At 72.6% G+C, this 57,671-nt stretch carries 46 protein-coding genes and 1 pseudogene (1 of these 47 running past the window's edge); 30 read left to right on the top strand and 17 right to left on the bottom strand.

Translation table 11 applies throughout. The features are described 5' to 3' along the window. Both DTB53_RS30245 and DTB53_RS37000 read right to left on the bottom strand, forming a co-directional pair. On the bottom strand, window positions 1–399 hold the start of the coding sequence (locus DTB53_RS30245) for a phenylacetate--CoA ligase family protein (RefSeq protein ID WP_003970873.1). It extends 843 nt beyond the left edge of the window; 399 of the gene's 1,242 nt are visible here — the first part of the coding sequence; it begins with the start codon at window positions 397–399; the stop codon falls past the left edge of the window. A 131-nt stretch (window positions 400–530) separates the two neighbouring features. After that, entirely contained in the window at window positions 531–686 is a 156-nt protein-coding gene (locus tag DTB53_RS37000; RefSeq protein ID WP_003970874.1) for a hypothetical protein, read from the bottom strand. Window positions 687–1,385: 699 nt separating this feature from the next. Between DTB53_RS37000 and DTB53_RS30240 the strand changes: the two genes are divergently transcribed. The 6 genes from DTB53_RS30240 (at window position 1,386) to DTB53_RS30215 (ending at window position 7,739) form a co-directional block, all read left to right on the top strand. Then, entirely contained in the window at window positions 1,386–1,565 is a 180-nt protein-coding gene (locus DTB53_RS30240; protein ID WP_042497725.1) for a hypothetical protein, read from the top strand. Then, window positions 1,565–3,064, top strand: a complete 1,500-nt coding sequence (locus tag DTB53_RS30235; RefSeq protein ID WP_003970876.1) for a sensor histidine kinase — start codon at window positions 1,565–1,567, stop codon at window positions 3,062–3,064. The genes DTB53_RS30240 and DTB53_RS30235 overlap by 1 nt, the downstream gene beginning before the upstream one ends. Continuing rightward, window positions 2,994–3,653, top strand: a complete 660-nt coding sequence (locus tag DTB53_RS30230; RefSeq protein ID WP_030703045.1) for a response regulator transcription factor — start codon at window positions 2,994–2,996, stop codon at window positions 3,651–3,653. The genes DTB53_RS30235 and DTB53_RS30230 overlap by 71 nt, the downstream gene beginning before the upstream one ends. 366 nt (window positions 3,654–4,019) lie before the next feature. After that, window positions 4,020–4,619, top strand: a complete 600-nt coding sequence (locus DTB53_RS30225) for a carbonic anhydrase (protein WP_003970878.1) — start codon at window positions 4,020–4,022, stop codon at window positions 4,617–4,619. Window positions 4,620–4,700: 81 nt separating this feature from the next. Continuing rightward, on the top strand, window positions 4,701–6,242 hold the full coding sequence (locus DTB53_RS30220) for a SulP family inorganic anion transporter (RefSeq protein ID WP_012382031.1): 1,542 nt from the start codon (window positions 4,701–4,703) through the stop codon (window positions 6,240–6,242). A gap of 144 nt (window positions 6,243–6,386) precedes the next feature. Further along, window positions 6,387–7,739, top strand: coding sequence for a TerD family protein (locus DTB53_RS30215; RefSeq protein WP_012382032.1), 1,353 nt, complete (start codon window positions 6,387–6,389; stop codon window positions 7,737–7,739). A gap of 43 nt (window positions 7,740–7,782) precedes the next feature. On the opposite strand, the gene DTB53_RS30210 is transcribed toward DTB53_RS30215, so the two are convergent. Then, on the bottom strand, window positions 7,783–8,964 hold the full coding sequence (locus tag DTB53_RS30210) for a glycosyltransferase (RefSeq protein WP_012382033.1): 1,182 nt from the start codon (window positions 8,962–8,964) through the stop codon (window positions 7,783–7,785). A gap of 58 nt (window positions 8,965–9,022) precedes the next feature. On the opposite strand from DTB53_RS30210, the gene DTB53_RS30205 reads away from it, so the two are divergent. The 4 genes from DTB53_RS30205 (at window position 9,023) to DTB53_RS30190 (ending at window position 12,820) form a co-directional block, all read left to right on the top strand. Further along, window positions 9,023–9,808, top strand: coding sequence for a glutamate racemase (locus DTB53_RS30205; RefSeq protein WP_012382034.1), 786 nt, complete (start codon window positions 9,023–9,025; stop codon window positions 9,806–9,808). Window positions 9,809–9,913: 105 nt separating this feature from the next. Next, window positions 9,914–10,477 (top strand): hypothetical protein, encoded by a 564-nt coding sequence (locus DTB53_RS30200; protein WP_012382035.1) that lies wholly within the window; start codon window positions 9,914–9,916, stop codon window positions 10,475–10,477. Window positions 10,478–10,646: 169 nt separating this feature from the next. Continuing rightward, window positions 10,647–12,224 (top strand): apolipoprotein N-acyltransferase, encoded by a 1,578-nt coding sequence (lnt, locus tag DTB53_RS30195; protein ID WP_042498922.1) that lies wholly within the window; start codon window positions 10,647–10,649, stop codon window positions 12,222–12,224. A gap of 113 nt (window positions 12,225–12,337) precedes the next feature. Further along, window positions 12,338–12,820: an NUDIX hydrolase gene (locus DTB53_RS30190; protein ID WP_003970885.1), complete on the top strand. Its 483-nt coding sequence runs from the start codon at window positions 12,338–12,340 to the stop codon at window positions 12,818–12,820. Window positions 12,821–12,876: 56 nt separating this feature from the next. Here DTB53_RS30190 and DTB53_RS30185 read toward each other — a convergent pair whose 3' ends face one another. Beyond that, complete coding sequence (locus tag DTB53_RS30185) at window positions 12,877–14,937, bottom strand: neutral/alkaline ceramidase (RefSeq protein ID WP_012382037.1); 2,061 nt, start codon at window positions 14,935–14,937, stop codon at window positions 12,877–12,879. Window positions 14,938–15,159: 222 nt separating this feature from the next. Between DTB53_RS30185 and DTB53_RS36995 the strand changes: the two genes are divergently transcribed. The 7 genes from DTB53_RS36995 (at window position 15,160) to DTB53_RS30155 (ending at window position 23,757) form a co-directional block, all read left to right on the top strand. Beyond that, window positions 15,160–15,327, top strand: coding sequence for a hypothetical protein (locus DTB53_RS36995; RefSeq protein ID WP_003970887.1), 168 nt, complete (start codon window positions 15,160–15,162; stop codon window positions 15,325–15,327). Between the two features lie 105 nt (window positions 15,328–15,432). Then, on the top strand, window positions 15,433–17,958 hold the full coding sequence (locus DTB53_RS30180; RefSeq protein ID WP_042497729.1) for a DUF6624 domain-containing protein: 2,526 nt from the start codon (window positions 15,433–15,435) through the stop codon (window positions 17,956–17,958). Further along, on the top strand, window positions 17,955–19,226 hold the full coding sequence (locus tag DTB53_RS30175) for a hypothetical protein (RefSeq protein ID WP_012382039.1): 1,272 nt from the start codon (window positions 17,955–17,957) through the stop codon (window positions 19,224–19,226). The genes DTB53_RS30180 and DTB53_RS30175 overlap by 4 nt, the downstream gene beginning before the upstream one ends. After that, window positions 19,223–20,434 (top strand): JmjC domain-containing protein, encoded by a 1,212-nt coding sequence (locus DTB53_RS30170; protein WP_012382040.1) that lies wholly within the window; start codon window positions 19,223–19,225, stop codon window positions 20,432–20,434. Before DTB53_RS30175 ends, DTB53_RS30170 begins: the two co-directional genes overlap by 4 nt. 19 nt (window positions 20,435–20,453) lie before the next feature. Continuing rightward, a complete protein-coding gene (locus DTB53_RS30165; protein WP_012382041.1) occupies window positions 20,454–21,788 on the top strand; it encodes a lanthionine synthetase C family protein in 1,335 nt (444 codons plus the stop codon). An 81-nt stretch (window positions 21,789–21,869) separates the two neighbouring features. Then, entirely contained in the window at window positions 21,870–22,823 is a 954-nt protein-coding gene (locus tag DTB53_RS30160) for a 5'-nucleotidase (protein WP_012382042.1), read from the top strand. 148 nt (window positions 22,824–22,971) lie between these two features. Further along, complete coding sequence (locus DTB53_RS30155) at window positions 22,972–23,757, top strand: SAM-dependent methyltransferase (protein WP_003970893.1); 786 nt, start codon at window positions 22,972–22,974, stop codon at window positions 23,755–23,757. A gap of 66 nt (window positions 23,758–23,823) precedes the next feature. Here DTB53_RS30155 and DTB53_RS30150 read toward each other — a convergent pair whose 3' ends face one another. Then, window positions 23,824–25,653, bottom strand: a complete 1,830-nt coding sequence (locus DTB53_RS30150; RefSeq protein WP_012382043.1) for an SIP domain-containing protein — start codon at window positions 25,651–25,653, stop codon at window positions 23,824–23,826. A gap of 232 nt (window positions 25,654–25,885) precedes the next feature. Here DTB53_RS30150 and DTB53_RS30145 point away from each other — a divergent pair, with 232 nt between their 5' ends. Continuing rightward, a complete protein-coding gene (locus DTB53_RS30145) occupies window positions 25,886–27,592 on the top strand; it encodes an ABC transporter ATP-binding protein (protein ID WP_042497733.1) in 1,707 nt (568 codons plus the stop codon). Continuing rightward, the gene (locus tag DTB53_RS30140) at window positions 27,585–29,369 is read left to right on the top strand and encodes an ABC transporter ATP-binding protein (protein ID WP_012382045.1); all 1,785 of its coding nucleotides are present in this window, start codon (window positions 27,585–27,587) and stop codon (window positions 29,367–29,369) included. The genes DTB53_RS30145 and DTB53_RS30140 overlap by 8 nt, the downstream gene beginning before the upstream one ends. Here the strand turns inward: DTB53_RS30140 and DTB53_RS30135 are convergent. Genes DTB53_RS30135 through DTB53_RS30120 form a run of 4 tightly spaced genes read right to left on the bottom strand, consistent with a single transcriptional unit; the run spans window position 29,305 to window position 33,259 of the window. Continuing rightward, window positions 29,305–30,336, bottom strand: coding sequence for an ABC transporter substrate-binding protein (locus DTB53_RS30135; protein WP_012382046.1), 1,032 nt, complete (start codon window positions 30,334–30,336; stop codon window positions 29,305–29,307). The two genes, DTB53_RS30140 and DTB53_RS30135, sit on opposite strands and share 65 nt — an antisense overlap. A gap of 3 nt (window positions 30,337–30,339) precedes the next feature. Beyond that, window positions 30,340–31,143 carry an ABC transporter ATP-binding protein gene (locus DTB53_RS30130; protein ID WP_012382047.1) on the bottom strand — a complete coding sequence of 268 codons (804 nt, stop codon included), beginning with the start codon at window positions 31,141–31,143 and terminating at the stop codon, window positions 30,340–30,342. Continuing rightward, window positions 31,140–32,213, bottom strand: a complete 1,074-nt coding sequence (locus DTB53_RS30125; protein WP_003970899.1) for a FecCD family ABC transporter permease — start codon at window positions 32,211–32,213, stop codon at window positions 31,140–31,142. The genes DTB53_RS30130 and DTB53_RS30125 overlap by 4 nt, the downstream gene beginning before the upstream one ends. Then, window positions 32,213–33,259 (bottom strand): FecCD family ABC transporter permease, encoded by a 1,047-nt coding sequence (locus tag DTB53_RS30120; RefSeq protein ID WP_012382049.1) that lies wholly within the window; start codon window positions 33,257–33,259, stop codon window positions 32,213–32,215. The genes DTB53_RS30125 and DTB53_RS30120 overlap by 1 nt, the downstream gene beginning before the upstream one ends. Window positions 33,260–33,395: 136 nt before the next feature. Between DTB53_RS30120 and DTB53_RS30115 the strand changes: the two genes are divergently transcribed. Then, window positions 33,396–34,193, top strand: a complete 798-nt coding sequence (locus DTB53_RS30115; protein ID WP_012382050.1) for a helix-turn-helix transcriptional regulator — start codon at window positions 33,396–33,398, stop codon at window positions 34,191–34,193. 19 nt (window positions 34,194–34,212) lie between these two features. On the opposite strand, the gene DTB53_RS30110 is transcribed toward DTB53_RS30115, so the two are convergent. From DTB53_RS30110 to DTB53_RS30100, 3 genes are all read right to left on the bottom strand, one after another. After that, a complete protein-coding gene (locus DTB53_RS30110; RefSeq protein WP_003970902.1) occupies window positions 34,213–35,682 on the bottom strand; it encodes a SulP family inorganic anion transporter in 1,470 nt (489 codons plus the stop codon). A gap of 75 nt (window positions 35,683–35,757) precedes the next feature. Further along, window positions 35,758–36,354 (bottom strand): carbonic anhydrase, encoded by a 597-nt coding sequence (locus tag DTB53_RS30105; protein ID WP_012382051.1) that lies wholly within the window; start codon window positions 36,352–36,354, stop codon window positions 35,758–35,760. A 316-nt stretch (window positions 36,355–36,670) separates the two neighbouring features. Further along, window positions 36,671–37,366 (bottom strand): class I SAM-dependent methyltransferase, encoded by a 696-nt coding sequence (locus DTB53_RS30100; protein ID WP_012382052.1) that lies wholly within the window; start codon window positions 37,364–37,366, stop codon window positions 36,671–36,673. A gap of 151 nt (window positions 37,367–37,517) precedes the next feature. Between DTB53_RS30100 and DTB53_RS30095 the strand changes: the two genes are divergently transcribed. After that, on the top strand, window positions 37,518–37,835 hold the full coding sequence (locus DTB53_RS30095) for a hypothetical protein (protein ID WP_042497738.1): 318 nt from the start codon (window positions 37,518–37,520) through the stop codon (window positions 37,833–37,835). A 97-nt stretch (window positions 37,836–37,932) separates the two neighbouring features. Here DTB53_RS30095 and DTB53_RS30090 read toward each other — a convergent pair whose 3' ends face one another. Next, complete coding sequence (locus tag DTB53_RS30090) at window positions 37,933–39,831, bottom strand: ABC transporter ATP-binding protein (RefSeq protein ID WP_012382054.1); 1,899 nt, start codon at window positions 39,829–39,831, stop codon at window positions 37,933–37,935. 190 nt (window positions 39,832–40,021) lie between these two features. Here DTB53_RS30090 and DTB53_RS30085 point away from each other — a divergent pair, with 190 nt between their 5' ends. Together DTB53_RS30085 and DTB53_RS30080 are read left to right on the top strand one after the other, a co-directional pair. Next, window positions 40,022–40,816 (top strand): SDR family NAD(P)-dependent oxidoreductase, encoded by a 795-nt coding sequence (locus DTB53_RS30085; protein WP_003970907.1) that lies wholly within the window; start codon window positions 40,022–40,024, stop codon window positions 40,814–40,816. Between the two features lie 62 nt (window positions 40,817–40,878). After that, a complete protein-coding gene (locus tag DTB53_RS30080; RefSeq protein ID WP_012382055.1) occupies window positions 40,879–41,604 on the top strand; it encodes a ribonuclease H family protein in 726 nt (241 codons plus the stop codon). Between the two features lie 17 nt (window positions 41,605–41,621). Here DTB53_RS30080 and DTB53_RS30075 read toward each other — a convergent pair whose 3' ends face one another. After that, the gene (locus DTB53_RS30075) at window positions 41,622–42,032 is read right to left on the bottom strand and encodes an ATP-binding protein (RefSeq protein WP_075025191.1); all 411 of its coding nucleotides are present in this window, start codon (window positions 42,030–42,032) and stop codon (window positions 41,622–41,624) included. 178 nt (window positions 42,033–42,210) lie between these two features. On the opposite strand from DTB53_RS30075, the gene DTB53_RS30070 reads away from it, so the two are divergent. From DTB53_RS30070 to DTB53_RS30055, 4 genes are all read left to right on the top strand, one after another. Next, entirely contained in the window at window positions 42,211–43,044 is an 834-nt protein-coding gene (locus tag DTB53_RS30070; protein ID WP_012382057.1) for a Scr1 family TA system antitoxin-like transcriptional regulator, read from the top strand. A 60-nt stretch (window positions 43,045–43,104) separates the two neighbouring features. Continuing rightward, window positions 43,105–44,208: a PP2C family protein-serine/threonine phosphatase gene (locus tag DTB53_RS30065; protein ID WP_012382058.1), complete on the top strand. Its 1,104-nt coding sequence runs from the start codon at window positions 43,105–43,107 to the stop codon at window positions 44,206–44,208. A 140-nt stretch (window positions 44,209–44,348) separates the two neighbouring features. After that, window positions 44,349–44,615 carry a WhiB family transcriptional regulator gene (locus DTB53_RS30060; RefSeq protein WP_030703082.1) on the top strand — a complete coding sequence of 89 codons (267 nt, stop codon included), beginning with the start codon at window positions 44,349–44,351 and terminating at the stop codon, window positions 44,613–44,615. A gap of 86 nt (window positions 44,616–44,701) precedes the next feature. After that, window positions 44,702–45,088: a YkvA family protein gene (locus DTB53_RS30055; protein ID WP_012382059.1), complete on the top strand. Its 387-nt coding sequence runs from the start codon at window positions 44,702–44,704 to the stop codon at window positions 45,086–45,088. Window positions 45,089–45,714: 626 nt separating this feature from the next. Here the strand turns inward: DTB53_RS30055 and DTB53_RS30050 are convergent. Continuing rightward, window positions 45,715–46,131: an ATP-binding protein gene (locus tag DTB53_RS30050; RefSeq protein ID WP_003970914.1), complete on the bottom strand. Its 417-nt coding sequence runs from the start codon at window positions 46,129–46,131 to the stop codon at window positions 45,715–45,717. Window positions 46,132–46,492: 361 nt separating this feature from the next. Here DTB53_RS30050 and DTB53_RS30045 point away from each other — a divergent pair, with 361 nt between their 5' ends. Both DTB53_RS30045 and DTB53_RS30040 read left to right on the top strand, forming a co-directional pair. After that, window positions 46,493–49,789, top strand: a complete 3,297-nt coding sequence (locus DTB53_RS30045) for a glycoside hydrolase family 2 (RefSeq protein ID WP_012382061.1) — start codon at window positions 46,493–46,495, stop codon at window positions 49,787–49,789. Between the two features lie 246 nt (window positions 49,790–50,035). Further along, window positions 50,036–51,712, top strand: coding sequence for an alpha/beta hydrolase (locus DTB53_RS30040; RefSeq protein ID WP_075025245.1), 1,677 nt, complete (start codon window positions 50,036–50,038; stop codon window positions 51,710–51,712). Between the two features lie 105 nt (window positions 51,713–51,817). Here the strand turns inward: DTB53_RS30040 and DTB53_RS30035 are convergent, their stop codons facing one another. Next, window positions 51,818–54,169 (bottom strand): glycoside hydrolase family 2, encoded by a 2,352-nt coding sequence (locus DTB53_RS30035; RefSeq protein ID WP_042497746.1) that lies wholly within the window; start codon window positions 54,167–54,169, stop codon window positions 51,818–51,820. A gap of 43 nt (window positions 54,170–54,212) precedes the next feature. Next, window positions 54,213–56,657, bottom strand: coding sequence for an RICIN domain-containing protein (locus DTB53_RS30030; RefSeq protein ID WP_012382064.1), 2,445 nt, complete (start codon window positions 56,655–56,657; stop codon window positions 54,213–54,215). A gap of 626 nt (window positions 56,658–57,283) precedes the next feature. Between DTB53_RS30030 and DTB53_RS30025 the strand changes: the two are divergent. Next, window positions 57,284–57,671 (top strand): annotated as a pseudogene (locus DTB53_RS30025) (LacI family transcriptional regulator); the annotation flags it as partial.

Raw genomic sequence — 57,671 nt, 5'->3', positions numbered from 1 at the left:
GATGGGTATCCCCTTGTGCTCCACGCCGCGCCGGGCGGCGTTGACCCGCGCCACGTGTTCCGTCGCGAGCACCGTGGTGAGCGAGACCCGGCGGCAGCCCGACTCCCACGTCTCGCCGATGTCGGGGTGGTTGCGCCACAGCTCGTAGTAGGAGCGGAGCAGGAAGTACGGGGGCCGGATGATCTGCATCCTGGCGTGGTTGGTGCCCGTGGACAGGACGAACTCGGCCTCGCCGGTCTCCAGCGCCGCCGCCAGCCGCGGCGTCATCCAGTTGTCGGGGAACCCGCGGGCGATCTCCGGCTTGTCGAGCAGCGGGAAGTGGCCCTTCGCCAGGGACTCCTGGTAGATCGGTATGTCGCGAATATGCTCGATGACGTCGCTGGTCGGCTGGCCCTTCATTAATTCCTTCTCATGTTTCGCATAGTTGAAGAAATATGGGCTACGAAGGAGACGGAGTCGGGGACGCCCGGGAACGTGCTGTGGTGGGGGAGAGGGCTCTCACAGAGCTGGACCCGGGCGTCCCCGGCCGTTCAGGAGATGCAGCCGGCCTTCGGCGCGGCGCTGATACATCCGTTCTTGGGCGCCGCGCTGATGCAGCCGTTCTTGGTGGCCTCCTGGGCCGAGTTGGCGGCCAGCCAATTCTGCCAGACGTCGTCCTGGGCCATCTTCTGGATCAGGTGTTCCATGAGGTCCTCCGATGATAGTGCGGAAGGTGCTCCCTGCGACGGGCCGACGGTGAATGAATTTCTCCGCGGCCTGCCCGCTGAATGTAAAAGCGTGGTTGAGCGACTGTCAATGAATGGCAATGCCCAACCCATGGAAAGCAGCCCTGTTCAGGACTGGTTTGGCGTGATTCCGCTCTGCGGGTGGCGCGTCGGCGCCGGTTCGGGTCACGATTCGCGCAGCCGGCCGCGCCATCCGCCGAGCCCCTGGTGGGAGGGGGTCGCCCGGCTTGCTCGGGGGACACCGGTGAGGTGACGGACACGGCGACGGTCACCGAAGATGAGAATGTTTTCCTCATGTCCGTCCCCGGGACCCCGCGAAGGCAGACTGGTCCGATGCTGTGGCGTGGGGTGGGGTCGGTACTGGCAGGATGTGGAGCAGGGACACTGGTGTTACTGGTCGTATGGATATGGCCCGGGCAGAATGTGCCGCCCTCCATGGGGCCCGCGGTCGTCGTGCCCTTCCTGCACGGCCCGACGCCTCAGGCCACCGCACCGTCCGGCCCCGGCCGTGCCGCCGCGTCACCGACACCGTCCCCCGCCACGCCTGCCCCGTCCGGCGCCTGCCCGGGCGGCCGGGCCGTGTCGCCCCCGCCGCCGCCCGAGTCCGACGACCGGAGAACCGCCCCCCACGGGCTCCCCGGAAGCGCCGGGGCCGGGGGAGTGGCACGGACCACCGGTGACGACGAGAAGGCCTCACGCGTTCCCCGGGGCGACGTGGACGGCACGGACGGCACGGGCGGCGCGGCCGGCGCGGACGAGGAGGAGGACGAGTCCGACGACGGGGACGAGGAAGCCTCGCACGGCAATCGGGGGGATGCGGACGACGAGTGGGACGACTGATGCTCCGGCGCTCGACCAGCGCCAGGTCCCGGATCGTCGGCTGGATGCTCATGCTCCTCAGCGCGGCCCTGGCCGTGCCCACCTTCGGGATCACGATCGTCTGGCAGGCGGAGCTCGACCGGCAGGTCGACGCGCAACTCCTGTCCGAGGCCGACAAGCTACGCGCGTTCGCCCGCACCTCGCGCGACCCGTACAGCGGTGACCGCTTCACCACGGGAGCCTCGCTGCTGACGGCGTTCATGGCGGTTCACCGGCCCGAGCACAACGCCGCCTTCTTCAGCGTCGTGAACGGGCGGGCCGACCGGCGCAGCCCCGGCCCGGTCCCGGTCCGTCTGGACCGGGACCCCGAGGTCGTGGCCCTGATGGCGCGGACGGCCGACACCCGTATCCGGTCGCTGGACTCGCGGGCCGGCACGGTTCGCTACGGTGTCGTCCCGGTGCAGATGGCGGGCGACCACGTCGACACCCGGCTCGTCCTGGTCTCCTTCCGGGACCGGGAACTGCGGCAGGAGCGCCACATGGCACGGCTGCTGCTGGCCTCGGGGAGCTTCGCCCTGGTGGTCGCGGGACTGGCCAGCTGGCTGGTCGCGGGCCGGGTGCTGGCTCCGATCCGGCTGGTCAGGCAGACCGCCGAGCGGATCAGTGAGACGGACCTGACCCAGCGGCTGCCGGTGCGGGGCAACGACGACGTGGCGGAACTGGCCGAGACGTTCAACCACATGCTCGACCGCCTGTCCGGCGCCTTCACCGCGCAACGCCAGTTCCTGGACGAGGTGGCGCACGAACTGCGGACCCCCATCACGGTGCTGCGCGGACATCTGGAGCTGATGGACGAGGACCCCGACAGCCGGCACGGCCAGACCCGCGCCCTGCTCTTCGACGAGCTCGACCGGATGCGGCGGATCGTGGACGACCTGCTGCTCCTGGCCCGGGCCGAGCGCCCCGACTTCCTCACCCTCGGCCAGACCAGCCTGACCGACCTGGTGGTCGACACGGCCGCCAAGGCCCAGGCGCTGGGGCGCAGGCACTGGACGGTGGCCGAGGTCGCCGACGTCAGCGTGCACCTGGACGAACAGCGGGTCACCCAGGCCCTGATGCAACTCGCCGTCAACGCGGTCAGCCACACCGGGGAAGGGGACGCCATCGAGATCGGCTCGCGCCTGTGGCGGGGCAGAGTGGTGCTGTGGGTCGCGGACACCGGGCCCGGTGTGGCCCCGGAGGACCGGGAACGGATCTTCCAGTGCTTCTATCAGGGAGGCACCGCGGTCCCGGGCCGGGCCGCCCCCGGCATCGGGCTCGGCCTCGCGCTGGTCCGCGAGATCGCCCAGGCACACGACGGTGTCGCTCACGTCGAGGAGGCACCCGGGGGCGGCGCGAGATTCGTCATCGACCTTCCCGCACTGCACCCCACGACGGAAGGAACCTTCTGTGAGCAGGATCTTGATAGCGGAGGACGAGGAAAGAATCGCCGCCTTCGTCGAAAAAGGCCTGCGTCGTAGCGGGTACGTCACCCGGGTCGTCGCCGATGGTCTCTCCGCCTACGAGCACGCCCGCGGGCGCGACTTCGACCTCCTGATCCTCGATCTCGGCCTGCCCGGCGACGACGGGCTGACGGTGCTGCGCAAACTGCGCAAGGCGCGCATCTCCCTGCCCGTCGTCATCCTCACCGCGCGCGACAGCGTGAGCGACATCGTGGCCGGGCTGGAGAGCGGCGCCGACGACTACATGGTCAAACCCTTCGCCTTCGACGAGTTACTGGCCCGCGTACGCCTGCGCCTGCGCCGTGAGGAGCCCGCGGAGAACTTCCTGCTGCGGGTGGGCGATCTGATCCTCGACCTGCGCACCCGACGGGCCCAGGTGGGCGACCGGGTCTCCGACCTGTCCGCCCGCGAGTTCGCCCTCGCCGAGATCCTCATGCGCAACCCCGACCGGGTGCTGTCACGGGAGCAACTGCTGAGCCAGGTATGGGGGTTCGACTACGACCCCGGTTCGAACATCGTCGACGTCTACATCCGCTATCTGCGGCGCAAGATCGGCGCCGACCGGGTCCAGACCGTGCGGGGCGTCGGCTACCGCCTCCGGGCCTGACCGCCGGGGCGGCGGCCTTCGCCCGGCGGCGCACACGCCCGCCGGGACCCCATGAGAACAGTCTCACCGCCGTCTCACCGCCACCTCATGGCCCGGCCCGAGACTCCTCGTTACGGGTCATCGGTGACGCGAGGCCCGTGAGCGGCGCAGTCGGTCGCCGCGGCCCCGCCCGGGAACAGGGCGCCGCCGCCACACCGGACCAGCAGACACGGAGGCGAACCCCCCGCCTGCCCTGCGACGCGAGCACCCGCACCTGTTCCCCGTGGTACCCGGGCCACCCCTGTGCCACGAAGGCCCGGTTGCGGGCGGGGTGACAGCCCGCCCCGCGTGAGGGCCACACACCACTTCCGTATGGAGGACACTCCCGTGCGACAACTCATCGACCACGCACGCACCTTCTCGTCCCGCTGCGACGTCGCGGGCCGGGAGCTCAAGGAATTCGAGGCCGGCCAGCGGCCCTCCACCATGTTCATCACCTGCTCCGACTCCCGGGTGGTCCCCACCCTGCTGACCGACTCCGGGCCCGGCGAACTCTTCGAGATGCGTACGGCAGGAAACATCGTCCCGCCCTACGACCCGGACGCGCCCACGAGCGAGATGGCGACGATCGAGTACGCCGTCTGCGTGCTGGAGGTGTCCGACATCATCCTCTGCGGCCACTCCCACTGCGGCGCCGTCGGAGCCCTGGCCCGGGGCGAGGACCTGCGGAGCCTGCCGGCGGTTCGCGGCTGGCTCGGCAGATGCGCCCCCACGGCCGGACCTCACGGCCCCGAGGAGTTCGGCCCCGACTGCGAACAGCCCGTACAGCGCCACGTGGTGGCGCAACTGGACGCGTTGCGCGACTACCCGTGCGTGAGCCGCGCCGTGCGCGAGGGCCGGCTCGGTCTGCACGCCTGGTACTACGAGGTCCACACCGGCGCCGTGCAGGCCCACCGAGCCTCCACCGGAACCTTCTCCTCCCTGTGACAGCGACCCACCGGTGAACGGGCGGGCCGCTCCCGCCGTCACCTGCTGCCTCCCCCCACTCCCCTAGGAGCTGAAGCTCTCATGTCGTCTCCACAACTCCGGTTACGCCCGGACGCCCTGTCCCGCGACATCCTCGCCTCGATCGTGGTGTTCCTCGTCGCCGTGCCCCTGTGCGTCGGCATCGCGGTCGCCTCGGGCGTCCCCGCCGAACTGGGCCTGGTCACCGGCATCGTCGGCGGGCTGATCGCCGGCGCGATGCCGGGCAGCTCGCTCCAGGTCAGCGGCCCCGCCGCCGGCCTCACCGTCCTCGTGTACGAGGCGGTCACCACCCACGGCGTCGCGGCGCTGGGCATCCTCGTCCTGGCCACGGGCGTCCTCCAGGTCGGACTCGGCCTCATCGGCTTCGGACGGTGGTTCCGCGCCATCTCCACGGCCGTCGTCCACGGCATGCTCGCCGGCATCGGGCTCGTCCTGATCGGCAGCCAGCTCTACGCCATGGCCGGGGCCACCGCCCCGGGCAACGGTGTCGACAACCTGGCAGGGCTGCCGGAGCTGTTCACGCAGATCACGGGAGCCGCGGCGATCTCCTCCACCGCGATCGGCGTCGGCACCATCGTCGTACTGGTCCTCTGGAAGCGGCTGCCCGGGCGTCTGCCCCAGGTGCTCCCCGGCCCGCTGGTGGCCGTGGGTCTGGCCACCGCCGCGGTGGCCGCGTTCGACCTGCCCGTCGCCCCGATCAAGGTCCAGGGGCTGATCGACTCGCTGCGGCTGACGAGCCTGGACGACTTCGGCCTGCTGGCCGACGTCAGCCTCCTGGGCGTCATCCTCGCCTTCACGCTCATCGCCTCGGCCGAATCCCTCTTCAGCGCCGCCGCCGTGGACCGGATGCACGACGGCCCGCGCACGCAGTACAACAAGGAACTCATCGCCCAGGGGACGGGCAACACCATCTGCGGCCTCGTCGGCGCGCTGCCCATGACCGCCGTCATCGTGCGCAGTGCGGCCAACGTGCAGGCAGGTGCGCGCACCAAGGCCTCCCGGATCATGCACGGCGCGTGGCTGCTGCTGTTCGCGGCCCTGTTCCCCGCCGTGCTCGGTCTGATCCCCGTGGCCGCTCTCGCCGGCATCCTCGTCCACGCCGGCGCGAAGCTCATCCCCGTCGCGACCTTCCGGCCGCTCTGGCGCGAACACCGGGGCGAGGCCGTGGTCCTGATGGTGACCGCGCTGGCGATCGTCCTCACGGACATGTTCATGGGCGTGCTGCTCGGCATCGGACTGGCCGTGATCAAGACGGCCTGGGAGACCTCCGCCGTCCGCCTCGACATCGACGAGCAGGACGAGCGCACCACGGTCTCCCTCAGCGGCAGCGCCACCTTCCTGCGCCTGCCGCTGATCCTCGACACCCTGGAGGCCCTGCCGAAGGACCGGCCGGTGGAGCTCGACCTCTCGCGGCTCCGCCACCTGGACCACGCCTGCCGCACCGCCCTGGAGGCGTGGACCGCCCACAGCGGCGCCGTGCGGGGCGCCGAAGCGGCCACGGACGACACACCGCGCGAGGCCGCCCTCGCGGGCGTCGCTCCGGAGGGTGAGGGCCCTCCGGGCACCCGGAGCCGCCGGCGCTGATCGCCGGCCCCGAGGGCGTGTCCGACGGATCCCGACCGGGTCCGCCGGACACGCCCTCGTCCGCCCCGGTCCCGGCGCCCGCGAGCTCGACCTCCACCGGCCGTTAGGTTGTGGGGGCAAAGCCTGCGGGCAGCCGGATTCGTGATGGGGGCGAGCATGACCATGCAAAAAGGAAGCAACGTCGCGGTGCCGGCCGGGACGGTGCGCGTCGAACTGGGACGCCACGCCGCGGCGGGCGCCCCGGACGTCGACGCCTCCGCTCTCCTCCTGGTGGCGGGCAAGGTCCGCGACGACGCGGACTTCGTCTTCTACAACCAGCCGGCCCACGCGTCCGGCGCGGTCCGGCACGAGGGCAAGCGGACCGCTCCCGACCACGTCACCGACACCCTGTTCGTCGACTTCGGCAAGGTCGAGCCCGCCATCGACCGCATCGTCGTCGCCGCCTCGGCGGACGGCGGGACCTTCGGCCGGGTGAGCGGGCTGTACGTGCGGGTCACCGACGCGGCGAGCGGCGCGGAACTGGCCCGCTTCGACAGCACGGACGCCACGATCGAGACCGCCTTCATCCTCGGCGAGCTCTACCTGCGCCAGGGAGCCTGGAAGTTCCGCGCGGTCGGGCAGGGCTACAGCACCGGGCTCGAAGGCCTGGCGACGGACTTCGGCATCTCCGTGGACGAACCGCAACAGACCCCGCAGGCCCCGGCGGCACCCGCGCCCCCGTCGCCGCCCCGGCCCGCCGCCGTGGCCCCGGCTCCCGCTCTTGCTCCCGCGCCGGCCCCGGCTTCCGCCCCGGTCACCGCGCCCGTCCCGCCGCCCCCGCCGCCCGCAGCCCCCGTGGCCCCGCCCGCCGCGACGCCCGTACGGCTGACCAAGATCACGCTGACGAAGGGCACCCCTGCCGTCTCGCTCGCCAAACAGGGCGGCACCTCCGGCGCGCTGCGCGTCAACCTCAACTGGGAAGTGCGCAAACAGTTCAAGGGGTGGGGGGCGAAGCTCGGCCGGGCCGTCGCCATGCACGCCGATCTCGATCTCGACCTCTGCGCCCTGTACGAACTCGCCGACGGCCGCAAGGGGGTCGTCCAGTCCCTCGGGAACGCGTTCGGCTCGCTGAACAGGCCGCCCTACATCCACCTCGACGGCGACGACCGCACCGGCGCCCTCTCCAGCGGCGAGAACATGACCATCAACCTCGACCACAAGGACCTGCTGCGGCGCGTACTGATCTTCGTCACCATCTACGAAGGCGCCCGGAGCTTCGCCGACCTCCACGCCACGGTCACCCTCCAGCCGCAGCACGGCGCGGCCATCGACTTCTCCCTCGACGAGTGCACCGTGCCCTCCACCGTCTGCGCCCTGGCCCTGATCACCAACAACGGCGGCGACCTCACGGTGCAGCGCGAGGCCCGCTACCTGGTCCCGGACCGGGGAGTGAGCCCGCAGCGCACCATCGACGCCGCCTACGGCTGGGGCATGAACTGGACGCCCGGCCGCAAGTGACCCGCCGCGCCCGCCCGGACCGCCCGTACACCTCCGCGCGGCGTCACCGGTCGGGCGCGGCCTCCGGGCGCGCGTAGGTGCGGCCCTTCCAGGCCGCGCCCCGCCCCCGGTAGTGCTGAACCGCCGAGTCGACCGTCATCAGCAGGTACAGCACCGCCGTCAGCGGCAGCAGCGGCCCCAGCCACGGCGACTGGCGGTAGTAGGCGAGCATCGGCAGATACGTCGCCGTCATCACCGCCCACGCCGCGCCACCCGCCCAGGCCGCCGCCCCGTCCCCCGTCAGCAGCCCCGCCGTCAGCGTCGCGGGCGGCGCCACGTAGACGAGCAGCAGCCCCGGGACCGTCGCCGCCAGCAGCAGCGGACTGTGCCGCAGCTGGGCGTACGCGCTGCGTGCGACCATCCGCCACAGATCCGCCAGCCGCGGATAGGGCCGCACGCTGTCCACCCGATCCGCGAGCCCCAGCCAGATCCGGCCCCCGCCGCGCCGCACCTCCCGCGCCAGCGACACGTCGTCGATCACCGCCTGCCGGATCGAGTCCGGGATCCGGGCCCGCTCGGCGGCCCCCGTGCGCAGCAGCACGCAGCCCCCCGCGGCCGCCGCCGTCCGCGACCGGGCCCGGTTCACCCGGCGGAACGGATAGAGCTGTCCGAAGAAGTAGACGAACGCCGGCACCACCAGCCGTTCCCAGACGCTCTCCACCCGCAGCCGCGCCATCTGCGACACCAGGTCGAAGCCGCCCTCGCCCCCGGAGCCGGCCGCGGCCACCAGATCGCGCAGGCTGTCCGGCTCGTGCGCGATGTCGGCGTCGGTCAGCAGCAGGAAGTCCGGCTTCTCCCGCCGGGCCACCGCGATCCCGTGCCGCACCGCCCAGAGCTTGCCCGTCCAGCCCGGCTCCGGCTCTCCGGGCGTCACCACGGCCAGCGGGAACCCGCCGTGCCGGGCGGCCAGGTCCCGGGCAAGCTGCCCGGTGCCGTCGCCGCTGCAGTCGTCGACGAGGACGATCCGGACGTCCCCCGGATAGTCCTGGAGCAGCAGCGACGGCAGGCTCATCGGCAGCATCTCCGCCTCGTCGCGGGCCGGCACCACCACCGCCACCGACGGCCAGCGCGCCGGGTCGGTGCGCCGGGGGAGCCGCTGGTCCGTCCGCCAGTAGAAGCCCTGCCCCAGCAGCAGCCACACCCACGCGATCAGTGAACCCACGGCGATCCAGGCAACGGCGCTCATCCGCCGAAGTCTGCCCCACCGAGCCCGGTCCGCAAGGGCTGTCGGCTAGGGTGACCGGGTGAAGATCGCGCTCATGGACTCCGGAATCGGCCTGCTGGCGGCAGCGGCCGCTGTGCGCCGGCTGCGGCCCGACGCCGAACTCGTCCTCTCCTCGGACCCCGGTTCCATGCCCTGGGGCCCCCGCACCCCCGAGGACATCACCGCGCTCGCCCTCGACGTCGCCCGCGCCGCCGCGGCCCACCGGCCGGACGCGCTGATCGTCGCCTGCAACACCGCCTCCGTACACGCCCTGCCGGCGCTGCGCGCCGAGCTGGAGCCCGCGCTGCCGGTCATCGGCACGGTCCCCGCGATCAAGCCGGCCGCGGCGGGCGGCGGCTCCGTCGCCATCTGGGCCACCCCCGCCACCACCGGCAGCCCCTATCAGCGCGGGCTGATCGGTGACTTCGGCGGGACCGCGGAGGTCACCGAGGTCCCGTGCCCCGGGCTCGCCGACGCCCTGGAGCACGGCGACGAGGCCGGGATCGACCGTGCCGTGGCGGCGGCAGCCGCCCTCACCCCGCGCGACGTGCGGGCCGTCGTCCTCGGCTGCACCCACTACGAGCTGGTCGCCGCCCGGATCCGCGACGCCGTGCAGCGGCCCGACGGCCCGCCGCTCGCCCTGCACGGGTCCGCCGGAGCGGTCGCCGCCCAGGCGCTGCGCCGGATCGGAGCGGACCCCGCCCCGGGCGCGGAGCCCTCCGCCGGTCTCACCGTGCTCCAGGCCGGCCGCCCCGCCGCCCTCCCGGGGGCCGCCCTGACGTACGCCGAGGGCCGGCTGCTGGCCGCCGCGGTCCCCACCCGCTGACCGGAACCGGGTGGCCGCCGGGGAGCCTCCGGCGGATCGAGGGGGTAGCCCGATCGGCCCCCGCGGCCCCGGCCGGAAACCCGGAACGCGGCTACGCTGCTGAACATGACGGACCTCCCCGAGAGTGCGAGGCACGGGTCGAGCCCGGCGCCGCCCACGGAGTGGAACGGCCGGGCCACCAACCGCGTCCAGTGGCTGCTGGCCCTCGCCGGTGCGGGCTGTGTGGCCCTCGGCATCGAACTGGCCGTCGACGGCGCCTGGACCTCGGGCATCGCCCCGCTGCTCATGTCGGTGGTCGGCTGCCTCGCCGCCGGACTGCTGATCCTCTTCGGCACCCTCGCCTTCGTCCATGTGGCCGTCAAGGTCGACGGGGACAGCCTGGAGGTGCGCTGCGGCCACGCGGGCCTGCCGCGCCGCCGGATCCTGCTCAGCCATGTGACGGGCGCGGACTTCGTCCCCCGGATCAACCCGCGCCAGTGGGGCGGCTGGGGCTACCGCTGGCGTCCCGAGCAGGGCACCGCCGTCGTGGTCCGCAAGGGCGAGGGCATGGTCCTGCGCCTCGGCGACGGCCGCACCTTCACCGTCACGGTCGACGACGCGGAGGCCGCCGTACGGTTCATCCGGCAACGCCTGCACCTGCCGGCCTCCGGCAAACGACCGGGCGACTGACCGGGGGCGGCCGGCCTCCGGTCGCCGGGCTGCGGCCGCCCTCCCGGCGACCGGCCGACCGGGCCGCCCTCCGTCGGCCGCCCCGGGGCCGCCAGGCGTCCCCGCACCACCCAGGTCAACGCCGCCGTTCACAGCCGCCCACCGTAGAATCCGGCGGGTGAGCGCCACCATGACTCCCGTCGACGACCCGCCACCCGCCACAGCCTCCCCGGCCGCCGGACCGCTGTCGCGGCTCCTGCGCCCGGCCGCCGCCGTGGTGTCCGGACTGCTGCTCTACGCGAGCTTCCCGCCCCGGCCCCTGTGGTGGCTCGTGCTGCCCGGATTCGCCCTGCTGGGATGGGTGCTGCACGGGCGCCGACTCCGGTCCGGCTTCGGCCTCGGGCTTCTCGCGGGCCTCGGCTTCATGCTTCCGCTGCTCCACTGGACCGGTGAGGACGTCGGCCCTGTGCCGTGGCTGGCCCTGGCCGCCGCGGAGGCCCTCTTCATCGCGGTGGGGTGTCTCGGTATCGCCGCGGTGACCCGGCTCGCGTACTGGCCCGTCTGGGCGGCCGCGGTCTGGACGCTGGACGAGGCGGTCCGCGCCCGGATCCCGTTCGGCGGCTTCCCCTGGGGCAAGATCGCCTTCGGCCAGTCCGAGAGCGCCTTCCTGCCGCTCGCCGCGCTCGGCGGCACCCCGCTGCTCTCCTTCGCCGTCGTCCTGTGCGGCTTCGGGCTCTACGAGGCCGTGCGACAGTTCGTCGCGTACCGCAGGACCGGCGGGGTTCCGCGCGCGGCCGTCGCCGGCGCCGCCGTGAGCGTCCTCGTGCCGGTCGCCGGGGCCCTCGCCGCACTGCCCCTGGTCGACGACTCGGCGGAGAATGGCACGGCCACCGTCGCCGCGATCCAGGGCAACGTGCCGCGCCTCGGCCTCGACTTCAACGCCCAGCGCCGCGCCGTCCTCGACAACCACGCCCGGCGCACCGCGCAACTGGCCGAGGACGTGAAGGCGGGCAAGGAGGCGCAGCCCGACTTCGTGCTGTGGCCGGAGAACTCCTCCGACCTCGACCCCTACCTGAATGCGGACGCCCGCCAGGTCATCGACGACGCGGTCAAGGCGATCGGCGCCCCCACGGTCGTCGGCTCGGTGGTCGAGAAGGGCTCCGACAGCCTCCGCAACACCCTGATCGAGTGGGACCCCGACCGGGGCCCCGTCGCCACCTACGACAAGCGGCACATCCAGCCGTTCGGCGAGTACATGCCGATGCGCACCGTCGCCCGCTTCTTCAGCGAGGACGTCGACCGGGTGCAGCGCGAGTTCGTCCCCGGCACCGAGGTCGGCGTCTTCGACCTCGCGGGGACGAAGGTGGGGCTCGTGACCTGTTACGAGGCCGCGTTCGACGACGCCGTGCGCGACACCGTCACCCACGGCGGCCAGATGATCGCCGTGCCGAGCAACAACGCGACGTTCGGCCGCAGCGAGATGACCTACCAGCAACTGGCCATGTCCCAGGTGCGGGCCGTCGAGCACGGCCGGGCCGTCGTCGTCCCCGTCACCAGCGGGGTCAGCGCGGTGATCCGTCCGGACGGCACGATCGTCGAGAAAAGCGGGATGTTCACCCCCGACGCCCTCGTCGACGAGGTCCCGCTGCGCTCCTCGCTCACCCCCGCCACCCGGATGGGCCCCCTGCCGGAGGCCGTCATCGCGCTGCTTGCCCTGGCCGGTCTGGGCTGGGCGGGCGTCGCGGCTCTCCGGGCCCGCCGGAGCTGAGGGCCTCCGCGAGGTCGCGTCCAGGGTGCGTCCGGCGGGCGGTGGACGACACTTTGCGGCCAGTCGACGGGACCGGTCAGTAGCACCCGACCCGGCCACGTAGGCTCGGTTCCATGGCTACTCCCGACTTCATCCGTGAACTCCGTGCCACCGCCGGGCACCAGCTGCTCCTGTTGCCCGGGGTGACGGCCGTCGTCCTCGACGACGAGGGCCGTGTACTGCTCGGGCGGCGCGCCGACACCGGCAAGTGGTCGGTGATCGGCGGGATCTCCGAACCGGGGGAGGAGCCGGCGGCGACGGCGGAGCGCGAGGTGCTGGAGGAGACCGGCGTGCACTGCGTGGCCGAGCGGGTGGTGCTCACCCAGGCGCTGGACCCGGTGCAGTACGCGAACGGCGACCGCTGCCAGTACCTGGACGTCACCTTCCGCTGCCGGGCGACCGGCGGTGAGGCGCGGGTCAACGACGACGAGTCGCTGGAGGTGGGCTGGTTCCCGCTGGACGGCCTCCCGCCCCTCGGCGAGTTCGCCCTGTTCCGGATCAAGCAGGCCCTCACCGAGGGCCCCGCCTGGTTCCAGCCCACCCCGCGCACGACCTGAGCCCCCGCGGCCGTCGTCCGGATCGTGCCGGGCTCGGGCCGATCCGGGCGAGAGCCCTACCGCACGGTGAAGCCGCCCGTCGTCCCGGTGAACGACGTGATCTTCCCGAGCAGGCTCTTGGCGTCCCCGTGGTGCACGATCCGGTAGGTGCCGGGGTCCGTGTCCGCCGCGATGTCCCAGGTGATCGTGGCCTTCGAGGTGCCGGTCAGATCGTTGAGCCGGGTCCAGCGGTAGGTGGTTCCCCAGTCGCCGTCGTCCAGCACCCGCTGCCAGGAGCCGTTCACCAGCCGCTGCACCTCCAGGAAGGTGGAGCCCCGGCGGAGGTTGTTCTTCGGGTGTCCGGTGGCGAACTCGACGGTCGCGGTGGAGCCGCGCGCGTATGAGGGCTCCGGGGCCTTGAGGACCCCGCCGAACGCCTTGCCCGAGGGCGGGTTGTCGTACACCACCCCGGTCTGGAAGGTGAACTGCCGCCCCGACTCGTCCGCCGGCATCGTGCCCCGATCCAGCGTCGTGCCCTCGCGCAGGGACTTCGCGATCCGGTCGTACTCCTGCTGGTACGCGGGCAGGGTGTAACGGCCGTACAGCGTGGAGCCGCCCTCGTAGTTCTGGGTGTCGTACTCCTCCGGTGTCGTCACGTACTGGCTGTAGGCGTTGGCGTACCCCTGGAGCAGGACGCGGTCCAGCGGCACGCCGAGCTGCCGGGCCACCGTGCGGCGTACGCGCAGGCCCGAGGCGATCGTGAACTCGCCGGGTGCGGCCACCAGGTGCAGCTCGCCGATCTTCATGATCTGGAGCGGGAGGCGCTTCGGGGTGACCGGGTGGACGTTGCTCAGCAGCCCCGTGGGGACGAGGCTCGCCTTGGGGTACTGGCAGGTCGCGAGCCAGGACGGGGTGTCGACGCGCAGCGCTTCGAGGATGGGGGCGATCGGCGTGCGCATGCCCTCCTCGAAGAGGGGGATGGCCGGGCCGTCCTCGACGCTGCCCGCGAGCGTGGACGCGCCCACGACGGCGGGGCAGGTCCGGTGCTCCTTGCCGTCCGGGGCGTACTCCGGGCGTACGGTCACGTTCTCCATGTCGACGTAGGCGAGCCGGGAGTCGACCCCTCCGGAGACGGGCCGGGTGCCGTCGTAGATCTCGCGGGCCTTGTCGAGCTGGCGCTCGCCGATGACGCGCGCGTTCTCGAACTCGTCCTCGGTGGGCCCGGATCCCGGCTTCAGGTTGAGGTTCGGCGACATGTCGCCCGCGTTGGTGTTGGGGAAGGCCGCGACGAACCCGGGGGTGTCGTCGAGGTAGCGGACGCCTTCGTGGTCGTGCTCCCAGGCGTAGGCGGCGTAGCCCTTGTTGTCGGGGCTGATGAGCGTGTTCTTGTTGGTGATCGAGGTGTTGTGGGTGGCGAACCAGCTGATCGCGCCCGCGTCCCGCTCGCCCTGCTTGAAGCGCAGCACGGTCATCGCCGGGTCGATCGCGTCCGGGAAGGCGGCCCGGTCGGCCGCCGGGTTGCGGTCGAAGGCCTCGCGCGAGCGGTTGACGCTGGCGTTGGTCAGGGTCCCCGTGCCGAGGCTCATCGTGCCGGGCTTCAGGTCCTCGTGGGCCTTGGCGACGGACTCCGTTATGCCGTCGACGATCGCCCGGTAGGTCTCCTTCTGGAAGCCGAGGACGGAGAGGTTGTAGGCGACGTTGTGGGAGTAGCCGCCGGGTCCCGAGTGGGTGTGGGTGGCCGACAGGAGGACGTTCTCCTCGCCGTACAGGCTGCCGTAACGCTCCTTCAGCCGGGCCATGACGCCCTGCCGGACCGACTGGAAGATCATGGCGAGGTCGGCGTTGACGTACACCACGCGCTTGCCGCTCGCCCGGTCGACGACGACGAAGGCCCGTGACCGCTGCCGCTGATGGATGCCCGAGGTCTTCTGGTCGAAGCTGGAGTAGCCCATCATCCCGGTCTCGGCGGCCTCGCCCGTGACGTCGGAGATGCCTCGCCCGACGAGGTAGTCGCCGCCGTCGGCGGTGTTCGACGCCGACGCGGGGGAAGGGGCGCCGAGGGTGGCCGCGCCGAGGGCGGCGGCGAGCACCGCGACGGGGAGCCTGCGGCGGGAGCGGCGGGCGGTGGGGGGTGGCATGGAACCTCCTGGGGCGGGAGACGGGGATGCCCGGGCCCGGTCGGCGGCCCGCCGATGTGGAGGGGCCGGGGCAGTGCCCCGACCGTAGAGCAGTGTGACCTGGGTCGCATAGATGCCTACCGGCCAGTAAAGCGGTGCGCCCCGCTCGGCTCGTTGACATGGGCATGTCGCATTGTTCTACTGAGTGGCGGATCAATTGGCCAGTACGGGAGGAGGATATTCATGCAGGCAGTTGAGGAAAAGGTCCAGGGCGGAACGGACCGGAACGCCGATGATGTATTCGATCTGGTGATCGGCGATCTGGAACAAGAAATTCCGCCGCTCGCCTCACCGACGAACTCGGGCAGCGGCACCGCCTGTGGTTCGTGCGCGTCCATCTACTGCTGTTGACGCGCGCCGGGTGGTGTCGCCGCGTCGGCGCCACCCGGGTGCGCCGCGCATCCCCTCCCCGTGACGAGCCGAAGGGCCGCCGTGCCGGACGCACCGGATTCACCCATGGACGTCGAACCCCTCTGGGACATGCGTGACCCCGGTGGAGAGCTCGGCGGATCCTCCGGCGGCGACGCGCGCCGCCGGGCCCGCCCGGGTGCCGACCAGGATGGATCGCCCCAACTCCCCCTGGCCGCCCGACGGGTGATCGACGCCGTCCGCAAGGGCGGGGCCGGCGGAATGTTCCCGCCCGTCGTCAGGGCGGGACCGGAAGGGACGGTCGCGATCGACCGCCTGCTCGGCGGCGAGACGGACGCGCGGATGATCGAGAACGCGCTCCACGACCGGCGGTTCGCTCCGCTGCTGGACCTGTGGGACCGGCTGGACGCCTGGTGCGCAGGGGCCGGGCCCCGCTATTCGGACGTTGTTTCCGAAGGAATTCTGGATATCACCAACGCCGATATCTTTGGCCCCGTGGTATCCGAGGCATTCGTGGCCTGTGCTGCCGGAAGACCGCACTACGCCCGCGACCGGGTGGCCGAGTGGGCCGTGCGCTGCGAGGAATTCCTGACGCTTTTCCTCGACCGATTGCTCCGTGACATGAACGCCTGCTGGCCCGAGCAGCCGGCCTTCCGGGGGCCGGTCGTCGGACTGTGGGCCCACGGCGAGGAGACCCACAACGGACGCCAGCGCGTCCTGCGCCTCGACTGCGCCGGTGGCGGCCGGGTCGCCTACAAACCACGGCCGGCCTCCGGCGAGCTGCTGTTCACCGCGTCTCCCGCGTCTCCCGCGTCCCCCGGGGCGGCCCCGCCCGCCGCCCGCCCCGGATCCGTCCCGCCCGCCTCCCTGTTCGATCTGCTCAACCACGCGCCCACGGCCTCCGGCGAGGTCCGGCTGCCCGTGCTGGCCTGCTGGCCCGGAGCCGAGCCCGGCTACCTGTGGCAGGAGTGGATCGAGCCGCCCGCGCAATGGGGGCCGATCCGGGCCTCCGGACCGTGGGAGCTGACCGGCACCCGGCTCACCCCGGGGGAGTCGGGGCGGTTCTGGCGCCGCGCCGGCTCGCTGACCGCCGCGATGTTCGCCTTCGGGATCACCGACATGATCGGCGGCAACGTGGTCACCGGCAGCAGACCCGGCGACCCCGAGCCCCTGCTCTACCCGATCGACCTGGAGATCTTCTTCTGCCGGGTCCCGCGCCTCTACGACACCGGCCTCCTGCACGACGCGACCGCCGAGATCGACCAGCACCACGTCGGCCTGGAGCGCACCGCCCGCTGGTGCGACGCCGAGGGCCCGCCGGTGTGCTGGACCGAGCGGCCGACGGGTGAACTGCGCCTGCACCGCCGCCGCGCCTCCCTCACCCGGGAGGCGACCAGGAACGTCGTCGCCGACACCGGCGGGCGGACCGGTTACGGCCCCTACCTCCCGGCCATGCTGCGCGGCATGTTCGACGCCTGGACCCTCATGTGCCGCCAACGGCCCGCCATCGGCGCGTTCCTGTCGACCGCCACCGCCGGCCACCACGTACGCGTCCTGCGACAGCCCACGTTCCGGTACTTCGACGCGCTCGTGCCCCGCTGGCTGTCCGGCGGCGGCGCCGCCCCTCACCCCACCGATCCCGACGTCCACTTCGACCGGCCCGAACGCGACCAGCTGCGCCGTCTCGACGTGCCCTACTTCGTCCGCTCCCTGGCGGGCGGACCGGTGCTGAGCGTCGAACCGCCGCCCGTGCCGTTCGGCACGGCCCGGGTCGCCGCCCGTCCGGAGCCCGAGGGCGGCTGGCCCCCGCTGCGGGAGCTGCTGGAGGGCGAGAACCTCACCCTCGCCGGTCTCGGCGTGGCCCTCCGGGACGCCGTGGAGCACGTGTTCGACGACGTGACGGACCACGTCGTCACGGACGCTCTCCTGGGCGTCCGCCTCCACCTCCAGAGCCCCGCCGAAGGACAGGTCGCCTTCGACTGGCCGGAGGCCGGCCGACGGATCACCTACCTCTGGGACCGGCAGAAGGTGCGGCTGCGCATCGACCCGGCCGACGCGCCCGAAGCCCCGGTCGAGCCCGCGCCCGCCGGGGAGATCCGGCGCAGGCTGCTGCGGCTCGACCGGCTCGACGGCGCCGTCCGGACGCCGTGGGCCGACGGCGGCATGAGCGACACGACCGCCGAGCGCCGCCTGCGCGACCTGACCGACGCCGGCATCGCCTGGCTCACCACGGTCGTGGCCGACCACGGCTGGCCCGGGCGCGCCCTGGTCGGCGCCGAGGCGGCCACCGCCGCGAGCCGCCTCGTCCAGCACGCCCGGGAGCACCTGGACTTCCGCCGCCACTGCCTGGAGCTGATGCGGGACGCCGCGGAGCGCGGCGATCTACCGTGGCGGGAAATCGCCTATCTCACCGACGAGTTACGGGTGACCGACGGACTCCCGCAGGTGTACGGAACGAAGTTCGAGCCCGTCGACGGAGTGCTGGTCCCCTGGCCGGTGGAGGATCCGCAGGACGTGGACCGCCGCCGGGCCGCCCTCGGCATGGAACCGCTCGCCGAGCACACGGACCGGATACGGCGCCGGTTCCCCCTGACCGGAAGGGAAGCATCATGAGCACGCTGGCCCCCGAGGCGCGGCGGACGCCGGACGGCGTCGACTGGGAGCTGTTCGCACAGCGCCACTGGGACCGGCGGCCCGTGCGACTGCGCGCCCGCCCGCCGTTCGGCCTCGAAGCGGTCCACCCGCTGAACGTGGTCTCCTGCGCACCGTTCCGCGCGGGCACCCGCTTCTGGGTGATGCCCGACGTCCGGTTCCTTCTCGGCGACGGCTGGCTGCGCGCCCCCGGAACCCTGCTGCCGGACACCGCGGACCCGACCCTGGACGACTACCTCGACCGGCTCGAAGCCGAAGTCCCCGGACAGGGCTACCTGCTGACCGTACGACAGCCGCTCCTCCTGGACCACGCCCTGTGGTCCGCCGTACGGGACACGGTCAGCGGGCTCTGGCGACACGTCGGCTGGCCCAACCTCCCCCTCACCGCCGAAGTGCTCACCGGCGACCGGTTCGTCCAGCACGCCGGAGCGGTCGAGGCCCCGACGCACGCGGCGCTGACCTGGGTGCTGCGCGGGCGCATGGACGTGACCCTGTGGGACGAGCGCGGCGGGCCCCCGCCGGCGGACATCGCCGAGCCGGACCGGTACGTGCCCGGTGCGCGCGGCCTCAGCGCCGGGGCCGGGGAACTGCTGTACTGGCCCGGCGGCCGGCGGCACGTGGACACCTACCGCGAACGGTGCGTCGCCCTGCGCCTGCGGATCCCGGTCGACCGGGGGCTGCCGTTCACCGCGCTGCGTGACCTGCTCGCCGACCTGGTGCACGCGGGCCGGGACCGCGACGAGACCGTGCCCTACTTCCCGTTCGGCTCCGGAACCGGTATCGGCGACCCCGGCGGGGTGCTGCCCCGGCTGACCGCGCTCGGCGACGAACTGCGCGGAGCCGTGGAGAGCGAACGGCTGCGCAGGACGCTGCGGGTCCGCTGGGCCGCGTTGCGCTCGGCGGCCGGGCTCGAACCGATTCCGGTGCCCCGCGACGGCGTGTCCATCACCCGGGACACCCGCTTCCGCCGCACCGGCGAGATCGTCCGGATGGCCGACGGGCCCGCGCACGAGGTCTGGGCGGTCGACGGGAACGTCTTCACCCTGCCCGGGGCCGCGGGCGACCGCGTGTACGCCGCCCTCGGCGACGGCGCGGAGACCGGCGCCGACGACGTCTGCCGCGCTCTCGCCGCGGGCGACGACGACAGCAACGATCCGACGGTGCTCGCGCTGCTCGACAGGCTCTACCGACTGCGCGGCATCGACCTGGTCGAGGAGGGGACGCGATGACCCTGACCGTCGAGAAGTCCTTCGACTGGGACACCTTCGCCGACCGCTTCTGGGACCGGGCGCCCGTCCTGTACAAGGGCCTCGACACGGCACCGTTCGACGAGCACGAGGTGTTTCGGGCCGCCGTGTCCGGCAGCCGGCCGCCCCATCCGCTCGCCGTCCCGGGCAACCTCCAGTTCCTCGTGCGGCGGCGGCAGCAGACCCGGCCCCACGACTATCTGCCCGAGGCGGGCGACGGCTCGCTCGACGGCTACGAGCGGCGCATGGCCGACCGGCTGGAGGGCCGGCGCTACGCCCTGGTCGTCCACCGCTTCCACTCCTTCTCCCACCCGCTGTGGGACCGCGCGCAGCGGTTCTACGCCGGGCTGTGGGAGCGGGTCGGCCAGCCCACGCACACCGCCGGTTCCACGATGTTCCACGGCTCCTACGAGCACAGCCCGGTCGGCGTCCACCAGGACCGCTTCGCCACCTTCATGTTCTGCGTACGCGGCACCAAACGGATGCGGTTCTGGGCCGACCGGCCGTGGTCGGACCCGGTGCACACGGTGCTGGACTACCAGTCCTACCTGGCGTCCTCGTTCGTCGCCGAGGTCGAACCGGGCGACCTGCTCTACTGGCCCGCCCGCTACTACCACGTGGGGGAGAGCGCCTCCGACACCCCGGCGACCAGCGTCAACGTGGGCATCCCGCGCCGCGAGCACCGGCCCTACTACGAGATCAAGGACCTGTTCCGGGGCACCCGGCCGCAGAGCTCCGCCCCGCTGTTCACCCCGGACGCCGGTCCGGACGGCCGACTGGCCGGGGAACTGCCCAGGGCCCTGGCCGACGCCGTGGACGCCTTCGCGGAACACCTGGCCGAGGACCGCTTCACCGACCGGGCCACCGCGCTCGCGCTGCGCGTGCGGACCGCGGGCGGCTTCTGGCCGACCGAGCCGCCCGCCGCGCCCCGCCCCCTGGACGACGACACTCCCGTACGCCGCTGCGCCCCGCTGCTGCCCGCCCCGGGCGAGGGCCCGCCTCGCTGGGCCGCCAACGGCCATGTCACCTCGGGCGCGATCGGGGCGGACGCCCTCGCGGTGCTGCGCCGACTGGACGCCGGCGAGGCGGTGCGGGTCGGGGAACTGCCCGAAGCCCGGCGTGCGGACGTCCGACGCCTGCTGCAGGAACTGGAGGGCTTCCGTGCCGTCACCCGCGTCGAAACCCGCTGACCCGGCACCCGCCCGGCGGATGCCCGGGCCCGTCCACCGGCAGGCCGCGGCCCGGATCGTCGCGGAGATCGCCGACCGGCTGGCCGACCCGGAGCGGGTGGCCCGCATCGCGGGCGCGCCGGACAACCTGATGCGCTACCCGGGCGACCCCCAACCGGTGTGGGACCCCCTGGGGCTCTCCGACGGGCACCCCGGAGTCGCCCTGCTCCACGCCGAGTTGGCCGCCGAGGACCCCGAAGCGCGCGAGCGGGCCCACGGCCATCTCTCCGCCGGGCTCGCCGCCGGCATCCGGCTGACCCCCCAGTCGCTGTTCGGCGGCATGGTGGCCCTCGCGTACGCCGGACACACGGCGGCCGTCGGCTCCGGCGGCTACACCACGATGCTCACCGGACTGGACCGGCACATCGTCGATCAGGCCCGCACCCGTGCCCGGGCCGACCTGGAGCGGGCCGCCGCCGGAGAGCCGGCCGGAGCGTGGAGCCGCTACGACGTCCTCGGCGGCACCGCCGGGATCGGCCGCTATCTGCTGGCCCGTCACCGGGCGGCGGACGGGCGGGCGGAGCGCGAGGCGGCGGGGGCGGCCCTGACCGAGGTGCTCGCCTCCCTCGTGGCCGTCGCCACCGCCGAGGACCTCACACGGCACGGTTCCCGGCTGCCCCCCTGGTGGATCACCGAAGGCCTTGACCACGGGCTCGCCGAACACGTCAACCTCGGCCTCGCCCACGGTGTCCCGGGCCCGCTCGCCCTGCTCTCCCTGGCCTGGCGGGCGGGGGTGCGGGTGGACCGCCAGGACGAGGCCATCGAGCGGATCATGGAGCTGCTGACCCGCCTGCGGACCACCGACGGGGCCGGCCCGCGCTGGCCGCACCTGATGACCCGCGAGCGCATCGAGAGCGGCGCGGCGCCCGAGCGCGGACGGGACTCCTGGTGCTACGGCGTTCTCGGCGCGGCCCGCGCCGTCCATCTCGCCGGCACCGCGCTGGACCGGCCGGAATGGCACGCCGACGCGCACGCGGCACTCCTGGGCGCCCTGACCGTGACCGACGACGGCCTGATCCGCGACTCCGCGCTCTGCCACGGCTGGGCCGGACACCTCCAGATCGTGCTGCGCACCGCCCACGAGACCGCCGACCCGGAGCTCCACGCCACCGCCGACGGGCTGGCGGCGCGGGTCCTGGCCGGGTTCGACCCCGAGGCCCCGTTCGGCTACCGCTACTCCCACGCGCTCGCGGCGCGCGAACTCGACCGCCCCGGCTTCCTGGAGGGGGCCGCGGGCATCGCCCTCGCCCTCCACACGTACGCCACCGGCAGGGTGCCGGCCACGCCCTGGGACGGCGCCCTGCTGCTGAACTGACCCCCCGCCCCGCGCGGGAGCGGGGGGACGACGGTGCGATAGTGGGGGCGCGTCGGCAAGGGGCCGGCCGGAGGGGGCGCCGTGTCCTACGAACTCGCCGATCGGCTCGTCATCGGGATCGCGTCCAGCGCGCTCTTCGACCTGACCGAGTCGGACGCCGTCTTCCGCGAACAGGGCGAGGAGAGCTACCGCGCCCACCAGGAGCGGCACGTCGGCGACCGGCTCCGCCCCGGGAGCGCCTTCCCCTTCATCCGGCGCCTGTTGTCGCTGAACGACCTGGGCGAGGTGGACGACCCCTTGGTCGAGGTCATCGTCCTGTCCCGGAACGACCCCGACACCGGTCTGCGGGTCATGCGCTCCATAGAGGGCCACGGCCTGCCCATCAGCAGGGCCGTCTTCATGCAGGGCCGTTCGCCCCACCGGTTCATGCCCGCCCTCAACATGTCCCTGTTCCTGTCGGGACACGAGACGGACGTCCGGGAGGCCGTCGCCGCCGGGCTGCCCGCCGGGCACGTCCTGGGAGCCCCCTACGAGGACGACGCCGACGACCACGACCTGCGGATCTCCTTCGACTTCGACGGGGTCCTGGCCACGGACGCGTCGGAGCAGGTGTTCCAGGAGGGCGGAATAGAGAAGTTCCGCGCCCACGAGGTCACCAACGCCGGGATTCCGCACGACCCCGGACCGCTGAGGGACTTCCTGGCGAACGTGAACCGGATCCAGCTGCGGGAGGAGCAGGAGCGCCGGAAGAACCCCGACTACCGGATCCGCCTGCACGTCTCCATCGTCACGGCGCGCAACGCACCGGCGCACGAGCGCGCCGTGCAGAGCCTCAAGGGGTGGGGGGTGACGGTCAACGACGCGTTCTTCCTCGGCGGCATCGACAAGGGCCGGATCATGAAGATCCTCAAGCCGCACATCTTCTTCGACGACCAGCAGGGCCACCTGGAGAGCACCTCGCGGACCACCCCGAGCGTCCACGTGCCCTTCGGGAAGATCAACGAGCCGGTGGGGCCCGCGGGCCCGGACGCCTGAAGCCGCGCGCGGCGGTTTTCACGAGATTTCCGGCGGGTGCCCCGCCCCCGCTGCGTACCGCCGTGCGGCGAGGTACGGTCACCCTCAGGGCTCGGACCAGCGGGAATTCGGTCAACGGCCTTGTACGGACAGTGAGTAGAGGAGAGACATGAGCGTCGACAACGACGATTTCCGCCGCCGGATCCGGTCCGACATCCCCCACTCCGCGCGCGTGTGGAACGCATGGCTGGGCGGCAAGGACCACTACCCGGTGGACCGGGACCTGGCCGACGTGGTGAGCGCGGCCTACCCGCAGATGGTCGACATCGCCCGTGCCTCACGCGCCTTCCAGATCCGGGCGATCCACCACCTCGCCTCGGCGGGGGTCCGCCAGTTCCTGGACGTCGGGACCGGGCTCCCCGTGGCGAACAGCACGCACGAGGTGGCGCAGAGCATCGCCCCCGAGTCGCGGATCGTCTACGTGGACAACGACCCGATCGTGCTGGCCCACGCCGAGGCGCTCCTGACCAGCGCCCCGCAGGGCCGCACGGCCTACGTGGACGCCGATCTCTCCGACGTGGACGCGGTGGTGGACGAGGCGGCCAAGACCCTCGACCTGTCCGAACCCGTCGCCGTTCTCCTGCTCTCGACCCTGGGGCACCTCGTTCCGGCCGAGGGCATCGAGGTCGTCCAGCGCTACCTGGCCCGGATGCCGTCGGGAAGCTACCTGGTGCTCTGCGACACGGTGACGACGCCTCAGACGCTGGCCGCCCAGGAGGCGTACGCGTCGGGCGACAACCCGCCCTACCTCGTGCGGAAGCCGGAGGAGATCACCGACTGCGCCAAGGGCCTGGAGCTGGTCGAGCCCGGGTTCGTCTCGATCGACCGCTGGCGGCCCGAGGAGGACGACGCGGTGCCGGTCGACCAGTGGGGCCTCGTCGCCCGCAAGCCGTAGCCTCCCCGCGGGCCGTGGCCGTCCCGCGAAGCCGTGACCGTACGGCGGAGCGGGCCGGGCGGCGGGTCAGCGGCCCCCGGCCGGGTGCAGGACCCACAGCCGGTGGTCCCAGCCGACGTCCTCGAAGCGGCGGATCCGCAGCCCGGCCCGCCCCACCAGCGCCTCCAGCTCCCCCTGCGCGCGCACGCCCGAGCCGAACAGGCAGGCCAGCCGCAGGTGCTGGAGCGCGGTGTCCTCGTCCGGGGCGGCCGGGCGGATCTGCTCGACCAGGATCAGCGTGCCGTCGGCGGGCAGGGCGGCGGCGGCCTCGGTGAGCGCCAGCACGGCGTCCTCGTCGGCCAGCCTTTCCAGAAGACGCGAGACCAGGACGGTGCTGCCCCCATGCGGCACCGGCCCGGTCTGCGGGATCGGTTCGACGCGCGGAGCGACGTCGGAGTCCAGGACCTGTTCCAGGACCCGGAGTTCGGAAGGCAGCGCGGCGATCCGGACACGGAGTGCGGGGTGCGCCTTGACCAGGGCGTTCACCAGCGTGCCGACACCGTGGCCGCCCGCCGTCAACGAGGTCACCGACGCCCAGTCGTACGCGCCGGACACCCCGGGAGCCACCCAGCGCGCCTCCTCCTCGACCGCCGCGCGTGCCGTGCCCGCCAGCCGCTCGTCCCCGGCCATCGCCAGGGCCACCGGCAGCCCGGCGGCCGTGCGGTAGCCGGGCCCGCCGGTACGCAGCGTGTCGTGCAGTCCGGCCAGCGAGAGGTCCATCGCCGCCTGCGCGCCGCCCAGGTGGTACTCGTCCGAGGAGTGGTCGTCCTCGACCAGCTCCTCGCCCACCGGGGTCAGCCGGTACCCGTCCCCCTCGGGCTCCAGCAGCCCGATCGCCGCCAGGTACGTCAGCAGCGCCCCGAGCAGCGAGGGGGCGGTCCCGGTCCGACGGGCCAGCTCGTCCGGGTCCGGCACACCGTCGCGCACCAGCTCGAACAGGCCGAGCGCGACGGCCGCGCGGATCGCGAACCCCGGTGCCAGGTCGGTCAGTTCGTGCAGCCGCTCGTGCGCCCCGTCGTCTTCCTGGTTCGTCCCCGTGACCGGGTCGGGCTCGGTGCGCCGCCAGTAGCCCGTGATGTCGGTCCACTCACGCGGCACCCCGCGCTCGACGCTCAGGTGCCGGCGGATCCCCTTCAGCGAGACCGCCTCGCCCGCCGCCCACACGTAGACCGTGCCCGGCAGCCACTCCATGGACCGCACGGCCCGCTCCAGCAGGTCCGTGGTGCCCGCGGAAGCCCCGTCGCGCGTCAGCCAGGTGACCGTCGCGTCCGCCTCGGTCGGCAGCTCCTGACGGTGGCTCTCCTCGCCGACCTCGATGAACACCCGGGCCCTGGTGCCCGCCGGCATCTCGGCCAGCCAGCGGCCGATCGCGGGCAGCGCCGTCTCGTCGCCGATCATCAGCAGCCAGTCCGCGCCCTCCGGGTGGCCGTGCGACATCTTCGGACCGGCTATCCAGGTGACCTCACCGGGCTTCACCGCCTGCGCCCACGACGAGGCGACACCGCCCTCGTGCCGGACGAAGTCGAAGTCGATCTCCCCGGCCTCCGGGTCGTACCGCACCGGTGTGTAGTCCTTGGCGATCGGCCGCGCGTCGGCGGGCCAGTCCAGACTGCTCACGTTCTGCCCCGGCAGCACCGGAGGTTCGTCGCCGTCGGCGAAGAAGAACTTCACATGGTCGTCGAACCCCTCCGAACGCAGCGCCGGAAGATCCAGGCCGTCCCGGTGGAAGGCGCGCAGCTGCTCCCCGCCGAGGGTGACCCGCCGCATGCCCGGAGTGACGTCCGTGACGCGCAGCACCGTCAGCTCCCTCAACACGATGGGGAAGGTGACGACGGGACGGGGGTTGCGGGTGGACATCGGCGCTGCTCCTTCGGATCCGGTGCGCCCAAGGCTAGGCCGGACCCGCGCGCCGCGATCCAACCAGTCGTCCAGCCGGTGCCACTGCGCGCCGCGTCGCGCGGCGGGCGGACCGGTCCGGGCCCGCCGCTTCGACGAGCTGCGCTCTGCCTTGGACCACGCCCCGCGTACCGCTCCTACGGTGACCGGGCCCGGATCCCTTCGCCGCCCGCCACCGAGGACAGCCGCCCCCGTGATCTCCTTCCGCCGGCCCGCCGACCCGTCGACCCGCCTCCTGCGCCGGACCCTCCGCCAGGTGCGGGGCCCCTTCCTGCGCTCGGTGGGCTGGGCCGCCGTGCGGCAGGGCGCCTTCCTGGCCATGCCCTGGCTGCTGGGCCGGGCCGTCGACACCGGGGTGCGGAGCGGCTCCCCGGTCGGCGCGCTGCCGTACGTCGCGGCGTTCCTGGCCGCTGCCTGCGTCGAGTACGCCGGGATGCGCGGCTGGCAACTGTGGGCCACGCTCGCCGACAACCAGGCCGGAGCCCGGCTGCGCACCCGGCTGCTGAGCGCGGTCCTCGCCGTCGACGGCGACACCCTCCGGGACCGCACCGGCACCTCGGGTGACCTCACCACCCGCGCCACCCGTGACGTGGACACCGTCCTCGTCTGGATCCGCGGGCTGACCACCTGGGTGGTCATCGGCCTCACCGCACTCGTCCTCGTCCCCGCCATCGGCGGACTCGACCCTGTGCTCCTGCTGGTCGCCGCCGCCACCGTGCCCGTGCTCCTCCTGCTGAACCGGGTGTTCCCGCCCCTGTTCGGACGGCGCGCCGAACTGCTCGCCGACGCGCACGGAGCCCGGTCGGCCGCCGCCGCCGAACTGCTCAGCGCCCTGCTGCCGCTGCGGGGCGTGGGCGGCGACCAGCTGCTGGTCGAGCGGCACCACCGGCACAGCGCCGCGGTGAAGCACGCCACCCTGCGGCTCGCGGCCGTCGGATCGCTGTGGGAGGCCGCCGCCTTCACCGTGCCGCTGCTGGCGGTCACCGCCGGGCTGCTGGCCGGCGGACTCGCCGTGGCCGACGGGCGGATCACGGTCGGAGCGCTGACCACGTTCGTCCTCTGGATGGGCACGGTGTCCGTCGCGGTGAACGCGCTGACCGCCCGGCTCGGAGATCTCGCCGAAGCCCGCGTGGCGGCCGGACGGATCGCCGGTGTGCTGGAGCTGCCCGCGCCGGCCCGCCCGCACGTCGAGGTGCGACACGGGGGAGCCCTGCGCGTGGCCGGGCTGACCGTACGGAGACCGGGCCGGGCCGCCATCGGGCCGCTGGACGTCGAGGCCGGGCCGGGGGAGTGGCTGGCGCTCACCGGGCCCACCGGCAGCGGCAAGAGCACCCTGCTGCGCGCCATCGCCCAGCTCGTGCCCGCGTCCGGCTCCGCCGCCCTCGCCGGCGTACCGCTGGACTCCCTCGACCCGGAACAGCTCTACCGCCTCGTCGGCTTCGTCCCCCAAGGGCCGGTGCTCCTGCACGGAACCGTCGCGGAGAACCTTCTTCTCCCCGGCCCCCGCCCGGCCCCCGAGCTGGCGGCCGCCGCCCGCACGGCCGGACTCGACCCGGCCCTGTCCGCCCTCGCCGACGGCCTGGACACCCAGGTGGGGGAGGGCGGCGGCGCGCTCTCCGGTGGACAGCGCCAACGGGTCGCGCTGGCCCGCGCGTTGCTGCGCGACTGCCCGGTCCTCCTGCTCGACGACGTGACCTCCGCGCTCGACGACGCCACCGAGGCCGAGGTCCTGGACCGGCTGCGCCGTGCCACCGCCGACCGGATCGTCATCCTCGCCGGCCACTCGGCCGCCGTTCTCGCCCGCGCCGACCGCGAGATCGCCCTGCCCGCACCGGGCGGGGGCCCTTCGGCCACCGCGCCCGGCCGCACCCCTTCCGAACAGGACTCGCCCCATGGCTGAACCCGCCCTGCTCGCCGACCTCCCCGACCAGCGTGCCGTCTTCCGGCGCGCCGCCCCGTTCCTGGCCGGGCACCGGGCCGCCCTCGCCGCCACCGTGCTCCTCAACCTGGCCGGAGCCGCCGCCGCCGTCGGCGTCACCGCGTCGATCGGGCGCGTGATCGACGCGGCGGGCGGCGGCGACCGGCCCGCTCTGGTCCGCCGGGTCCTGCTCCTCCTCCTGCTCGTCGCCGGCAGCGGACTCCTCGCCTGGCTCGCCCGCTACTGGCTGGTGAGGACCGGCGAACACCTGCTCGCCTCCCTCCGCGAACACGCCACCGCCGCCGTGGGCGCGGCCCCGCTGCGGTTCCTGGAGGCCCACCGAGGCGGTGAGCTGCTGCGCCGGCTGACGGGCGAGATCGACGGGCTCGCGTCCTTCGCCGCCGGCACCCTGCCGGACCTCGTCACCGCCGCCACGGTCCTGCTGCTCACCGTGGTGATGCTCGCCCTGTACTCCTGGCCGCTGACGGCGCTCCTGCTGGTCGCCTTCCTCCCGCCCGCGCTGCTGACCGTACGCGCGTTCCACCACCGGGCCGGTCCCGTCTACGCCGAAGTGGCGTCGGCCGAGGCCGCGGTGGCCGCCCGCTTCGCCGAATCGCTGCCCGCGCAGGAGCAGTTGAGGACCAGCGGTTCGGTGTCGAGCTGGCTGGAGCGCTTCACCCGCGACAACGCCCGGCTGCGGGACGCGCAGAGCGTCGAAGTCCGGACCGAACTGCGTCTGAACAGGCTGACGTTGATCCAGGCCGGCTGTGTGGCGGGGCTGCTGGTGACGAGCGCCGCCATGGTCGGTCGAGGGATGCTGAGCGTCGGCGTGGCGGTGGTCTTCGTCCTCGCGAGCCGGGATGTCCTCCACCGCTTCGAGGACCTCGCGGGAGCGATCGGCGACGCCCGGGAGGCCCAGGTGCGCCTCGCCCGGCTGCTCGACCTCATCCGAACGGCCGCACGGAACGCCCCGGCCCCGTCCGTCCCGACGGCCTCGGCCCTGCCCGCACGCGGCGTACTCCGGCTCCAGGACGTGCGCTTCGGCCACCGTGACGCCGCACCCGTGGTCGACGGGCTGACCCTGACCGTGCGCGCCGGCGAACGGCTCGTCGTCGTGGGGGAGAGCGGATCGGGGAAGTCGACCCTGGGCAAGCTCCTGGCGGGCCTGTACGCCCCCGACGCGGGCACCGTCCGCTTCGCGGGTCAGGACCTGGCCTCGGTCGCCCCCGACGTGCTGCGGTCCGGGATCGTCCTCGTACCGCAGGAGGTGCGGCTCGTCGGCGGCACGCTGGGCGAGAACCTGGCGATGACCGCCGGCCGTCCCGTCCGGGCCGAGGTCGAGCGGACCCTCGCCCTGCTCGGCCTGACGGACTGGGTGGACTCCCTGCCGCACGGACTGGACACCGAGGTGGGCGCCGGTACCCTCTCCGCGGGCGAGCGCCAGCTCGTCGCCGTGGCGCGGGCGGCGCTGACCGATCCGGCGGTGCTGATCCTCGACGAGGCGAAGGCGGGGATCGACCGGGTGACGGCGGGCCGGATCGAGGAGGCGCTCTCCGCGGCGGCCGGAGACCGGACGCTCATCGTCATCGCCCACCGGGCGGACACCGTCGCGCGCGGACGCCGCCTCCTGACGATGCCCGAAGGCCGCCTCACCGACATCGTGCGGGAGGCGGCCTTCGGACCCGGGGACCCGGTCACTTCCCGGCGACGGCCTTCGCCAGGATCGGCGTCAGGTTCTCTACGACCCAGGGGGCGCTGAGCGCGTCCGGGTAGGCGATCGCGGAGGCGAGGGTGTTGTCCGAGGGCACCACGGCGAAGTGCTTCTCCTTCACCACGTCGAGCGACTGGAACAGCTTGTTGCTCTCCAGCTCCGAGGCCGACAGCAGACCCTCGTCGCCGAACGGGTAGGTCATCAGCAGGACGTCGGACTCCAGGTCGTCCAGATTCTCCAGGCTGACGCCGTTCTTCTCGGCGGAGTAGTCCTTCGCGCGGGGGTGCTTGCGCAGCCCCAGCGCCTCGAAGACACCCGGGTCCTGGTCGGCGTAGGACATGTACGTGATCTGCTCGGGATGGACGACGGAGTACGTGTACGTCCTGCCCTCGAACTCCGGATGCGCGGCCGCCGCGTCCGTGACCGCCTTCTCGTTGGCGGCGATCACCGCGTCGGCCTTCTCCGTCAGGCCGAGCGCCTTCGCGGCCGTCTTCAGCCGCTCCTGCCAGGTCAGGGTGTCGGACTGCTTCTTGTCGGCGAAGGTGACGACCGGGGCGATCGGGCTCAGCTTCGCGTGATCGGTGTCCATGTCCCAGGTGTTCATGCCCAGGATCACGTCCGGCTCCTCGGCGGCGATGGCCTCGTAGTCGGTGCCGTCCGTGTCGTCGTACGTCGTGAGCTTCTTCCCGCCGAGCCTGTCGATCGCCCGCTGCTTGTACTCGGCGACCTCGTCGCCGTCCTCGACGTCCGGGGTGATCACCGGCACCAGCCCGAGGGCCAGCGCGATGGCGGTGTCCCCGTCCGAGACGGTGGCCACTCTGACCGGCTTCTCCGCCACCTCCGTGCGGCCCCAGGCGGTCGTCAGCGAGACCGGGAAGGAGCCGTCACCGGCGGGGGCGCCGCCGTCGGAGGACTCCGGGCCGGACCCCTCCCCGCAGGCGGTGAGGAGGCCCAGGCAGGTGGCGGACGCGAGCAGCGCGGCGACGAGCGGACGGCGGCGTACGGATGAGGACATGGATCACTTCTCCTGCGTGAGGGTGCGACGTCCCAGGGGGAAGATCTGGGGCTTCGCGGTACGGGGATGGGGCACGACGACGCAGTTCAGACCGAACACGTCGGCGACGGTTTCCTCGGTGAGCACCTGCTCGGGTGCGCCCTGGTGCACGATCCGGCCGGCGCGCATGGCGACGATCGACGAGGCGTACAGGGCGGCCTGGTTGAGGTCGTGGGAGACCAGCACGATCGTCTTGCCGGTCTGTTCGTTGAGATCGCCCAGCAGGTCCATGACCTCGAATTGGTGGGCGATGTCGAGATAGGTGGTCGGCTCGTCCAGCAGGAGCACCGGGGTGTCCTGGGCGAGCGCGAGCGCGATCCAGACGCGTTGGCGCTGCCCGCCGGAGAGCTCGTCCACCGGGCGGTCGATCAGCTCGGCCGTTCCGGTCGCCAGCAGCGCGTCGGTGATCAGCGCGTCGTCCGCCGCGGTGCGCCGCTGTCCGAACCTGCGGTGCGGATGGCGGCCCCGCCAGACCAGGTCGCCGACCGTGATGGACTCCGGTGCGATCGGGGACTGCGGCAGGATGCCGAGCTTCCGGGCCACCTCGCGGGTCGGCAGGGCGTGGATGTCGGAGCCCTCCAGCAGCACCGACCCCGACGCGACGGGCAGCAGCCGGGCCAGCGACTTCAGCAGCGTGGACTTGCCGCAGGCGTTGGGGCCGACCAGCGCGGTGATCCGGCCCCTCGGGACGGCCACGGAGAGGCCGTCGATGACGGAGTCCTTGCCGTATCCGGCGGTGATGGAACGGGCTTCGATGGGGTGGGTCACGACGTGGCTCCCGGTCTGCGCCGAAGGATCAGCCAGACGAAGTAGGGCGCGCCGAGCAGCGCGGTGAGGACCCCGGTCGGCACCGGGCTGATCAGAGGGGCGTTCTGGGCGAGGACGTCCGCGCCGAGCACCAGGGCCGCCCCGACGAACGGCGCGACGCCGAACGCCCGGTCCGCACCGACCAGGCGGGCCGCGATCGGCCCGCTGATCAGCGAGACGAACCCGATCGGCCCGACCACGCTCGTCGCGAGCGCCGCCGCTCCCGCGCCGAGCGCGAGGACGGCGACCCGGGCGGCCGGGACGGACGTGCCGAGCCCGGTCGCCAGGCCGTCGCCGAGCGACATGCTGCTCAGGGGCCGGCCGAGCCGGGCGGCGCACAGGACGCAGAGGAGCAGACCGACGGCGAGCGTGGTCACCCCGGTCCAGTCGACGCCGTTGACACTGCCGATCAGCCAGCGCATCGCGACCGCGATGCTGTGCTGGTCGGCCACGCTGAACAGGTAGTTGGTGTAGGCCGTGCACACACCGCTGAGGCCGATGCCCACCAGCACCAGCCGGTAGGTGTTCAGCCCGCCGCGCAGGCTCAGCGCGTACACCGCGGCCAGCAGCACGAGCGACCCGGTCACGGCGGCGAGCGGCGCGCCGAGGGGAAGCGCCGGGGCCAACAGCAGCACGGTGGTGGCCCCGGCCCCGGCGCCCGCCGAGATCCCGACGATGTCGGGCGTCGCCAGCGGGTTGCGGACGAGCCGCTGGTACAGCGCCCCGGCGAGTCCGAACAGCGCGCCGGAGAGCAGCGCGGCCAGGGCGCGCGGCACCCGGATCCGGAAGATCATGTAGTCGGCCAGTCCGGTACGCATGCCGAAAGCGGCGGGCAGGACGTCGGCGGGCTCCACCCGCCCGACCCCGCCCAGCAGCACCGAGGCGACGAGCAGCGCGACGAGGGCGGCGACGAGCACCGAGACGGTGAGCACCGTACGCCGCGACCGGGCCCGCCGGTCGGCGCGCAGCCGGGCCAGGGTCGCGTCGCGCAACGTCGGATCGACGGAGGTGACACGTGTGATCAGTTCCATCACACACGCACCAGATTCCGGCGGCGGGCCAGCCAGACGAAGAACGGAGTACCGACGACCGCCGTCATCACACCCACCTGGATCTCGCCGTGGTCCAGCACCAGACGGCCCGCGATGTCCGCGCCGATCAACAGGATCGCGCCGCACGCCATGGACAGCGGAAGCGACCAGCGGTGGTCGGCCCCCGTCAGCATCCGGGCGCAGTGCGCCGCCACGAGCCCGACGAACGCCACCGGCCCGACGGCCGCGGTCGCGGCGGCGCAGAGCAGCACCGCGACCGCCGCGCCGAGCAGTTGGGAGCGCTCGACGCGGATCCCGAGCCCGCGAGCGGCCTCCTCGCCCATGCTCAGCACATTGAGCGTCCGCCCGAACGGCAGCGCCAGCAGCAGTCCCGCGATCGCGAACGGCAGGATCTCGTCCAGCACCTTCGCCCTGCCGGTGAGCTGCCCCATCGACCAGAACCGCAAGTGCGCGTAGACCGCCTCGTCCCGCACCACCAGCAGAGTGATCAGCGAGGACATGACGGCGGCCAGCGCCACCCCGGCCAGCACCAGGCCGAGCGTGGAACTGCCCACGTTGGTCCGGGTCCCGATGAGGTACACGAGCGTCGCGGTGAACGCCGCCCCGGCCAGCGCCAGCCAGAAGTAGCCGGTCACCCCGGTGACGCCCAGGAAGAGGATGCCGAGCACGACGAACATCGCCGCGCCCTGCTCGATGCCGAGGACGCCGGGGTCGGCCAGCGGATTCATGGTGAGCGCCTGCATCATCAGCCCGGACGCCCCCAGCGCGGCCCCGACGGTGAGGCCGAGGAGGGTGCGCGGGATGCGCTCGGTCCACAGGACATGGCTGTCGTATCCGGTGCCGTGGGGGTGCAGCAGGATGCGTACGACCTCGGGCGGCGAGATGTCACGGGCGCCGAGCGCGACGCTCGCGACGACCGCACAGGCCACAACGGTGCAGGCGATCAGCACCAGCGCCGTACCGCGCGAGGATCGGGTCCTCGCCGGTGGCGGTGGTGACGTCGCCGGCGGGGACGTGTCGAACATGGGGTTCTCGGGCTCCTCACCTGGACAAGCGGCAGGTTAGGTTACCCTTATCCAGCTTGGGGGCGGTCCAATGCCGGAGCCGTTCCGCTCACAATCAGGGGTCAACGAACCGGCCCCGTGCTGCTTGGAGGACGGTGTGGCGGAAGCTGCCCTGCGGACCGTTGCCGCGACCGGACGGGAGCCCGGGACCGACCCCGGGGCCCCGGGGCCCGAGGCGCTGGTCGACGACGACTTCATCGCGGCCGGCGGGCACCCGACCCATGTGCACGTCTTCCACCAGTTCCTCTACGTGCCGCTGGGCCGGATCGTGGTCACCGCGCTCGGCCGCGACCACGAGCTGTCCCCGTCGGTCGCGCTGTGGATCCCGGCCGGGGTGCCGCACAGCGCCCGCTTCGACCCGGACTCGCTGGTCGTGGCCGAGACCTTCGAGCCCGACCGGCACCGGCTGCCGTACACCGAGATCACCAGCGTCAACGTCTCCGACGCCCAGCGGCAGCTGCTGCTCAGCCGGATGCGGAGCTCGGAGGTGACCGAGGAGGACCCGGCCGTCTTCGCCGTGCTGTGTTCCGGCCACCGCGACGTTCTGCCGCTGCCCCGGCCCACCGGGCGGGCCGCGGCGACGGTGGCCGGTGAGCTGATGCGCAACCCCGGCGATCCCCGTACGGCCTCGGAGTGGGCCGAGGGCCTCTACACCAGCTCGACCAGTCTGCGCCGGGCGTTCCGCGCGGAGACCGGTCTCGCCTTCTCCGAGTGGCGGACCCGCCTGCGCCTCAACCACTCCCTGCACCTGCTCGCCGCCGGTCACATGGTGAGCACGGTCGCCGCCCGGGTGGGGTTCGTCTCCACCAACGGCTACATCCTGGCGTTCCGGCGCTACTTCGGCGAGACGCCGGGCGCCTATGTGAAGCGCTCGGCGTCCCGCACCGCTGCCTGATCCGCCCCTGCTCCAGGACCTAGCGGCGGATCGTCACCGGTGCGATCTCCGCGTTGTTGTGCCGGCTGGCCCAGTTCTCCAGGGCGACTCGGCAGGCGTGGTCGAGGTGGCGCAGCCCGGTCAGGTCCAGCTCCATGGGCTGGTCCTGCGGGAGCCTCTCCAACTGCTCCAGGATGCGGGGCAGTCGCAGGAAGGTGGCGTTCCCGGTGAGGGTCACCACGACCCGGCCGCCCGTCAGCTCATGGGTGGTGAGCTGGACGTGCGAGGTCTCCCAGGCCGACTTGACCACGGCCAGCAGCAGGCCGAGCACGACCCCCTCGAACAGGGACGTCACGACGATGGCGATCGCGGTGACCGCCAGTAGCACGGCCTCGCCGCGGTGTTCGCGCCACAGCGGGCCGAACTCCTTGGCGGGGACGAGCTTGCACCCGGCATGGACGAGGATCCCGGCCAGCGCGGCCAGCGGGATGATCCCGACGACGGCGGGCAGCAGCGCGGCCAGGAGCAGCAGCCACAGCCCGTGGGCGATCCGGGAGAGCGCGGTGGTCGCCCCGGCCTGGACATTGGTGGTGCTGCGGACGATGACCGCGGCCATCGGGAGCGCGCCGAGCGCCCCGCAGAGGGTGTTGCCGACGCCCTGGGCCACCAGCTCCTTGTCGTAGTCGGTGCGGGGGCCGTCCTGCATCCGGTCGACGACCGCCGCGCTGAACAGGCTCTCGGCCGAGGAGATCAGGGCGATGGCCAGGACGGTGCCGATGACCGCCACATCGGCGAGCCGGGCGAACTCCGCCCCGCCGGGCGGGGTGATGGCCTGGAGCAGCCCGTTCACATCGGCCACCGCCGGCCGCAGCCCGGCCAGGGAGGCGACGGAGGTGGCGAGGACGACCGCGACGAGGGGCGCCGGTACGAGGCGTACGGCGGCCGGGAGCTTCGGCCACACCAGCAGTACGGCGACCGTTCCGGCACCCAGGCCGAAGGCGGTCATGGCCTCGCGGTTCGTGACGATCTCGACGGCGAGCCCCGGAAGTCCGGCCAGTGTGGCGAGGTTGCTGCCCGGCTGTTCGGCGTCGGCCATCGCGTACATCTGGCCGAGCACGATGATCAGACCGATGCCGCCGAGCATGCCCTGCACCACGGAGACGGAGATGGCGCGGAACCAGCGGCCGAAGCGCGCCAGGCCCAGCACCACCTGGAGCAGTCCGGCGGCCAGCACGATCGGGCCGAGCGTGCCGAGGCCGAATTCCGTGATCGCCTCGTAGACGAGCACGGTGAGTCCGGCGGTCGGACCGCTGACCTGGAGTCTGCTGCCCGGCAGGAAGCCGACGACCAGCCCGCCGACGATGCCGGTGACCAGCCCCAGTTCGGCCGGCGCCCCGGAGGCGACGGCGACGCCGACGCACATCGGCAGGGCGACCAGGAAGACGACGAGTGACGCCAGCAGGTCGCGTCGTACGACGTGGGGGTTCTTGAGTTCCTTCGCGGAAATCACGGTGGGTTTCCCTTGTGGGTACGGTCGCGCCCGGCTCCCGGGCCGGGCGCGCGAACGTGGGGGGAGGGAAACCCGTCAAAGGCGGGCGAACTCGGTCCCGCGCTCCGGCCGGTGAACGCTGACGGAGCCGGTGTGCACTTCGTAGTACCAGGCGTGCAGACCGAGGGTGCCCTCGGCGAGCCGCTCGCGCACCGCGGGGTACCCCCGCAGGGTGTCGAGCTGGGCGAGGGCATGGGCCTGGATCGCCAGGGGGAGGTCGTCGGGGTCCGCCGCGGGATCCCTGCCGTCCGTGCAGTGCTCCAGCCAGTGGCGGACGGCGGGCATGGCGGAGAGGTCGTCGCCGCGGAACACGGCGCCCACGGCGCCGCAGTGGGAGTGCCCGCACACGATGATGTCGCGCACCTGGAGCGCGCGCAGGGCGTACTCGACGGTGGCGGCCTCTCCCGCGGGCCGGTCCTGTGCCGGGTAGGGCGGCACGATGTTTCCCGCGGTGCGGAGTTCGAAAAGCTGACCGGGGCGGGCGCCGGTGATCAGCGAGGGGACGACACGCGAATCCGAGCACGTGACGAAGAGTGCTTCGGGGGTCTGGCCGTCCGCGAGTTGTTCGAATTGCTTTGCGTTCGCGGCGACGTGCTCGGTGAATGTCCGGGCGTGTTCTACGAGGGACTGCATGGTGGCCTGCCTCCTGCATCCGGCGGTACCGGGGAGCGGTGTGGTCGGGTCATATTGACGAATGCGCTATTTACTGCCGAATGGATGTTCGGAATTCCGAGGGTGCCCCACCTTGCGTTTCGCCGGATGGCGGTCGCCGTGAAGCCCACTCCGATCGCTCCTCGCGGATACGACTTCAGCTGAGCATATCGACCAGAACTTTGCTATCGCATTACCTTCTTGTGAAGGAACGCAAATGCGCCACCCATGTCATTCATTCGGCTTGTTCTTTGTGATAGCCAATGGGTGGGGAGTGTCGCCCGGGAAGGCTGCGCCGTCAGGGGCGGCGGCCGTGCAGAAAGAAATGCGGCTCGGGTGCGCCGGCCGGGTGATCGGGGGTGAACAGCGCGCTGTGTTCCCACTCCACGGCGATCCCCGCCCGCGCGATCAGGGCGGTGAACTCCTCGGCGCCGAAGCTGGAGACCCGGACGGGCTGCCCCATGAACACCGCGTCGACGCCCGCGGCGTCCACCGGCACCGTCGCGGCGACCAGCAGCCCGCCGGGCCGCAGTGACCGCACGAGCCGTTCCAGCAGCGCGCGCTGGTCCGCCCGCTCCAGCTGCAACAGCGAGAAGTACACGCAGACCGCGTCGAACTCGCCTTCGGCCAGGGGGAGATCGCGGACGTCCGCACACCGGAACTCCGCCTCCGGCACCTGCCGGGCCGCGAGCGCGGTCATCACCGGCGACACGTCGACGCCCAGCACCCGGTGCCCCGCGTCCGCCAGGGTCCGCGCCGTGGGCCGGCCCGTCCCGCTGCCCACGTCCAGCACCCGGCTCCCCGGGGGCAGCTCCGCCAGCAGCCGCTCCAGCGACGCGCGGTGGGCCGTCGAAGCGGCGAAGGCCCGCTCGTACTCGGCTCCCAGCGCGTCGAACACCGCGGCCGCCGGATGCCTGCGGCCGACGCCCGCGGACGCGATCTTCTGGTCGTCGCGGGGCTCCCCGCCGTCACCGAGTCCCTGGCGCTCACCCATCGAGGCGATCCTTCCGTGCTCCGCGGCCGGCCGGTGTCCGCGTCCCCGACCGCTGTGAGCGTCCCCCCGCGGGCGCCTGAGTATGCCGGTGCCGCACCCCTGAGTACCTTCCCCGATGTCGCGTCCTCAGGGCCCGCTGTTCGATGGGCGCATGACCTCCGAAGCGCCGCGCCGCCCCCGCATCCAGCACGTCACCACCGCCGGCTCCGCCCTGGCCGTCACGCTGCTGCCGCTCGTGGTCGGCGCGCTGCTGGCCAAGACCATGGCGGCGGACCCGATGACGTCGGTGAACGCGCTCGTCACCAGCGGCGGTCACCGGCCGAGGGTGTCGCCCAGGGAGTGGCGCCGGTGCGGCGGCCACGCGCTGCGGCGGCTGCGGACCGCCGACCGGGCCGCTCTGCGCCCCGCCGTGCGGGCGACCCTGCGCCCCGCCGTCCGGGTCGGGCCGGGCACGCGGGGCCCGGCCTGACCACGACGGCGGAAGCCGCGGCTGCCCGCGTCCACGCCGTCCGGCCGGTGAGTCGGGCCGGACGGCGTGGACGCGGGCGCGGGGCTCGGGCGCCGGTTCAGCGGACCGGCTGGACCGGCCTCTTCTCCTCCGGCGACGGCCGCTCGAACTGGGTGCGGTACAGCTCCGCGTACCTCCCGCCGGCCGCCAGCAGCTCGGTGTGCGTGCCGTTCTCGACGATCCGGCCCGCCTCCACCACCAGGATCCGGTCGGCCGCCCGTACGGTCGAGAGCCGATGGGCGATCACCAGGGCGGTCCGGCCGGCCAGCGCTTCGGCCAGCGCCTCCTGGACGGCGGCCTCCGAGGTGGAGTCGAGGTGCGCGGTCGCCTCGTCGAGGATCACCACCCGCTGGCGGGCCAGCAGCAGCCGGGCGATGGTGAGGCGCTGGCGCTCCCCGCCGGAGAGCCGGTAGCCGCGCTCGCCGACCACCGTGTCGAGCCCGTCGGGCAGTGAGGCGATCAGACCGTCGAGCCGGGAGCGGCGCAGGGCGTCCCAGATGTCGTTCTCGGCGGCGTCGGGCCGGGCGATCAGCAGGTTGGCCCGCACCGACTCGTGGAAGAGGTGCCCGTCCTGGGTGACCATGCCGAGCGTGTCCCGGATCGAGTCCGCGCTCAGATCGCGTACGTCGACACCGTTCAGCCGCACCGAACCGGCGTCCGCGTCGTACAGCCGGGGCAGCAACTGCGCGATCGTCGACTTGCCCGCCCCGGAGGAGCCCACCAGGGCGATCATCTGGCCGGGTTCGGCGCGGAAGGAGACGTCGTGCAGGACCGTGGCGCCGCCCCGGTCGTCGAGCGTGGCGACCTCCTCCAGCGAGGCGAGGGAGACCTTCTCGGCCGTGGGGTAGCCGAAGGACACCTGGTCGAACTCCACGGAGACCGGGCCCTCCGGCACCCGGCGGGCGTCCGGCTTCTGTTCGATCAGCGGCTTCAGGTCGAGGATCTCGAAGACCCGCTCGAAGCTGACGAGCGCGCTCATCACCTCGACCCGGGCCCCGGCCAGCGCGGTGAGCGGCGCGTACAGCCGGGTCAGCAGCAGCGCCAGCGCCACGACGGCACCCGGGTCCAGGCTGCCGCGCAGGGCGTAGTAGCCGCCGAGCCCGTACACCAGGGCCAGCGCCAGCGCGGAGACCAGGGTGAGGGCGGTGATGAACGCCGACTGCGCCATCGCCGTACGGACACCGATGGCGCGCACCCGGTCGGCGCGGGCGGCGAACTCGGCGGACTCGTCCGAGGGGCGGCCGAACAGCTTGACCAGGGTCGCGCCGGGGGCGGAGAACCGCTCGGTCATCTGGGTGCCCATCGCGGCGTTGTGGTCGGCGGCCTCCCGCTGGAGCCCCGCCATCCGGGCCCCCATCCGGCGGGCCGGCACGACGAACACCGGGAGCAGCACCAGCGACAGCAGCGTGATCTGCCAGGAGATCGTGAGCATCACGGCGAGCGTCAGCAGCAGGGTGACGACGTTGGAGACGACTCCGGAGAGCGTGTTGCTGAAGGCCCGCTGCGCGCCGATCACGTCGTTGTTGAGGCGGCTGACCAGGGCGCCGGTCCGGGTCCGGGTGAAGAAGGCCACCGGCATCTTCTGCACATGGTCGAAGACGGCGGTGCGCAGGTCCAGGATCAGCCCCTCGCCCAGCGTGGACGAGAGCCAGCGGGTGAGCAGGCCGAGACCGGCCTCGGCGACGGCGATGACCGCGATGAGCAGGGCGAGCCGGGTGACGGTCCCGGTGTCCGCGCCGTCCACGATCGCGTCGACGACCTTCCCGGCCAGCAGCGGGGTGGCCACCGCGAGCAGCGCCGTCAGGACGCTCAGCAGCAGGAAGCGGTTGATCCGCCGCCGGTGCGGTCCCGCGAAGGCCATGATCCGGCGCAACGCCGTCCGGGAGAAGGGCCGGCGGTCCTGCTGGGCGTTCATCGCGCTGTGCAGCGAATGCCACGCGGTGACTTCCATGTCCATGGGGCGCTCCGAGGTCTGACGGCCCCCGGATCCCCCGACGGCCTGCGGATCCCGGTGGCCGTGCGGCCCCGGGGTCACAGGGAACGCTAGAACCTGAAGTTCGCTTGAGGTCAAGGCCGGTGGGCGGGCCGGGAGCGGGGGTGCGAGCCTGGCGGGGACGGCCTCGACCGGCGGATGAGGGAGAAGCGGCGTGCGTATCGATCTGACGGGCAGGAACGCGGTGGTGACCGGCTCCTCGCAGGGCATCGGCCTCGCCATCGCCACCGGACTGGCCGGTGCGGGTGCCGGGGTCGTCCTCACCGGGCGGACCCGGGGGCGACTGGACGAGGCGGCGCGGTCCGTTCGCGCCGCGGTGCCGGACGCCTCCGTGGCCTGCGTGGCCTGCGACCTGACCACCGAGGAGGGCGCCGAGCTGCTGTACGCGGCCGTGCCCGCGGCCGACGTCCTCGTCAACAACCTCGGCATCTTCGGGTCCCGGCCGCCGCTGGAGATCACCGACGCGGAGTGGAGGACCTACTTCGACACGAACGTGCTCAGCGCCGTGCGCCTCGTCCGCCACTACCTCCCCGGGATGACCGGGCGGGGCTGGGGCCGGGTGCTGAACATCGCCAGCGACTCCGCGATCGTGATCCCCGCCGAGATGATCCATTACGGCATGTCGAAGACCGCGCTGCTCGCCGTCTCCCGGGGCTTCGCCAAGGAAGCGGCGGGCACGGGGGTGACGGTGAACTCCGTGATCGCCGGACCCACGCACACCGGCGGCGTGGAGGACTTCGTGTACGAGCTGGTCGACAGGGAGCTGCCCTGGGACGAGGCGCAGCGGGAGTTCATGCGGCTGCACCGGCCGCAGTCGCTGCTCCAGCGGCTCATCGAGCCCGAGGAGATCGCCAACCTGGTGGTCTACCTCAGCTCCGCGCAGGCCTCGGCGACGACCGGGGCCGCCGTGCGGGTCGACGGCGGTTACGTGGACTCGATCCTGCCCTGAGCGGGCGACCCGGCACCCGGCGGACGGTCGGAGCGGTCATGCCGGGCTGGCATGATCGAGGGATGAACGAGAGCATCATCGCCGCGTGTGACGGGGCGTCCAAGGGGAATCCCGGGCCGGCCGCCTGGGCGTGGGTCGTCGCCGACGCGCTGGGCGAACCCGTGCGCTGGGAGGCCGGTCCGCTGGGCACCGCGACCAACAACGTCGCGGAGCTGACGGCCCTGGCGCAGCTGCTGGAGTCCATCGATCCGGCGGTACGCGTCGAGGTGCGGATGGACTCGCAGTACGCCATGAACGCCGTCACCAAGTGGCTGCCGGGCTGGAAGCGCAACGGCTGGAAGACCTCCGCCGGCAAGCCCGTCGCCAACCGCGAGCTGGTCACCCGGATCGACGCCCTGCTCGCCGACCGCCCGGTGACGTTCCGCTACGTTCCCGCCCACCAGGTGAACGGCGACCCGCTCAACGCGATCGCCGACCAGGCGGCCGACGAGGTGGCGGTCACCCAGCTTCCGGCCGGTACGGCGCACGGGGCGACGGCTCTGCCGGTGCCCTCGCCCGCGCGGGCCACGAAGGGGCGTGCGGAGACGGCCGGGGCGGCGGGCGGCGGCTCGCGCGGCGCGAAGGGGCGGAGTGCCGGGGGCGCGTCCCGGAGCGGACGGTCCGGCGGCACGATCAAGGCGCGCTTCGCGGGCCGGTGCCACTGCGGCAAGCCGTACGCGGCCCAGGAGCCGATCGCCAAGAACCCGAACGGCTGGGGTCACCCGGAGTGCCGTACGGCTCCCGCCTGATCGGACGGGAGGAAGTCTCAGAGGTCGGCCCACACGAGCCGGCCCGCCAGCGCGGCGCGGGTGCCCCAGCGGGCGGCCAGCGCGTCGACGAGCAGAAGGCCCCTGCCGTCCTCGCTGAGGCGGTCGAGCGCGCCGTCGGCGTCGAGATCGCCGGCCGTCGGCGCCTCGCCGACGGGAAGGCCCGCCGTGTCGCCGGGTGAGGCCGGCGCCGGGATGCGGGCCCGGCCGCGATTCCACACGCAGATGCGCACGCCGTCGGCGGAACGCAGGAGCCGGCAGCGGATCCGCCGGGTGCTGGTGTGCTGCACGGCGTTGGTGACCAGCTCGGTCACTATCAGTGCCGCGGCCTCGATCCGTTCGGCCGGTTCGCCCCAGGCCCGCATGGCCTCCTGGACCCGGTGCCGGGCCTCCGGGACGCCGCCGGGCAATCGGGGAACCCACCAGCTGTGTGCACCTCGGCCACCTCCGGCACCTCCGTCATCGGGAGCACGCTCCGCGCAACTGACTATTTCCGACATGTATGCACTCTCGACGCAAAACGCATACTTTGCAAGCGACAGAGTGTGTAGTGCTCCGCCCCGGGGCTCGACGACGGAGGTTCTGCGCATGCGAGCCCGTTCAGGTCCCACCGTGGAGCACCGCGTTCTCGCGGTCCGCCTCCGTATGCTGCGGGAACGCGCGGGAATCAGCCTCCGGGCCGCGGCCGAGGCGCTGGACGCCCACCCTGCCACCGTCCGGCGCATCGAACGCGCCGAGACCGGACTCGACCCCAGGCAGGTCGGCGAACTGCTGCGCTGCTACGGCGTTCCGCCCACCGTGTCCGAGCCCATCATGGCCAAACTCGCGGCCGCGAACCTGCCCGGCTGGTGGCACCGGTGGCGGGACGCGATGGACGGCTGGCAGCAGGACGTCATCGGGGTCGAGACCTCGGCGAGCCTCGTACGGACCTGGCACCCGGCGCTGGTGCCCGAACTGCTGCGCACCCCCGCGTACGCGGCCGCGCTCTACCGCACGCAGTACCCCGAGGACACCCCCGCGCGCCGGGAGCGCCGCGTCGAGCTGCTGCGGGAGCGCCGCCGCCGCATGGGCGAGCGCGGGGCCGCCCTGTGGGCCCTGTTCCCGGCAGCGGCCCTCCGTACGCGGGTCGGCGACCGGGCCACCATGGACGGGCAGCGGGCCGCGCTGGCCGAGGCCATGAAGGAGCAGCACGTCACCGTCCAGGTGGTGCCCCTGGACCACCCTCCGCACCCCCTGACCGGCGTACCGCCCCTGCACATCCTGCGGGTGCCCGCTCCCGAGATCGGGGACCAGGCGGTGCTGGAGACCCCGGGTGTCCGGGTCGACATCGTGGACGATCCCGAGGCCGTGATGGCCCACCGCATCCGGCTGGACGCGGCGTGCGCCGCCGCACCCGGCCCCGGGACCCCGCTGCCGGAGTGACCCCCACCCCGGGGCGCCGCCCGGGATGCGGCGGGCGCCGACGCCGTACAGCGTGGGGGAGTGGTGCGGCTGAGCAGGGCCAAGTGGATCCCGTTGGGGGTCATCGTGCTGGGCGTCGTGCTGGACCTGGTGACCCCGACGGACGTCACCTCGGCGCCCCTGCTGATGGCCGCCCCGGTCGCCGCCGCGCCCCTGCTGAGCCTGCGCGGGATCATCGCCACCGGGGCGCTCGCCATGGCCGTCCACGCGGTCCTCGCCTGGCACGACGGCACCTTCGGCTGGCAGCGCGGCGTCGCGAACCAGCTCACCCTCCTGGCCGTAACCGTGCTGGCCGTCTTCATCAACCGTGCCCTGGAGGGACGGGACGCCCGGACCCGACGCGCGCGCCATATCGCCGCGGTGGTCCAGAGCGCCGTCCTGCCCAGGCCTCCCTCGCGCCTCGGGGAGCTCAGGATCGCCGCCCGGTACGTGCCGGCCGAGGACGAGGCCATGATCGGCGGCGACCTCTACGTCGTCCAGGACACTCCGCACGGGGTGCGCGTGATGGTCGGGGACGTCCGGGGCAAGGGGCTGGGCGCGGTCAGCGCGGTCTGCGCGGATCTGGGGGCCTTCCGGTACGCGGCGGACGAGGCGGAGGACCTGCCCGGCCTCGTGGCCGCGCTGGAGCGGGCCCTCCTGCACGAGGGCGGCCGACGCGGCGGCCAGGAGCAGGACGAGGGGTTCACCACCGCGCTGATCGCCGAGTTCGCCGACGACCTCGACGTCGTACGCGTGGTCAACCGGGGGCATCCGCCACCGCTGCTGCTGGACGCCGAGGGCAGGGCCACCGTCCTCGAACCCTCCGAGGAGGCGCCCCCGCTCGGCATGAGCGCCCTGGGGACCTGGCCGTGTCCGGTCGACACCTTCAGGTTCCCGCCCGGCGCCACCCTCGTCCTCTACACGGACGGGGTCACCGAGGCCCGCGACGAGTCCGGGGTGTTCTACGACGCGTCCGTCCGGCTGCCCCTCCTCGTCCACCACCGCGCACTGATCGGAGACCCGGCCACCCCGGCGCAGATCCTCCACCTGCTGATCGAGGACGTGGGGCACCACACCGGCGGCCGGATCCAGGACGATCAGGCGCTCCTCGCGCTGCACCGCCCGCGGGTCCGCCCGCACAGGTGACGGCCGCCGTCGGTCGCGGCGGGCCACATGACCCGCCCGATACGGGTTTGAGGCGCCGGTCAACGGTCACCCGCACGGAAGACACGTACGGCAACCGACGTACGACGCATCGACATCGGGAGTGAGCGGAGTTGAGCAGCATCGAGAACTGGCGCCTGCACGCCGCCTGCCGCGAGGAGGACCCGGACCTGTTCTTCCCCATCGGGAGCACGGGCCCCGCCGTCGTCCAGACCGAGGAGGCCAAGGCCGTCTGCCGGACCTGTCCAGTGCAGGCCGCCTGCCTGGAGTGGGCCCTGGAGAACGGACAGGACTCCGGCATCTGGGGAGGCCTCTCCGAGAACGAGCGGCGCGCCCTGAAGCGCCGCAACCGCAGGCGGGCGGATGCCCGGGGACGCGGCGCGGCCTGAGCCGGACCGCGGTACTCCCCGGCCCCGGACGACAACAGCACCGTCACGGGTTCGTCGTCCGGGGAGGAATGGGTACACGATGAGCCATGGACACCACCACTGTTTGGCTCGTTCTCGGCGCCGTGGCCGTGCTGATCATGCTGGCCTCGGCCGTCGTGCTTCTGGTGCGCGTCCTCAGGGCCAGGAAGCTGCTGGTCGACGCCGGGATCCCGCTGCGCAGCAAGGCGCTCGTCTGGGCGGCCGTCATCTACACCGTGTCACCGGTCGACCTGCTGCCCGACCCCGTCTACCTGGACGACATCGGCTTCCTGCTGGTCGCCCTGCGCTCCCTCCACTCCGCGGCCTCGGCCGCCGGAGTGCGCACGGGGAAGCGGGCGAAGAACGCCCCGTCGGGGAGCCGCCCCGAGACCGCGGGCCGGGGCCGGGCCCGCGAGACCGAACCCCGCCCCGCGGACCCGGGGCTCCTCGGCTGAGGAGCCCCCGCGAGGCTGTCCCCCATGCGGGCCTCCGCGCGTCCGGGAGCGGGGCCACGGGTGGCCGCGGGAAGGATCGCGAGCCCGGCGGGGTCTCGGGGCGCCGGCTCGGCCGCCCGGTACTCCGGGGACGGCTCGGGGTTCCCGGCGCGTTTTCGGCGGGGGTTCGGAACTCGCCGCACGCTCACCGGGCTGCGACGTCGTGTCGTCCGGCGCGGGCTGCGACGGGCGTCCCCGGACCAGGAAGCGGGGGCGAGGAGGCGAGCCAGGGGCCTCGGGTACATAGACAGGCGGGTCGTCGACGAGGAAGCGGCGTGCCCGCCGGGAACAGGGCCCGGTATGTCGACTGCCTACCGTCCTCGTCCTGGTAACCGTGGTCGGTGATGCGCGGCACCCGGCTGGTGGGGCTCAGGGCGTCCGTGAGGCTCTTGCGGCGACTCGGGCGCAGCCGGGCTCGGACTCATCACCGCGGAGCCCGGATCGGTCTTGGTCTCCACGACGTCTCCACGACGCATGCGGGCGCGGTCGGCGTCGCGGACCGCTCTCCCCTGCGTCAATCGATGCGTATCCGCCGAACTCATACGGAGCGATCGGCACTCACCGACGAGGCGTTCGGTGTCCCGGTCTCAGCGCGGCACCGTGGCGAGGATGACCTTCCCGCCGTTCGCCGCGTCGCGGACCCGAACCTCCTGCGCCAGCCGCTGGATCATCGGCCAGCCGAATCCGCCGTTCAGGCCGGTCAGGTCGGGTGTCCGGTCCTGCGGGTGCGCCGGGCTCGGGTCGGTGACGCGGACGTGGACGCCCCTGCGGTCCGCCGTCAGCCACAGCGCGGTGACGGCCCCCGCGTGCCGGACGGCGTTGGTGACCAGCTCCGACACGAGGATCAGCAGGTTCTGGACCATGTGCGAGGTCGGCGCCGGGTGCAGCCGTGCGACGAAGGCGCTGACCGCGTCCCGCGCGTCGGCGGCCTTCTCCGGTCGGCAGACGAAGTCGGTGCGGGTCTCACCGTCCGGTGAAAGTGTCATCAGAATGCGGTCGTTCATGGTTTCCACCCCGTCGCGTGAGCTTCCTGGCTGACGTTCGGGTACCCCCGAAACGATATTTCATGGAAGCCCGCAGGGGTGAAGCGCGTGCGGCCGAGTGAAGCGCGTGGAGCGCGCAGGACGTGCGGAGCGCGTGTGGCGGAGGTCGCGCCGTCGCGGCCTGGCGGGGCGTGCTCCACGGGTCCGCGGCCCCGGCCCACCGGCGGGGGGTGCCGCGGCGGTCGCCGGCGGCCAGATTTCTATCGTTGAAAATTCTGCGTGCACGACCGTTGTGCAGTGTTTGGTGCTGTGGCTCAATGTTCGACTATGTGCAGTGCCTCGCTGGTTCGAGGCACCCCGGATCTGCGACGAGGACGACGCCTTGAGACGACAACACCCGCGCCCCCGTGCCCTGTTCAGGGCCCTGACCTGCGCTGCGGCGCTGCTCGTACCGGTCGGTGCCCTGCTGGTCCCGACGGCGGCGGCCGCGCCCGCCGTCCCGGCCGAGGCCGCCGAGCGGACCTTCACGGCCGACGACCCTGTCACCGATGTCCACGGGCTGAAGGGCGAGTACTTCAGCATGTCCGCCCCGGGCGCCCGTGACTTCGCGGAACTCGGCGCCACCTCCCTGGACCCCGAGATCAACTTCCCCGGTCTCACCGGGACGTTCGAGTCGGCGACCGGCAGGACCGAGCACACGACGGCCCGTTGGACCGGGCAGCTCGAAGCTCCCGAGACCGGCGACTACACCTTCTCCGCCATCGGCGACAACGGCTTCCGCCTCCATCTCGACGGCAACGTTGTCATCGACCACTGGGAGCCGGACTGGGACAAGGAGCAGCACAGCGCTCCGATCTCCCTGAAAGCCGGGGAGAAGCACGCATTCAAGCTGGAGATGTTCCAGGACACCGGCGGCGCCAGCATGTTCCTGCGCTGGGAGGCCGACGGTCTGAAGAAGCAGATCGTCCCCGAGTCCGCGTTCACCCCGCCCGCCGACTTCGAGGTCTACCCGGTCGCCCTCGGCATCGCGAAGAACGGCAAGCGCCTCCAGGCCACCTTCCGGGACCGGGTCGCGGACTGGCGGAAGGTGAAGGAGCACCTCAAGATCGAGGTGGACACCTCGCCGATGCCGGTGAAGTCGGTGAACCGGGCCTCGGACAACCCGAGGGCGCTCATCATCGATCTCGCCGCGCCCGTCCTGAAGGACCAGCGGGTAAAGGTCGTCTACGACGGCAAGGGCGGCCTGAAGTCGGGCGCGGAGACCGTCCCGGAGATCGGCCGCACCGCCAAGAACCTCTCCACGCACCGCCTCACCACCCCCTGGGGCGACAAGCTGGACAAGAACCACCCGCTGCCCGAGTACCCCCGGCCGCAGCAGGTCCGCGACCAGTGGAAGAACCTCAACGGCCCCTGGGAGTTCGCCGGGGCCGCCGAGGGCGAGCAGCCGGTCTTCGGCAAGAAGCTCGACGAGAAGATCATCGTGCCGTTCCCGGTGGAGTCCCAGCTCTCCGGCCTGGAGCGCGACGAGGACCACATGTTCTACCGCAAGCTCGTCACCGTGCCGAAGAACTGGTCGATCGGCAAGGGCGGTAAGGGCGCGTCCGGCGAGGGCAAGCGGCTGAAGCTCAACTTCGACGCCGTCGACTACCGGTCCACCGTGTGGGTCAACGGCACCAAGGTCGCCGAACACACCGGCGGGTACACCGGGTTCACCGCCGACATCACCGATGCGCTTCTGGGCAGCGGCCCCCAGGAGATCGTCGTCGCGGTCACCGACAGGACGGGACCGAACCAGCCCAAGGGCAAGCAGTCCACCAACCCCGGCGGCATCGTCTACACCCCGACCTCCGGCATCTGGCAGACCGTGTGGATGGAGCCGGTCGCCCCCGCCGCCATCGACTCCCTGACCACCACCCCGGACATCGACACCGGCCGCCTCGCGGTCACGGTCAACTCCGACAAGGCGTCCGCCGACGCCCGGATCACGGCCGTCGCCCGCGACCGCAAGGGCAAGGTCGTCGGCACGGTCAGCGGCCCCGCCAACCGCAAGCTCGGCCTCCAGCTCACAAACCAGCACCTCTGGTCGCCCGACGACCCCTACCTGTACGACCTCGACGTCTCCCTCACCGACGGCCGCTCCAAGGACAGCGTCGAAAGCTACTTCGGCATGCGGCAGCTGAAGGTCGACAAGGTCGGCGGCTACCAGAAGCTCGTCCTCAACGGGAAGCCCTTCTTCTCCCTCGCCATGCTCGACCAGGGCTTCTGGCCCGACGGGCTGTACACCCAGCCCAGCGACGCGGCCCTCACCTTCGACCTGAAGGCCCAGAAGGACCTCGGCTTCAACGCCGTACGCAAGCACATCAAGGTCGAGTCGCCGCGCTGGTACTACCACGCAGACCGGCTCGGACTTCTGGTGTGGCAGGACTTCGTCAACGCCGACATCGACAACGACGCCGGCAAGAACGCCTTCCTCACCCAGGGCAAGGAGTTGATGAAGCAGTTCCACAACTACCCCTCGATCAGCGGCTGGATCGTCTTCAACGAGGGCTGGGGCGAGTGGGACCGCACGGAGACCGGCAAGATCGCCGAGGACGTCAAGGCGCTGGACCCGTCCCGCGTGGTCAACGCGCACAGCGGTGTCAACTGCTGCGCCTCCAAGGGGGACTCCGGCAAGGGCGAGATCATCGACCACCACGACTACGTGAACAACGACCCGGCCTTCCCGGACGACCGTCGCGCCGCGATGGACGGCGAGCACGGCGGCTTCACGCTGCGGACACCCGGTCACATGTGGCCCGGCGCCCCGGCCAACATCTACTCCGGCGTGGCGGACAAGGCCGCGCTCACCGCGAAGTACGTCGACAACACCCGTACGTACTACCTCGCCGCCGCCGGAGCGGAACTGTCCGGCTCCGTCTACACCCAGGTCAGCGATCTGGAGAACGAGCTCAACGGGCTCTGGACGTACGACCGCCGAGAGATCAAGGTCGACCCGAAGAAGGTTCGGGAGATCAACCGCCAGGTCATCGCCGCCGGGGCCGCCGCCGGTGAGCGCGACGAGCTGAAGGGCGGCGGTTCCTGGTCGCTCGACGAGAACACGGGCACGACCGCCCGCGACAGCGGCCCCAACAAGGCCCACCTGACGCTGGAGGGCGGCTCGTCCTGGGTCCCGGGCGTCACGGGCTCGGCGCTGACGTTCGACGGTGAGGGGCAGTACGCGCAGAGCTCAGGTCCGGTCGTGGACACCACCAAGGACTACACCGTCTCCGCCTGGGCCTCGCTCGACGCCCTGCCCGGCAACTACGCCACGGTCGTCAGCCAGGACGGCCGCCGCACCGAGAACCCCTTCTACCTCCAGTACGGACAGGGCGCGTTCGCCTTCTCCACCCCCGGCGGCAAGCGCGCCCGATGGGAGATCACCCCGGAGACCGGGAAGTGGTACCACCTGGTCGGGGTCCGCAAGGGCGACGAGATCACGCTGTACGTCGACGGGAAGCCCGCCGCCACCACCGCGGCCGGGCCGGCCGATGTGAGCACCGGCCCGCTCTCCGTCGGGCGGGCCCAGTACGACGGTGCCCGGGGCGACTTCTGGAACGGCTCCGTCGACCAGGTCGGGGTCTACGACAAGGCCCTGACCGCCGAGGAGGTGTCAGCGCTCCACGGCCGTCAGCGACCGTAGCCCGCGAACACGGCGGATCCCCTCCCGGCGCGTCCCGGAAGCCCCGGGCGCGCCGGGAGGCGCAGCGGATCCGGGACGGCAGGGGATTCGGCGCGGCAGGAAAGGTTCTCCAACCCGCGGACCATTCCTGACGGTTGCCGTCATTCCGGAGGCGTACGGGAGTTGGGGCCCCGGGAGGGATACGCGCGTGTGCACAGGTCCGACAAGATCCTCCTGTCCGAACATGCGACCGGAAGGATCGATATCGTGCGCAGACGACGCCTCGCGCCCCTGGTGGCCGTGAGTGTCACGGCGACGCTCGCACCAGCGTTCGCCGTCTCGACGGCCACCGCGGCCCCGGCTGCCGCCCCCTCGGCCGGGACCCCCTCGGCCGTCTCCTCGCCCGCACCCGCCGCCACGAGCGCGCTCGACCGCTACGCGAAGCAGAAGCCCCGGTGGAAGCGGTGCGACGCCGAGGGCCCGGCGGAGTACCAGTGCGCCACGGTCAAGGTCCCGCTGGACTACCGGAAACCCGGAGGCAAGCGGATCGACCTGGCGATATCCCGGATCAGGACCGCCGAGCCGGGCAAGCGGCGCGGCATCCTCCTCTCCAACCCCGGCGGCCCCGGTGGCGAGGGGCTGTGGATGCCGACGATGCTGAAGGAGGAACTGCCGAGCTCCGTGCTCAAGAGCTACGACCTGGTCGGCTTCGACCCGCGGGGGATGGGCCGCTCCAGCCCGGTCTCCTGCAACCTCACACCGGAGCAGGAGGAGTGGTTGCGGCCGTACAAGGCGGCGACGTACGCGAAGGACGTCGCCTGGGCGCGGACCGTTGCGGACAAGTGCCGCGAGAAGATGGGGGACAGGCTCCCGCACATCACGACCCGCAACACGGCACGCGACATGGACCTGGTGCGGGCGATCCTCGGATCGAAGAAGATCTCCTACGTCGGCTACTCCTACGGCACCTATCTGGGGGCCGTCTACGCCCAGCTCTTCCCGGGCCGTGCCGACCGGTTCGTGCTGGACAGCGCGGTCGACCCGCAGCGCGCCTGGCGCGGGATGGTCCAGTGGTGGGCCGAGGGAGCGGAGCCCGCGTTCGACCGGTGGACCGAGTGGGCCGCCGCACGCTCGAAGACGTACGGTCTCGGGGACACCCCGAAGAAGGTCGACTGGACCTTCTGGGACCTCGTCGCCCGGGCCGACCGGAAGCCCATCGACCTGGACGGGCAACCGGTCACCGGTGACGACGTCCGCAGTGGCATGCGGTCGGCGGTCTTCAGCCCGCTTTCGGCCACCGAGGCGTTCGTCGAGCTGAGGAAGGCCGCGGAGGGCAGGCCCGCCTCCGCGAAGAAGCTCGCCCGGATCACCGAGGGCGGCGGGGCCCCGGCGCCCGAGTGGGCCGGGAAGGCCGCACTCGCCGCCGAGACCCCCGCCGACAACATGACGGCCGGCTTCTGGGCCGTGGTGTGCGGCGACAACTCGGCCGCGTGGTCCCGCGATCCGGAGAGCTACCGGCGGGACGCCATCGCGGACAAGGGCCGCTACCCGCTCTACGGTGACTTCGCGTCCAGCATCAAACCCTGTGCCTTCTGGGGAGAGTCCGCCGAGCCGGTGACCGTGGTCAAGAACAAGGTCGGCTCCCTGGTCGTACAGAACGAGTGGGACTCGCAGACCCCGCTGCCCAGCGGCCAGGCGCTGCACGCCCAGCTGAAGGGCTCGAAGATGGTCACCGTCCTCGGCGGCGAAGGCCACGGTGTCTACCCGAGCGGCAACGCCTGCGCGGACGGCGCGGTCAACCGCTACCTGTCCACCGGCAAGCTGCCCGCGAAGGACGTGACCTGCAGGGCGACCGCAGCGTCGAACGCGCAGGCACGCCAGAACGAGAAGCCGGACGCGCTCCCCGGGTCCCCGGTCCCGGAACGCGCCCCGAACCGCTTCTGACCCGCTGAGCCCGGCCGTACGGCTCCCGTGAAAAAAGGGGGCCCGGCGGCGACGGAGGGAATGTCCTCCGCCGCAGCCGGGCCCCTGGGCATGCCCCTGGTCAGGTCACGGCGCCCACGGCGCGTCCACCGCCCACGTCGTGTCCTCGGTGAACAGCGCCGGGCTGTCGAAGGGCTGCCCCCCGCCCGGCGTGGCGAGCCACACCGCGGAGTCGATGTGGCGCAGATAGCTGCCCGGCAGGTTGGCGCTCGTGAACCGCACCCCGCCGTTGCCCGCGACCGCGCACCACGTCGCATCCGCCTTGAACAGCGCGGAGTTGTCGTCGGCGTCACGACGGACCCGGAACTCCCGGTGGCGGAGGAACTCGCCGGGGTAGTTCCGGGACTCGAAGGAGTAGCAGTTGCTGTTGGCGAGCCCCGGGACGATCTTCCAGGTGGCGTCCGCCTTCAGCACGGCCGGGCTCCCGCTGTTCACCACCTCGGTGAAGGCCAGCCCGTCGTAGTGGCGCAGGTGCTTCGTGGTGTGCCCGGGGGTGGTGACCCGCAGCGACCTGTACTGCCCGGTGGGGAGGTTCACCGGGGGAGCGGGGTTGCGGGACGCCTGGATGAGGGCATGGTTGGCGGCCTTCACCCGGGCCGTGTCGACCTTCACCACCTGGCGGTCGTAGGTCAGCAGCCCGTTCGCCTCGTTCTCGACGTCCGTGATCTCCGTGTAGACCGACGCGGAGAGCCCGGCGGGCAGCTGGCCGATCCGGATGGCGTCCAGGAGACCGACGAACCGGTTGTCGAGCGCGGCGATGCTCGGCTGGTCCTCGTAGCTGAAGCCGCCGCCCGGATACCACTCGTGGCCCGGCACCTTGTAGCCGAGCCCGCCGAACTCGCCCAGCACGGCCGCCCGGGTGGCGCTCGGCGCGGTGTTCCCGGGGCCGACGTAGATGTGGTTGTCCACCACGTCGCCGTTGCCGCCGTCGACCGAGCCGCAGCAGTTGACCCCGCTCATGTTGTTGACCAGACGCGAGGGGTCCTGCGCCTTCACCTCGTCGGCGATCCTCGCCTGGTCGTACTGCCCCCAGCCCTCGTTCTGGTTGACCCACATCACCACCGAGGGCGAACTGCGGTGCTGGTCGATGATGTTCCGGTACTCCGCCTCCCACTGGGTGCGCGCGGGCCCGTCCGGCACCTTGCCCGTGTCCATGGACGGCATGTCCTGCCACACCAGCAGACCCAGCTTGTCCGCCCAGTAGAACCACCGCTGCGGCTCCACCTTGATGTGCTTGCGGACCATGTTGAACCCGAGGTCCTTGTGCGCCTGGAGGTCGTACTTCAGCGCCGCGTCGCTCGGCGCGGTGTAGATGCCGTCCGGCCAGTACCCCTGGTCCAGGGTGCCCGTCTGGAACACGAACTTCCCGTTGAGCACCGGACGCAGGATGTTGTCGACCTTGGCGATCCCGATCGACCGCATGCCGGTGTAGCTTCCCGCGGTGTCGGTGACGGCCGAACCGTCGAGGAGATCCGCCTTCACGTCGTACAGGAACGGATCCTCGGGCGTCCACAGCCGCGGATTCGGTACGGGTACGGAGATCTCGCCGCTCACCGCGCCGGTCGCCGTGCCCACGACCGTACCGCCGGAGGAGACGGTGATCCGGGCGCTCCGGCCCGCCGCGCCCGCCGTCTGGACCTTCACCCGCAGGGTGTTGTTCCCCAGGTCGGGCGTCATGTCGAGGCGGGTGATGTGCGCGGAGGCCACCGGTTCCAGCCAGACCGTCTGCCAGATGCCGGAGGCCGCGGTGTAGAAGATCCCGCCGCCCGGGTGCGGCTTCACGTCGTTGATGCGCTGCTTGCCGACCGCCTGGCCGCCGGTCTGGCTCGGGTCGTGGACGGAGACCACGACTGTGTTCGTCCCGCCGTTGAGCTGCGGGGTGATGTCGTACGCGAACGCGTCGAACCCGCCCTTGTGTGCCCCGACCTGGGTGCCGTTGACCCAGACCGTGGTCTGCCAGTCGGAGGCCCCGAAGTGCAGCTTGACCCGGCGGTTGTTCCAGTTCGCGGGGACGGTGAAGGTCCGCTTGTACCAGAGCTTGTCGTTCTCGGTGATGCGGCGCTGGATGCCGGAGAGCGCCGACTCGGCGACGAACGGGACCCGGATCTGCTCCGGGAACGTCGCCGGCTGTCCGGCGTCACGGCCGGTGACCGCGAAGTCCCAGATGCCGTTGAGGTTCGTCCAGTCGGGGCGGGTCAGCTGCGGGCGCGGATACTCCGGCAGCGGCTTGTCGACGGGGACGCTGTTCGTCCAGGGCGTCGTCATGGGCGCGGGCTTCGGCTCCCAGGCGGCGGGCGCGGCGGCGGCCGGGGCGGTGCCGGTCCCCACGAGGGCGGTGGCCACCAGGGCGAGGAGGCCGGTGGTGGCCGTTAATCTCCGCCACCAGGTGCGGCGGCGGGGTGCGGGTGCTGGTCGCATGGACATCCCTTTCGTAGTCATACCGGGGAGGTGAGAAGCGGCTTCAGAGGAGCCGCCACAGATGGTCGGCCGTCCCGTTGTCGTCGTACTGCACGACGTGCGCGCTGTCGGCCGTGGACATCCCGTCCACGCCGAGCACCTTGTCCGAGTTCCGGTTGCGGATCCGGAACCACCCGCCCCCGTCCGGAACGAGCCGCCACAGGTGGTCGGCGGTGTCGTTGTCGTCGAACAGGACGACGTGCGCGCTGTTCGCGGTGGACATCAGGTCGACGCCCAGCACCTTGCCGGAGTGCCGGTTGCGGATCCGGTACCAGCCGTCGCCGTTGGCGACCAGCCGCCACAGATGGTCCGCCGTGCCGGTGTCGCCGAACTGCACCACGTGGGCGCTGTTCGCGGTCGACATGCCGTCCACGCCGAGCACCTTGCCGGAGTGCCGGTTGGCGATCCGGTACCAGCGGTCCGCGAGCCACGGTTCGGCGTCCGGGGCGACCGTCGGGAACGACGTGATCCGCAGCCTGGCCGCGCCCATCGGCACGAGCGTGACCTCCTCGACCGGTTCCGTCGAGCGCGCCGGACTCGGTTGGAGGGGCGCGACCACGTGCTCGTCGTCCGCCGTCCACTCCGGGATACGGCGGGCGCGGGCGGTCATGGTGAGCGGGGTGCCGTCGAGCGTGAACGGATGGTCGCCGGGGGCCCGGCCCGTGGAGCGCAGGCGCAGGGACGCGGCCGGCCGGGCGGGGTCCACGACGAGGCCGTGGTTCCACGGGGTCGTGGCGTGCACCGCGTACTCCGGGAACGCGTCGCTGCCGCCGATCCGCTCGTACTCCTCGCCGATCCGCAGCGAGTACGTGAGCGGCCCGTGGTCCACGCTGACGGAACCGTGGTTCTCCGCCCAGGTGCGTACGGTGGTCCGCTGCGGCAGCCGCAGGGTGACCCGGTCGCCGCTGGACCAGGTCCGCTCGATCCGGGTGAAGGCCGGGCCTGAGGGAGCGGCCACCCGCTGCCCGTTGACCCGGATGTCCGGATCCGCGCACCAGGCGGGGACGCGCAGGACCAAGGGGAAGGCCAGCGGCTTCGGTGCGGTGAGGGACAGGGTGACGGTGTCCGTGAAGGGATAGCCGGTCTCCTCGACGAACGTCACCTCCGTGCCGTCCGCGACCTTCGCCGTCACCTCGCTCGGCGCGTACATCGCCGCCGCGAGCCCGCCGTCGGGGGTGGCGAGCCACAGCTCCTCGGTGAAGTACGGCCAGCCCATGCCGTAGTTGTGCGGGCAGCAGCGGTACTGGTCGACGCCCGGCAGGTACGCCAGCATCGCGAACGGGTTCTGGAACTGGCGGTCCCGCTTGGGCACGTCGTCCAGGTCCACACTGTTGGCGCAGGTGATGTAGTGCACCGCCTTGCCCGACGGATCGAGCGAGGCCGGCAGCGAGTTGAACGCCAGCTCCTCGCAACGGTCCGCCCACAGCGGGTCCCCGGTGATCCGGGTGAGCAGCTGGTGGCTCGCCATGAACTCGACGATCCCGCAGGTCTCGAAGCCCTGGCGGGGGTCGCCGTGCCCCGGTCGGGCGTTCTCGTCGCCCGCGAAGCCGCCGCCGGGGAACTGCCCGTAGGCGTCCATGGCCTTCGCGTACGTGCCGTAGGTGTCGCGGGTGTCGGTGGCCGAGCCGCTGCGCAGTGCGAACTGGGCGGGCTCCCGGAAGCCCTGGGCGATGTTCACGTTGTGCGGGTCGACCAGGTTGTCGCCCCAGTCCGCCCCGTACCGGTGGATCTTGTCGACGAGGTCCAGGAGGAAGGCGTCGCCCGTGCGGTTGTAGAGCCACATGACGCTGTCCAGGCCGTCGCCCCAGCGCAGGGCGATCCAGCTGGTGTCGAAGGCGCCCGGGCCCTGGGCGTTCATGTAGCGGAAGAAGCGGCTGAGGAAGGGGATGATCCGGTTGTCCTCGGTGTACTCCTGCCAGGAGCGCAGGGCCTGGATCAGGGGGAGGAACGGCCAGAAGTCGGGGCCGCCGTTCAGTGAGGTGCGCAGCGCCTCCGGGCCGAAGAAGCCGTCGGACCGCCCGGTGGCGAGGATCGCGTCCATCCAGCGGCGGGTGGCGGCCAGCGCGGTCGCGTCCCCGGTGACGATCGCCAGATCGGCGTATCCGCGCAGCCAGTAGGGGACTTCCTCCCAGCCGGCCCGGTCCGGGCGGACCCAGCCGGTGGCCGTGAAGTCGAGGAAGTGCGAGAACTCCTCGTACCGGCCGCACAGCCCCTCCAGCTGGAGCTTCAGCTGGCCGGCCAGCCAGCCGTGCGCCGTCACCCTGCCCGGGGGCAGCTTCAGGAACGCGGTGGGGTGCAGCGGGGCGGCGTTGGGGGAGTAGTGGCCGCCGCGGGCGGCCGGGACCCGGTGGCGGCCGGGGGTAGCGGCGGTCGCCCACCGGCTCGTCGCGCCGGTGGTGATCGCGGTGGCCACCGCGGAGGTGATGAGCTGCCTGCGGTTCAGGGGCATCGATGCGGCTCCTGCTCTCGGGCCGGCCGCCTGTGCCGCGGCCGGCTCGGTGGGGGTGGCCGCACGGCGCCGTGGCCGTGCGGGGCGGGGCTGCTGGGCGGTGCGCTGTGCGGCTGACGTGCGACAGGCGTGCGGCGGAGCGGTGAACGGGGCGCGGCAGGTCGCGGGGCGGGGGCCGGCCGGCCGGGGCGAGGGGGCGGCGGACGGCCGGGCGCACGCCGAAGGCCGCCGCCGCACGGCGGGGCGGCGGACGGCCACCGTTCTTGCAACGTTGAAAATCGCGTGTCCGGCGGTATGACAGCACGGTGCCGGGCGGCTGTCCAGGCTTCGCGCAGAGCCTTTGCCGAAAGGCGAGTTGGCGGCCGGAGGATGGGCCCGGTGGTCCGTCGGCACATTTTGAAAACGCATCGACATCGCTCTTGCCGCCCGCGCCGCACCGCATATATAACGTTGTAAACCGAGCCGCCGGCAGGCCGCACAAACTCTCACCACCACTGTTTCCGCAGGACGGAGCGGGGGTGTGAGGAGCGCGGCGGCAGCGGCCGCAGAGCAGCCGATGCCTCGTCCCGCATGCCCGACCGCACGCCGATCAGCGTGCCGTCAACCCGCCAAGGAGCGTTCCGCGCATGATGATCCAGCGTCGATCCCGTACCCTCGCCGTGGCCTGCGTCCTCGCCGCCGCCACGCTGGCCGCCGCCGGCTGCGCCAAGTCGGAGACCTCCAGCAACGCGGGCGGCGACAGCAGTCAGGGCGCGCAGGAGGCCAAGACCCCCGATTCCTCGTCCGGCGCCGGCTGCAAGCTGGAAACCTACGGTGCGCCGAAACTGGACCTCAAGGACGCCGTGGTCGGCTTCTCCCAGTCGGAGAAGGAGGCCAACCCGTTCCGGATCGCCGAGACCCAGTCCATCAAGGACGAGGCGGCGAAGATCGGCGTCAAGAAGCTCCTCACCACCAACGCCCAGTCCCAGCTGTCCAAGCAGATCAGCGACATCCAGGACATGCTGGCGCAGGGAG

Origin of the sequence: Streptomyces griseus, assembly GCF_900460065.1 — a bacterium.
Classification (GTDB): Bacteria; Actinomycetota; Actinomycetes; order Streptomycetales; family Streptomycetaceae; genus Streptomyces; species Streptomyces griseus.
This window is presented reverse-complemented; position numbering and strand designations above follow the sequence as displayed.

Bases quoted from the DNA above. Each gene is read 5' to 3' on its own strand.
- DTB53_RS30050 (WP_003970914.1), bottom strand. From the start codon at position 46,131: ATGAACGACCGCATTCTGATGACACTTTCACCGGACGGTGAGACCCGC.
- DTB53_RS30080 (WP_012382055.1), top strand. From the start codon at position 40,879: ATGAACGAGAGCATCATCGCCGCGTGTGACGGGGCGTCCAAGGGGAAT.
- DTB53_RS30035 (WP_042497746.1), bottom strand. From the start codon at position 54,169: ATGCGACCAGCACCCGCACCCCGCCGCCGCACCTGGTGGCGGAGATTA.
- DTB53_RS30220 (WP_012382031.1), top strand. From the start codon at position 4,701: ATGTCGTCTCCACAACTCCGGTTACGCCCGGACGCCCTGTCCCGCGAC.
- DTB53_RS30235 (WP_003970876.1), top strand. From the start codon at position 1,565: ATGCTCCGGCGCTCGACCAGCGCCAGGTCCCGGATCGTCGGCTGGATG.
- DTB53_RS30175 (WP_012382039.1), top strand. From the start codon at position 17,955: ATGAGCACGCTGGCCCCCGAGGCGCGGCGGACGCCGGACGGCGTCGAC.
- DTB53_RS30125 (WP_003970899.1), bottom strand. From the start codon at position 32,213: ATGGAACTGATCACACGTGTCACCTCCGTCGATCCGACGTTGCGCGAC.
- DTB53_RS30210 (WP_012382033.1), bottom strand. From the start codon at position 8,964: ATGAGCGCCGTTGCCTGGATCGCCGTGGGTTCACTGATCGCGTGGGTG.
- DTB53_RS36995 (WP_003970887.1), top strand. From the start codon at position 15,160: ATGCAGGCAGTTGAGGAAAAGGTCCAGGGCGGAACGGACCGGAACGCC.
- DTB53_RS30170 (WP_012382040.1), top strand. From the start codon at position 19,223: ATGACCCTGACCGTCGAGAAGTCCTTCGACTGGGACACCTTCGCCGAC.
- DTB53_RS30055 (WP_012382059.1), top strand. From the start codon at position 44,702: ATGGACACCACCACTGTTTGGCTCGTTCTCGGCGCCGTGGCCGTGCTG.
- DTB53_RS30090 (WP_012382054.1), bottom strand. From the start codon at position 39,831: ATGGACATGGAAGTCACCGCGTGGCATTCGCTGCACAGCGCGATGAAC.
- DTB53_RS30185 (WP_012382037.1), bottom strand. From the start codon at position 14,937: ATGCCACCCCCCACCGCCCGCCGCTCCCGCCGCAGGCTCCCCGTCGCG.
- DTB53_RS30105 (WP_012382051.1), bottom strand. From the start codon at position 36,354: ATGCAGTCCCTCGTAGAACACGCCCGGACATTCACCGAGCACGTCGCC.
- DTB53_RS30140 (WP_012382045.1), top strand. From the start codon at position 27,585: ATGGCTGAACCCGCCCTGCTCGCCGACCTCCCCGACCAGCGTGCCGTC.
- DTB53_RS37000 (WP_003970874.1), bottom strand. From the start codon at position 686: ATGGAACACCTGATCCAGAAGATGGCCCAGGACGACGTCTGGCAGAAT.
- DTB53_RS30215 (WP_012382032.1), top strand. From the start codon at position 6,387: ATGGGGGCGAGCATGACCATGCAAAAAGGAAGCAACGTCGCGGTGCCG.
- DTB53_RS30190 (WP_003970885.1), top strand. From the start codon at position 12,338: ATGGCTACTCCCGACTTCATCCGTGAACTCCGTGCCACCGCCGGGCAC.
- DTB53_RS30030 (WP_012382064.1), bottom strand. From the start codon at position 56,657: ATGCCCCTGAACCGCAGGCAGCTCATCACCTCCGCGGTGGCCACCGCG.
- DTB53_RS30070 (WP_012382057.1), top strand. From the start codon at position 42,211: ATGCGAGCCCGTTCAGGTCCCACCGTGGAGCACCGCGTTCTCGCGGTC.
- DTB53_RS30155 (WP_003970893.1), top strand. From the start codon at position 22,972: ATGAGCGTCGACAACGACGATTTCCGCCGCCGGATCCGGTCCGACATC.
- DTB53_RS30135 (WP_012382046.1), bottom strand. From the start codon at position 30,336: ATGTCCTCATCCGTACGCCGCCGTCCGCTCGTCGCCGCGCTGCTCGCG.
- DTB53_RS30150 (WP_012382043.1), bottom strand. From the start codon at position 25,653: ATGTCCACCCGCAACCCCCGTCCCGTCGTCACCTTCCCCATCGTGTTG.
- DTB53_RS30165 (WP_012382041.1), top strand. From the start codon at position 20,454: ATGCCCGGGCCCGTCCACCGGCAGGCCGCGGCCCGGATCGTCGCGGAG.
- DTB53_RS30100 (WP_012382052.1), bottom strand. From the start codon at position 37,366: ATGGGTGAGCGCCAGGGACTCGGTGACGGCGGGGAGCCCCGCGACGAC.
- DTB53_RS30120 (WP_012382049.1), bottom strand. From the start codon at position 33,259: ATGTTCGACACGTCCCCGCCGGCGACGTCACCACCGCCACCGGCGAGG.
- lnt (WP_042498922.1), top strand. From the start codon at position 10,647: ATGACTCCCGTCGACGACCCGCCACCCGCCACAGCCTCCCCGGCCGCC.
- DTB53_RS30180 (WP_042497729.1), top strand. From the start codon at position 15,433: ATGGACGTCGAACCCCTCTGGGACATGCGTGACCCCGGTGGAGAGCTC.
- DTB53_RS30095 (WP_042497738.1), top strand. From the start codon at position 37,518: ATGACCTCCGAAGCGCCGCGCCGCCCCCGCATCCAGCACGTCACCACC.
- DTB53_RS30200 (WP_012382035.1), top strand. From the start codon at position 9,914: ATGACGGACCTCCCCGAGAGTGCGAGGCACGGGTCGAGCCCGGCGCCG.